General features: G+C 64.9%; 56 protein-coding genes (2 of these 56 only partly in view). 31 read left to right on the plus strand and 25 right to left on the minus strand.

Going from position 1 to position 54,846, the window contains the following annotated elements:
* Together corA and ACQ4WQ_RS27615 are read left to right on the plus strand one after the other, a co-directional pair.
* Nucleotides 1-222, plus strand: partial view of a magnesium/cobalt transporter CorA gene (corA, locus tag ACQ4WQ_RS27610; protein ID WP_034746658.1) — the 3' end only. Its footprint begins 744 nt before the window's first position; 222 of the gene's 966 nt are visible here — the last part of the coding sequence; the start codon falls outside the window, past its left edge; it ends in the stop codon at nt 220-222.
* Nucleotides 223-501: 279 nt separating this feature from the next.
* Nucleotides 502-1,218 carry an HAD family hydrolase gene (locus tag ACQ4WQ_RS27615; protein ID WP_436501425.1) on the plus strand — a complete coding sequence of 239 codons (717 nt, stop codon included), beginning with the start codon at nt 502-504 and terminating at the stop codon, nt 1,216-1,218.
* A 5-nt stretch (nt 1,219-1,223) separates the two neighbouring features.
* Here ACQ4WQ_RS27615 and hemL read toward each other — a convergent pair whose 3' ends face one another.
* Together hemL and thiD are read right to left on the minus strand one after the other, a co-directional pair.
* Nucleotides 1,224-2,513, minus strand: coding sequence for a glutamate-1-semialdehyde 2,1-aminomutase (hemL, locus tag ACQ4WQ_RS27620; protein ID WP_326457651.1), 1,290 nt, complete (start codon nt 2,511-2,513; stop codon nt 1,224-1,226).
* 59 nt (nt 2,514-2,572) lie between these two features.
* Nucleotides 2,573-3,430, minus strand: a complete 858-nt coding sequence (gene thiD, locus ACQ4WQ_RS27625; protein WP_035822099.1) for a bifunctional hydroxymethylpyrimidine kinase/phosphomethylpyrimidine kinase — start codon at nt 3,428-3,430, stop codon at nt 2,573-2,575.
* 96 nt (nt 3,431-3,526) lie between these two features.
* On the opposite strand from thiD, the gene ACQ4WQ_RS27630 reads away from it, so the two are divergent.
* The 6 genes from ACQ4WQ_RS27630 (at nt 3,527) to ACQ4WQ_RS27655 (ending at nt 12,787) form a co-directional block, all read left to right on the plus strand.
* Complete coding sequence (locus tag ACQ4WQ_RS27630; protein WP_010401308.1) at nt 3,527-3,679, plus strand: rubredoxin; 153 nt, start codon at nt 3,527-3,529, stop codon at nt 3,677-3,679.
* An 84-nt stretch (nt 3,680-3,763) separates the two neighbouring features.
* Nucleotides 3,764-4,186 carry a response regulator gene (locus ACQ4WQ_RS27635; RefSeq protein WP_326457650.1) on the plus strand — a complete coding sequence of 141 codons (423 nt, stop codon included), beginning with the start codon at nt 3,764-3,766 and terminating at the stop codon, nt 4,184-4,186.
* 36 nt (nt 4,187-4,222) lie between these two features.
* Entirely contained in the window at nt 4,223-4,588 is a 366-nt protein-coding gene (locus ACQ4WQ_RS27640; protein ID WP_070222135.1) for a response regulator transcription factor, read from the plus strand.
* Nucleotides 4,589-4,590: 2 nt separating this feature from the next.
* A complete protein-coding gene (locus ACQ4WQ_RS27645; protein WP_326457649.1) occupies nt 4,591-5,220 on the plus strand; it encodes a chemotaxis protein CheW in 630 nt (209 codons plus the stop codon).
* On the plus strand, nt 5,220-7,457 hold the full coding sequence (locus tag ACQ4WQ_RS27650) for a methyl-accepting chemotaxis protein (RefSeq protein ID WP_436501429.1): 2,238 nt from the start codon (nt 5,220-5,222) through the stop codon (nt 7,455-7,457). The genes ACQ4WQ_RS27645 and ACQ4WQ_RS27650 overlap by 1 nt, the downstream gene beginning before the upstream one ends.
* Nucleotides 7,458-7,498: 41 nt before the next feature.
* Entirely contained in the window at nt 7,499-12,787 is a 5,289-nt protein-coding gene (locus ACQ4WQ_RS27655) for an Hpt domain-containing protein (RefSeq protein WP_436501431.1), read from the plus strand.
* 105 nt (nt 12,788-12,892) lie between these two features.
* Here the strand turns inward: ACQ4WQ_RS27655 and ACQ4WQ_RS27660 are convergent, their stop codons facing one another.
* On the minus strand, nt 12,893-14,356 hold the full coding sequence (locus tag ACQ4WQ_RS27660) for a cryptochrome/photolyase family protein (protein ID WP_436501434.1): 1,464 nt from the start codon (nt 14,354-14,356) through the stop codon (nt 12,893-12,895).
* 386 nt (nt 14,357-14,742) lie between these two features.
* Between ACQ4WQ_RS27660 and ACQ4WQ_RS27665 the strand changes: the two genes are divergently transcribed.
* From ACQ4WQ_RS27665 to ACQ4WQ_RS27690, 6 genes are all read left to right on the plus strand, one after another.
* Nucleotides 14,743-15,345 carry a YqgE/AlgH family protein gene (locus ACQ4WQ_RS27665; protein ID WP_034746689.1) on the plus strand — a complete coding sequence of 201 codons (603 nt, stop codon included), beginning with the start codon at nt 14,743-14,745 and terminating at the stop codon, nt 15,343-15,345.
* Nucleotides 15,342-15,740, plus strand: a complete 399-nt coding sequence (gene ruvX, locus ACQ4WQ_RS27670; protein ID WP_230492103.1) for a Holliday junction resolvase RuvX — start codon at nt 15,342-15,344, stop codon at nt 15,738-15,740. Before ACQ4WQ_RS27665 ends, ruvX begins: the two co-directional genes overlap by 4 nt.
* A 38-nt stretch (nt 15,741-15,778) precedes the next feature.
* Nucleotides 15,779-16,303 (plus strand): bifunctional pyr operon transcriptional regulator/uracil phosphoribosyltransferase PyrR, encoded by a 525-nt coding sequence (gene pyrR, locus ACQ4WQ_RS27675; RefSeq protein WP_326457645.1) that lies wholly within the window; start codon nt 15,779-15,781, stop codon nt 16,301-16,303.
* Nucleotides 16,296-17,261, plus strand: a complete 966-nt coding sequence (locus ACQ4WQ_RS27680) for an aspartate carbamoyltransferase catalytic subunit (protein WP_034746695.1) — start codon at nt 16,296-16,298, stop codon at nt 17,259-17,261. The genes pyrR and ACQ4WQ_RS27680 overlap by 8 nt, the downstream gene beginning before the upstream one ends.
* A 24-nt stretch (nt 17,262-17,285) precedes the next feature.
* Nucleotides 17,286-18,587 carry a dihydroorotase gene (locus tag ACQ4WQ_RS27685; RefSeq protein WP_326458786.1) on the plus strand — a complete coding sequence of 434 codons (1,302 nt, stop codon included), beginning with the start codon at nt 17,286-17,288 and terminating at the stop codon, nt 18,585-18,587.
* A gap of 145 nt (nt 18,588-18,732) precedes the next feature.
* Nucleotides 18,733-19,479, plus strand: coding sequence for a lysophospholipid acyltransferase family protein (locus tag ACQ4WQ_RS27690; RefSeq protein ID WP_326458785.1), 747 nt, complete (start codon nt 18,733-18,735; stop codon nt 19,477-19,479).
* On the opposite strand, the gene ACQ4WQ_RS27695 is transcribed toward ACQ4WQ_RS27690, so the two are convergent.
* From ACQ4WQ_RS27695 to ACQ4WQ_RS27725, 7 genes are all read right to left on the minus strand, one after another.
* On the minus strand, nt 19,476-20,240 hold the full coding sequence (locus ACQ4WQ_RS27695; RefSeq protein ID WP_436501437.1) for an ABC transporter permease: 765 nt from the start codon (nt 20,238-20,240) through the stop codon (nt 19,476-19,478). The two genes, ACQ4WQ_RS27690 and ACQ4WQ_RS27695, sit on opposite strands and share 4 nt — an antisense overlap.
* A 2-nt stretch (nt 20,241-20,242) precedes the next feature.
* The gene (locus ACQ4WQ_RS27700) at nt 20,243-21,487 is read right to left on the minus strand and encodes an ABC transporter substrate-binding protein (protein WP_436501439.1); all 1,245 of its coding nucleotides are present in this window, start codon (nt 21,485-21,487) and stop codon (nt 20,243-20,245) included.
* A 17-nt stretch (nt 21,488-21,504) separates the two neighbouring features.
* Complete coding sequence (locus tag ACQ4WQ_RS27705; protein WP_436501441.1) at nt 21,505-22,314, minus strand: ABC transporter ATP-binding protein; 810 nt, start codon at nt 22,312-22,314, stop codon at nt 21,505-21,507.
* On the minus strand, nt 22,311-23,393 hold the full coding sequence (locus ACQ4WQ_RS27710) for an acyl-CoA dehydrogenase family protein (RefSeq protein ID WP_436501443.1): 1,083 nt from the start codon (nt 23,391-23,393) through the stop codon (nt 22,311-22,313). The genes ACQ4WQ_RS27705 and ACQ4WQ_RS27710 overlap by 4 nt, the downstream gene beginning before the upstream one ends.
* A 1-nt stretch (nt 23,394) precedes the next feature.
* Nucleotides 23,395-23,949, minus strand: coding sequence for a carboxymuconolactone decarboxylase family protein (locus ACQ4WQ_RS27715; protein ID WP_436501445.1), 555 nt, complete (start codon nt 23,947-23,949; stop codon nt 23,395-23,397).
* 129 nt (nt 23,950-24,078) lie between these two features.
* Nucleotides 24,079-24,999, minus strand: coding sequence for an AraC family transcriptional regulator (locus tag ACQ4WQ_RS27720; protein WP_326458780.1), 921 nt, complete (start codon nt 24,997-24,999; stop codon nt 24,079-24,081).
* An 87-nt stretch (nt 25,000-25,086) separates the two neighbouring features.
* Nucleotides 25,087-25,926, minus strand: coding sequence for a symmetrical bis(5'-nucleosyl)-tetraphosphatase (locus ACQ4WQ_RS27725; protein WP_326458779.1), 840 nt, complete (start codon nt 25,924-25,926; stop codon nt 25,087-25,089).
* A gap of 203 nt (nt 25,927-26,129) precedes the next feature.
* Here ACQ4WQ_RS27725 and ACQ4WQ_RS27730 point away from each other — a divergent pair, with 203 nt between their 5' ends.
* From ACQ4WQ_RS27730 to waaA, 5 genes are all read left to right on the plus strand, one after another.
* On the plus strand, nt 26,130-26,345 hold the full coding sequence (locus ACQ4WQ_RS27730) for a hypothetical protein (RefSeq protein ID WP_326458778.1): 216 nt from the start codon (nt 26,130-26,132) through the stop codon (nt 26,343-26,345).
* Nucleotides 26,346-26,379: 34 nt separating this feature from the next.
* The gene (locus tag ACQ4WQ_RS27735; protein ID WP_436501448.1) at nt 26,380-26,688 is read left to right on the plus strand and encodes an H-NS histone family protein; all 309 of its coding nucleotides are present in this window, start codon (nt 26,380-26,382) and stop codon (nt 26,686-26,688) included.
* 101 nt (nt 26,689-26,789) lie between these two features.
* A complete protein-coding gene (locus tag ACQ4WQ_RS27740) occupies nt 26,790-28,172 on the plus strand; it encodes a phosphomannomutase/phosphoglucomutase (RefSeq protein WP_436501450.1) in 1,383 nt (460 codons plus the stop codon).
* Nucleotides 28,173-28,176: 4 nt separating this feature from the next.
* Nucleotides 28,177-29,199, plus strand: a complete 1,023-nt coding sequence (waaC, locus tag ACQ4WQ_RS27745) for a lipopolysaccharide heptosyltransferase I (protein ID WP_436501452.1) — start codon at nt 28,177-28,179, stop codon at nt 29,197-29,199.
* Nucleotides 29,200-29,217: 18 nt separating this feature from the next.
* On the plus strand, nt 29,218-30,492 hold the full coding sequence (waaA, locus tag ACQ4WQ_RS27750; protein WP_436501454.1) for a lipid IV(A) 3-deoxy-D-manno-octulosonic acid transferase: 1,275 nt from the start codon (nt 29,218-29,220) through the stop codon (nt 30,490-30,492).
* Nucleotides 30,493-30,562: 70 nt separating this feature from the next.
* Here the strand turns inward: waaA and ACQ4WQ_RS27755 are convergent, their stop codons facing one another.
* From ACQ4WQ_RS27755 to miaB, 11 genes are all read right to left on the minus strand, one after another.
* Nucleotides 30,563-31,486, minus strand: a complete 924-nt coding sequence (locus ACQ4WQ_RS27755; protein ID WP_436501514.1) for a M48 family metallopeptidase — start codon at nt 31,484-31,486, stop codon at nt 30,563-30,565.
* A gap of 44 nt (nt 31,487-31,530) precedes the next feature.
* A complete protein-coding gene (locus ACQ4WQ_RS27760; RefSeq protein WP_034746739.1) occupies nt 31,531-32,271 on the minus strand; it encodes a lysophospholipid acyltransferase family protein in 741 nt (246 codons plus the stop codon).
* Between the two features lie 16 nt (nt 32,272-32,287).
* Nucleotides 32,288-32,875 (minus strand): D-glycero-beta-D-manno-heptose 1,7-bisphosphate 7-phosphatase, encoded by a 588-nt coding sequence (gene gmhB / locus ACQ4WQ_RS27765; protein ID WP_326458773.1) that lies wholly within the window; start codon nt 32,873-32,875, stop codon nt 32,288-32,290.
* Nucleotides 32,875-34,977 (minus strand): glycine--tRNA ligase subunit beta, encoded by a 2,103-nt coding sequence (gene glyS, locus ACQ4WQ_RS27770; protein ID WP_436501456.1) that lies wholly within the window; start codon nt 34,975-34,977, stop codon nt 32,875-32,877. The genes gmhB and glyS overlap by 1 nt, the downstream gene beginning before the upstream one ends.
* A 39-nt stretch (nt 34,978-35,016) precedes the next feature.
* Nucleotides 35,017-35,949 carry a glycine--tRNA ligase subunit alpha gene (gene glyQ, locus ACQ4WQ_RS27775; RefSeq protein WP_326458771.1) on the minus strand — a complete coding sequence of 311 codons (933 nt, stop codon included), beginning with the start codon at nt 35,947-35,949 and terminating at the stop codon, nt 35,017-35,019.
* 145 nt (nt 35,950-36,094) lie between these two features.
* Nucleotides 36,095-37,684 carry an apolipoprotein N-acyltransferase gene (lnt, locus tag ACQ4WQ_RS27780; RefSeq protein ID WP_436501458.1) on the minus strand — a complete coding sequence of 530 codons (1,590 nt, stop codon included), beginning with the start codon at nt 37,682-37,684 and terminating at the stop codon, nt 36,095-36,097.
* Nucleotides 37,685-37,700: 16 nt separating this feature from the next.
* Nucleotides 37,701-38,579: a CorC family transporter gene (locus ACQ4WQ_RS27785; protein WP_034746750.1), complete on the minus strand. Its 879-nt coding sequence runs from the start codon at nt 38,577-38,579 to the stop codon at nt 37,701-37,703.
* 117 nt (nt 38,580-38,696) lie between these two features.
* Complete coding sequence (locus tag ACQ4WQ_RS27790; protein ID WP_436501460.1) at nt 38,697-39,119, minus strand: DUF4259 domain-containing protein; 423 nt, start codon at nt 39,117-39,119, stop codon at nt 38,697-38,699.
* 4 nt (nt 39,120-39,123) lie between these two features.
* The gene (ybeY, locus tag ACQ4WQ_RS27795) at nt 39,124-39,588 is read right to left on the minus strand and encodes an rRNA maturation RNase YbeY (protein ID WP_436501462.1); all 465 of its coding nucleotides are present in this window, start codon (nt 39,586-39,588) and stop codon (nt 39,124-39,126) included.
* Complete coding sequence (locus tag ACQ4WQ_RS27800; RefSeq protein WP_034780157.1) at nt 39,572-40,636, minus strand: PhoH family protein; 1,065 nt, start codon at nt 40,634-40,636, stop codon at nt 39,572-39,574. The genes ybeY and ACQ4WQ_RS27800 overlap by 17 nt, the downstream gene beginning before the upstream one ends.
* A complete protein-coding gene (miaB, locus tag ACQ4WQ_RS27805) occupies nt 40,633-42,000 on the minus strand; it encodes a tRNA (N6-isopentenyl adenosine(37)-C2)-methylthiotransferase MiaB (protein ID WP_436501464.1) in 1,368 nt (455 codons plus the stop codon). Before miaB ends, ACQ4WQ_RS27800 begins: the two co-directional genes overlap by 4 nt.
* A 677-nt stretch (nt 42,001-42,677) precedes the next feature.
* Between miaB and ACQ4WQ_RS27810 the strand changes: the two genes are divergently transcribed.
* Nucleotides 42,678-43,004, plus strand: a complete 327-nt coding sequence (locus ACQ4WQ_RS27810) for a hypothetical protein (RefSeq protein ID WP_034746769.1) — start codon at nt 42,678-42,680, stop codon at nt 43,002-43,004.
* 155 nt (nt 43,005-43,159) lie between these two features.
* Here the strand turns inward: ACQ4WQ_RS27810 and ACQ4WQ_RS27815 are convergent, their stop codons facing one another.
* Together ACQ4WQ_RS27815 and ACQ4WQ_RS27820 are read right to left on the minus strand one after the other, a co-directional pair.
* Nucleotides 43,160-44,005, minus strand: a complete 846-nt coding sequence (locus tag ACQ4WQ_RS27815) for an HDOD domain-containing protein (RefSeq protein WP_326459646.1) — start codon at nt 44,003-44,005, stop codon at nt 43,160-43,162.
* On the minus strand, nt 44,002-44,340 hold the full coding sequence (locus tag ACQ4WQ_RS27820) for a hypothetical protein (protein WP_436501466.1): 339 nt from the start codon (nt 44,338-44,340) through the stop codon (nt 44,002-44,004). The genes ACQ4WQ_RS27815 and ACQ4WQ_RS27820 overlap by 4 nt, the downstream gene beginning before the upstream one ends.
* 207 nt (nt 44,341-44,547) lie before the next feature.
* Between ACQ4WQ_RS27820 and ACQ4WQ_RS27825 the strand changes: the two genes are divergently transcribed.
* The 3 genes from ACQ4WQ_RS27825 to ACQ4WQ_RS27835 are packed head-to-tail and all read left to right on the plus strand — an operon-like array spanning nt 44,548 to nt 46,909.
* Nucleotides 44,548-46,113: a sensor histidine kinase gene (locus ACQ4WQ_RS27825; protein ID WP_436501516.1), complete on the plus strand. Its 1,566-nt coding sequence runs from the start codon at nt 44,548-44,550 to the stop codon at nt 46,111-46,113.
* A gap of 15 nt (nt 46,114-46,128) precedes the next feature.
* Entirely contained in the window at nt 46,129-46,710 is a 582-nt protein-coding gene (locus ACQ4WQ_RS27830) for a DUF1697 domain-containing protein (protein WP_436501468.1), read from the plus strand.
* Nucleotides 46,711-46,729: 19 nt separating this feature from the next.
* On the plus strand, nt 46,730-46,909 hold the full coding sequence (locus ACQ4WQ_RS27835) for a hypothetical protein (RefSeq protein WP_436501470.1): 180 nt from the start codon (nt 46,730-46,732) through the stop codon (nt 46,907-46,909).
* Between the two features lie 69 nt (nt 46,910-46,978).
* On the opposite strand, the gene ACQ4WQ_RS27840 is transcribed toward ACQ4WQ_RS27835, so the two are convergent.
* Complete coding sequence (locus ACQ4WQ_RS27840; RefSeq protein ID WP_436501472.1) at nt 46,979-47,383, minus strand: PEP-CTERM sorting domain-containing protein; 405 nt, start codon at nt 47,381-47,383, stop codon at nt 46,979-46,981.
* A 334-nt stretch (nt 47,384-47,717) separates the two neighbouring features.
* Between ACQ4WQ_RS27840 and ACQ4WQ_RS27845 the strand changes: the two genes are divergently transcribed.
* Genes ACQ4WQ_RS27845 through ACQ4WQ_RS27860 form a run of 4 tightly spaced genes read left to right on the plus strand, consistent with a single transcriptional unit; the run spans nt 47,718 to nt 49,844 of the window.
* Entirely contained in the window at nt 47,718-48,071 is a 354-nt protein-coding gene (locus ACQ4WQ_RS27845; RefSeq protein ID WP_070310209.1) for an ArsR/SmtB family transcription factor, read from the plus strand.
* A gap of 7 nt (nt 48,072-48,078) precedes the next feature.
* On the plus strand, nt 48,079-48,504 hold the full coding sequence (locus ACQ4WQ_RS27850; protein WP_326459641.1) for a YeeE/YedE family protein: 426 nt from the start codon (nt 48,079-48,081) through the stop codon (nt 48,502-48,504).
* A gap of 8 nt (nt 48,505-48,512) precedes the next feature.
* The gene (locus tag ACQ4WQ_RS27855; RefSeq protein ID WP_436501475.1) at nt 48,513-48,944 is read left to right on the plus strand and encodes a DUF6691 family protein; all 432 of its coding nucleotides are present in this window, start codon (nt 48,513-48,515) and stop codon (nt 48,942-48,944) included.
* 42 nt (nt 48,945-48,986) lie between these two features.
* Nucleotides 48,987-49,844: a ChaN family lipoprotein gene (locus ACQ4WQ_RS27860; RefSeq protein ID WP_436501477.1), complete on the plus strand. Its 858-nt coding sequence runs from the start codon at nt 48,987-48,989 to the stop codon at nt 49,842-49,844.
* Here the strand turns inward: ACQ4WQ_RS27860 and ACQ4WQ_RS27865 are convergent, their stop codons facing one another.
* Nucleotides 49,845-50,672, minus strand: coding sequence for an IclR family transcriptional regulator domain-containing protein (locus tag ACQ4WQ_RS27865; protein ID WP_436501478.1), 828 nt, complete (start codon nt 50,670-50,672; stop codon nt 49,845-49,847).
* A gap of 162 nt (nt 50,673-50,834) precedes the next feature.
* Here ACQ4WQ_RS27865 and ACQ4WQ_RS27870 point away from each other — a divergent pair, with 162 nt between their 5' ends.
* The 4 genes from ACQ4WQ_RS27870 to ACQ4WQ_RS27885 all read left to right on the plus strand — a co-directional run.
* Nucleotides 50,835-51,533, plus strand: a complete 699-nt coding sequence (locus ACQ4WQ_RS27870; RefSeq protein ID WP_326459637.1) for a 3-oxoacid CoA-transferase subunit A — start codon at nt 50,835-50,837, stop codon at nt 51,531-51,533.
* A 10-nt stretch (nt 51,534-51,543) separates the two neighbouring features.
* Nucleotides 51,544-52,185: a 3-oxoacid CoA-transferase subunit B gene (locus ACQ4WQ_RS27875; RefSeq protein ID WP_436501480.1), complete on the plus strand. Its 642-nt coding sequence runs from the start codon at nt 51,544-51,546 to the stop codon at nt 52,183-52,185.
* 72 nt (nt 52,186-52,257) lie between these two features.
* Nucleotides 52,258-53,460 (plus strand): 3-oxoadipyl-CoA thiolase, encoded by a 1,203-nt coding sequence (gene pcaF, locus ACQ4WQ_RS27880; RefSeq protein WP_436501482.1) that lies wholly within the window; start codon nt 52,258-52,260, stop codon nt 53,458-53,460.
* A 152-nt stretch (nt 53,461-53,612) separates the two neighbouring features.
* Nucleotides 53,613-54,846 carry the 5' portion of an MFS family transporter gene (locus ACQ4WQ_RS27885; RefSeq protein WP_070221044.1) on the plus strand. The gene runs 62 nt beyond the window's last position, so the window shows 1,234 of its 1,296 coding nt (coding positions 1-1,234); the start codon lies at nt 53,613-53,615; its stop codon lies beyond the right edge, outside the window.

A 54,846-nucleotide genomic window follows, 5' to 3' on the forward strand; every position in this document is an offset into this window, starting at 1 on the left:
GTCGGCTTCATCAACATCAACCAGAACAAGATCATCAAGATCTTCTCGGTGGCCAGCGTGGCCTTCCTGCCGCCCACCCTGATCGCCAGCGTGTACGGCATGAACTTCAAGCTGATGCCGGAGCTGGAATGGTCGTTCGGCTATCCATGGGCCTGGGGCTTGATGATCACCAGCGCCATCGCGCCCTTCCTGTACTTCCGCCACCGCGGCTGGCTGAAATAAGCCCTCTTGCCGGGACGCTCCCGCGTCCCGGTTTCAAGGCGAGCGCAGCAAATTCAAAAATCAGCGATAATCACTGGTATTGCGTGGTATTGAATTGGTATCTACGTTGTCTGTGTTGAGCCAGTCTTTTCCCCGCAATCTGCCTTTTGCAGAAAAGTATCGTCATTGAGCCGTTTTCTGCGTGGCAGCGTCCGCCTGTTCCACCTATGATCGTTGCGATGCCAGCCTTGGCCGGCTGGCCGCCGCATTTCCCGTCACCGTTGTTCTTCTGGAGAGTCCATGCCTGATACCGCCATCACCCCACCGCGCTTCACCCATCTGATCAGCGACTGCGATGGCGTGCTGATCGACAGCGAAGCCGTGGCCCTGCAAGCGCTGCTGGAGTTGCTGGGGCCGCGCCTGCCGAGCTTGCCCGAGGGCATCACCGTGCAAGGCTTGATCGAGCCGCGCCTGGGCCAGCGCCTGGTGCCGCTGATGCAGGATATCTACAAGGAACTGGGTTTGCCGCAATTGCCGGCCGACGAGATCATGGCCATCGGCAACGCCGTCGATGCCGCTTGCGACGCGCAATTGCGCGCCGTGCCCGGCGTGGCGCAGGCGCTGGCCGCCATTGCGCTGCCCAAGGCCGTAGCCTCGAACAGCGTCAGCGCACGCGTGCTGTCGGCGCTCGAACGGACCGGCATGGCACCGCTGTTCGACAAGCGCGTGTTTACGCCGGACCTGGTGGGCCATGCCAAGCCGCATCCGGGCGTCTACCTGGCGGCGGCTGCCGCTTTCGGCGTGCCGCCAAGCCAGTGCCTGGTGCTGGAAGACAGCGTCACGGGCGTGACGGCCGCGGTGGCGGCGGGCATGACGGTATTGGGATTCATCGGCGGCGGGCATATCGCCGCCGGCCAGGAAGCACGCCTGAAGGCGGCCGGCGCGCATGTCGTGTTCAACGACATGGCCAGGCTGCCGGCGCTGGTGGCCGCGGTGATGGACACCGCGACCGTATAACAGGCTTACGCGAGTTTTGCGAACACCTTGCGTGCGGCCGCGATGGTGGCGTCGATGACGGCGTCGTCGTGCTGCGCCGAGACGAAGCCTGCCTCGAACGCGGCGGGCGCGAAGTACACGCCTTCGTCCAGCATGGCGTGGAAGAAGGCGTTGAACTTGCTGCGGTCGCCCGCCATCATTTCCGCATAGCTGGTCGGCGGCGTTTCGCTGAAGTAGATGCCGAACATGCCGCCGATGTAGTCGGCGCAGAACACCACGCCCGCTTCCTTGGCGGCGGCGGTCAAGCCTTCGGCCAGGCGCTTGGCCGTGGCGCCCAGCTGCTCGTAGAAGCCGGGCTGCTGGATCAGTTTCAAGGTGGCCATGCCGGCCGCCACGGCGACCGGGTTGCCGGACAAGGTACCGGCCTGGTAGACGGCGCCCAGCGGCGCCATGTTGTGCATCAGCGCCGCGCTGCCGCCGAAGGCCGCCACCGGCATGCCGCCGCCGATCACCTTGCCCAGCGCGGTGAGGTCGGGCTGGATGCCGTACAGCGCCTGCGCGCCGCCCAGGGCCACGCGCAAGCCACACATGACTTCATCGAAAATGAGCAGGGCGCCGTGCTGCGTGCACAGATCGCGCATCGCCTGCAGGAATTCTGGCGTGGCTTTCACCAGGTTCATGTTGCCGGCCACCGGTTCGACGATGACGCAGGCGATCTCCGCGCCGAAGCTGTCGAAGGCGTCCTTCAGCTGTTCCACGTTGTTATAGTCGAGCACCAGGGTGTGCTTGACAAAATCTTCCGGCACGCCGGCCGATGTCGGATTGCCGAAGGTGAGCAGGCCGCTGCCCGCCTTGACCAGCAGCGAATCGGCGTGGCCGTGGTAGCAGCCTTCGAACTTGACGATCTTGTCGCGTCCCGTGGCGCCGCGCGCCAGGCGCAGGGCGCTCATGGTCGCTTCCGTGCCCGACGACACCAGGCGCACTTGCTCGATCGACGGCACCAGGCGCGTGATTTCTTCGGCCATCAGCACTTCGCCTTCGGTCGGCGCGCCGAACGACAGGCCCAGTGCGGCCGCATCCTGCACCGCTTTTACCACTTCCGGATGGGCGTGGCCGACGATGGCCGGGCCCCACGAGCCGATGTAGTCGATATAGCGTTTGCCGTCCGCGTCCCAGAAGTACGGGCCTTCGGCGCGCGTGATGAAGCGCGGCGTGCCGCCCACGGAGCGGAATGCGCGTACGGGCGAATTGACGCCGCCGGGCGTGGTTTTTTGTGCGCGGGCAAACAGGATGTCGTTCTGTGAAGTCGTCGTCATGATAATCGTGCCTTGAGAGTGGATCGTTGTCTGTGTCGTCTGTGTTTGTGTGGACGGAATTATTGGGCGCCGCGCTGGCGCTGCTGCCGGAACAGGCGGTTCGGCACCAGCTTGCCCATGCCGTGGCGCTGCGCGTGGGCCAGCGCGCCGGCCGTGAATTCCTGCGCCGCCACGACCACCTGCGGCACGTCGTCTTCGTTTTCCGCCAGGGCCAGCAGGGCGGTGGCCGCCGCCGACAGGGTGCTGCCGGCGCCGTTGAAGATGCCTGGCAAGTGCTGCCATTCGTCGTGGCGCACCACGCCGTCCTCGCCGAACAGGGTATTGGCGCGCAACTTGCCTTCGCCCGTGCCGGACTTGCTGGCGTCGGCCGGCATGCCGGTGACGAGCACGTATTCGCAGCCCAGCGCCACCAGGTAATCGACGTCGTTTTGCAGGGTGTCGTCCGGATCGGCGTCGCGCCAGGTCTCGGCCAGGCGCTCCAGTTCCACCGGCGAGAGCACCAGCAGGGTCGTTTGCGGGATCAGCAGCTGGCGCACGGCCGTGAGGATGTCTTCGTCGTCCATGCCCTGTTCCGGCAGCGCCGAGATGAAGGGATCGAGGATCAGCGGCACGTTCGGATAGTCGGAGACGATTTCGGCGATGGCCGTGACGTTTTCCACGCTGCCCAGCGCGCCGATCTTGATGGCGGCGACGGACATGTCTTCCAGCAGCACGCGCGCCTGGTCGGAAACCCAGTCCGGGTCGACCGCCTGCACGTCTTCCACGCGTGCCGTATCGCTGATCAGCAGGCCCGTGGTGACCGACAGGCCATGGCAGCCGAAGGCTGAAAACGTGGCCAGATCGGCTTGAATGCCGATCGCGCCGACCGGATCGGACACGCCGAAGCTTAATATGAGGGGAGAAGTTTGGTTTTGCACGGCGGGTAGATTAAGATACCTAATTCAGCATTTTACTTGATTGAAGGGTGGCAGAACGTGAGTAGCAACGAAACAACGCAGCAATTCCAAACGTGGATGTGTCTTATTTGCGGCTGGGTTTATGATGAAGCGGCCGGCTTGCCCGACGAAGACATCGCTCCCGGCACGCGTTGGGCCGATGTTCCGATGAACTGGACCTGTCCTGAATGCGGTGCGCGCAAGGATGATTTCGAGATGGTGGCGCTGTAATCAATCAGGTCCACGGGATGCCGCTGCCGCACGCTGGTATCGCGGCCGCCTGTGCTATGGTATGAAAGATTGTCGAATAATCACATGACGCGTCCCTTCCCGCCCGAGGTGCCGCCCGATGCCGTGTGCGCCAGCGCCACGATACTCGTCATCGACGACAGCGCGACGATACGCAGCGCGGCCGCGAAGATCCTCGGCGAGGCCGGTTATCGCGTGGTGGTGGCGGAAAACGGCTTCGAGGCCCTGGCCAAGATCGCCGACTGCCAGCCGGCGCTGATCGTGTGCGACATTCTGATGCCGCGCCTGGACGGCTACCGCACCTGTGCGCTGATCAAGGCCAGCGCCGCGTATCACGCCACGCCGGTGCTGATGCTGTCGTCGAAGGAAGGCTTGTTCGACCGCGCGCGCGGCGCCATGGCGGGCGCCAGCGCCTGCCTGGCCAAGCCGCTGGCGCGCGAGGCGCTGCTGGAGGCCGTGCGGCTGCACCTGGCCGGGCATTTTGAGTAAGTGGTTTTATTGATTGACAACGCAGCAAGGAAGCAGATGGCCATACACACAATTCTGATCGTCGATGACTCGCCGACAGAACGCTACTACCTGAGCGAGATGCTGGTGCGTGCCGGTTATGCCGTCCTCACGGCGCAGGACGGCGCCGACGCGCTGGCGCAACTCAAAGAGGCCAGGCCCGACCTGATCCTGATGGACGTGGTGATGCCCGGTGCGAATGGCTTCCAGATCACGCGCGCCATCGCGCGCGATCCCGAACTGCAGGACGTGCCGGTGATTATCTGCTCCAGCAAGAGCCAGGAAACGGACCGCATCTGGGGCTTGCGCCAGGGCGCGCGCGATTACCTGGTCAAGCCGGTGGTCGAAGCCGAGCTGCTGGCCAAGATCGCCGCGCTTTCCTGAGCATGCACACGATGCCAGGTCACGGCGTATCCACAACGGCCTTTCCGCCTGCCGCTGCCGCCGTGCCATCCTTCGAGGCGGGCGCGCGGCAGGGGCGCTTGCGCCAGTATCAGCTGCAATTGATCGAGCGGATACAGGCTGCGCGCAGCGGCGCGCTGGCGGCGCGCAAGGAACTGGGCGTGATGCTCGGTGGCCGCCCCTGCCTGCTCGACCTGACGCAGCTCGGTGAAATCGTCATTGCTGCCGGTGTGCAGATCCAGGGCGTGCCGCTGGCGCAGGACTGGTACCTGGGCCTGGCGGCCATGCGCGGACGCCTGACGGGCGTCGTCGACCTGGCCCGCTACATGGGCGAGCCGGCTTGCGCGCCCGGCAATCACTGCCGCATCATCACTTTTTCTCCACGCCTGGGCCTCAATTGCGCGCTGCTGGTCGAGCGCGTACTGGGCTTGCGCCAGCTGCGCGCGATGCAGCCCGTCTCCTTGCCGGATGCCCCGCCGTCGTGGGCGGCGCAGGCGCTGCGCGACAGCGAAGGGCAGCAATGGCTGCGCCTGGACCTGGCGCAGCTGGCGCAAGCGGAACGCTTCCTCGATGCCGGCTTTGGCGGCCTTGCCGCCCACAAGGACATCTGCTGATGGGCGCCCATTCCCCCATCCTGGCGGCCGGCATGCCCGAAGCGGAGCACGCGCCCGGCGAGCCGGCATCGGCGGCCGACCTGCCGCTGCGCCTGCGCGACGCGCTGGGACGGCGCAAGTCGCTGGCCAATGCGCCGGTGCGCGACTTGAAGCTGCCGCTGATCGGCCACTTTCCGCTGCAAAAGCAGCTGAGCATCCTGTCGACGGTGATGGCCCTGAGCCTGGCCGCCAGCCTGCTGTTCGTCGGCCTCAATACGCGCAGCGGCAATATCGCCTCGGCGCAGACGCAGCTGGCCAGCGATGCGCTGATGCACTCGCAGCGCATCGGCAAGGCCGCGCCGAATGCCGTGCAAGGCAATCCGGAAGCGTTCCGCCAGCTCGAGGAAAGCCGCAATGAACTGAACCAGGATTTCCGCCTGATGCTGCGCGGCGGGACGTATCACGGGCGCGATATCGGCGAGTCGCGTTCCGCCCTGCTGGCGGCCGTGGCTGACGCGCGCAAGAAGTGGGCCAGCAGCGACCGCGCGGCCAGCACCATCCTGCGCCTGAAAACGGAACTGGGCGAATTCGACAAGACCTTGCAGCAATTGAACGCGCTGTCGCCGGCGCTGCTGGCGCAGACCGAGGAAGTCGCGGCCCTTAAGGTGCAGCGCGGCGGCAATGCGCGCGACCTGGCCGTCATCGGCCGCCTGATGATGCTGAGCCAGCGCATGAGCCGCAGCGCCAGCGAGTTCCTGTCGTCGGGCAGCATCAGCTCGGAAACGGCGTTTTCGCTGGGACGCGACACGACGTATTTCCGTACCGCCGTCGAAGGCCTGTTGAACGGCAGCGTGTCGCTGCAATTGGCGCCCACGCGCGATGCCGAATTGCGCGACCGGCTGGTGGCGCTGAAAGCCAGTTTCGATAATTACCAGAAGCTGGTGTCGTCGATACTCGACCGGCTCGACAAATTCAGCTCGGCGAAAAGCGCCGAACAGCTGATCTTCAACGAGAACGAAGACCTGCGCCAGCGTTTGACCCTGCTGCAGCAGATGTACCACGTGAACCAGGAAACCCTGGGCGTCGCCTTCTGGATGATGGTCGGCGGCGTGTTGCTGACCCTGATCGCGGCGGCCGGCATCGGCCGCGTGCTGCTGCAGGACTCAGTCAACCGCACGCGCGACGCCGAGCGGCGGCGCCAGGAAGCGGAAATCCTGCGGCTCCAGTCGCAGGGAAAAGAGGAAGAGGCGAAAGCCAGGAATGACCAGAACCAGGCGGCCATCCTGCGCCTGATGAACGAATTGCAGAAGGTCGCCGATGGCGACCTGACGGTGCAGGCCACCGTGTCGGAAGACATCACGGGCGCCATCGCCGATTCCGTCAACTACACGGTCGAGGAATTGCGCGGGCTGGTGGGACGGGTGACGGCGACGGCCGAACAGGTCAACCGCGCCTCGACGCAGGCGCAAAGCATCTCCAGCAAGCTGCTGATCGCATCGCAGCAGCAGTCGCGCGAAATCCAGGGCGTCAGCGCCACCGTGGTCAAGATGGCCAATGCGATCACCGACGTGTCGAAGTCGGCCAGCGTCTCGGCCGACGTGGCGCGCCAGTCGGTGGCGGCGGCGCAGCAGGGGTCGACGGCGGTGGAAAACGCCATCAAGGGCATGCATGAAATCCGCGAGCAGATCCAGGATACGTCCAAGCGCATCAAGCGCCTGGGCGAATCGTCGCAGGAAATCGGCGAAATCACCGAGCTCATTTCCGACATCACCGAGCAGACCAACGTGCTGGCGCTGAACGCCGCCATCCAGGCCGCATCGGCCGGCGAGGCGGGGCGCGGCTTTTCCGTCGTCGCCGAGGAAGTGCAGCGCCTGGCCGAACGCTCGGCGGCCGCCGCCAAGCAGATCGGCGCGCTGGTGCGCACCATCCAGGCCGACACCCAGGATGCGACGCGGGCGATGGAAACGTCCACGCAGGGCGTGGTCGAGGGCGCGCGCCTGTCCGATGCGGCCGGCGCCGCCTTGAACGACATCAGCCAGGTGTCGAAACACCTGGCCGAACTGATCCAGGGCATCTCGTTCGCCACCGGCACGCAGGCCGGCTCGGCCAGCGGCGTGGCCTTGAATATCCAGCATATCCTGAGCGTGACGGAGCAGACCCAGGATGGCACGCAGCAAACGGCGCAATCGATCCATAAACTGTCGATGCTGGCGCAGGAACTGAAAAATTCGGTGTCGCGCTTCCGCGTCGCCGCCTGAATGTCGCGCCAAGCCAGGGCGATTTCCTTACCGAGGCATGCATGAGCACACCTGATAGTCCACAGCAGTCCAAGCCGTTCGACAGCGAGCCTTTGTCGTGGGTGATGGTGGAAATCCGCGAAGCGCTGGGCCGCTCGAAAACTGCCCTGTTCGAGGCGGGCGGCCGCGAGCGCGAGGAACGCGCCACGGCCCTGCAGCATGCGCGCTCGCACCTGCACCAGGCGCATGGCGCGCTGGTGATGGTGGACGTGGCCGGCGCCAGCCTGCTGACGGACGGCGCGGAACGGGCGCTGGCGCGCTTTCGCGACGGCAGCCTCGAATACACGCTCGACCATGCGCAAGTCGTCGCCGCACTGTATCAGGCATTGACCGAATACCTGGAAGACCTGGTGGCCGGCTCGCCGCCGCAGCCGGCGCGCTTGTTCCCCTACTACCGCGACCTGCAAGTCATGCTGGGTGCCGAGCGCATCCACCCGGCCGACCTGTTTTTTCCGCCTTCATCGGTGCTGGAAGGGCAGGCCATCGCGCTGGCCGACATGCCGCCCGTGGCGGACTATCCTGCCTGGCGCGGGCGCTTTGAAAAATCCCTGCTGCCCTTCCTGAAGGCGCAGGATGACGCGGCGCGGCGCCAGCACGCGGGCGAGCTGCACGCCACCTTGACCCTGGTGGCCGACGCGCAGCAGGAAGCGCCGGCGCGCACCTTCTGGTTCGCCATGCAGGCGTTCGCCGGGCTGGCGGCCAGCGGCGAAGGCATGGGCACGCTCAACGTCAAACAGCTGTTCGGCCTGATCAACCTGCAATTGCGCCGCCTGGCGCAGGGCACGGCCAGCCTGCCCGAAACGATGCTGCGCGACGCCCTGTTCTTCATCGCCGCGGCACAGGAACCGACGCCGGAGGCACGCCAGTTGCGCGCCGCTTTCGCCCTGGACGGCATGCTGCCCGCCGACGTGGAAACGCGGCGCTACGGCCAGATCGACCAGGATGCCTTGCAAGGCGCCCGCACTGCCCTGGCGCAGGCGCGCGCCAGCTGGAGCCGCCTGGCGCAAGCCGACCTCGATCCAGTCCTGGGCACGGATTTCGACGCATCGCTGCAAGAAGTGGCGGCACACGTGGAGACCCTGAAGCAGCCGGCCCTGGCCAGCCTGCTGCGCGAATGCGCGGCCGTGGCGCGGCAAGCCGTCACCAGCGGGCGCAGCGCGGCCCTGGAGAATGAAATCGGCATGGCGCTGCTGTTTGCCGACACGGGCCTGGAGCAGCTGCGCCGCCTGCCCGACGATTTCGCCGGCAATGCGGAAACCATCGCCGCGCGCCTGCAGGCGCTGCTGGCTGGCGAAGCGCCGCCGCCCGTCACGGCGGGCGAGCTGTCGCGCCAGATCGAGCAGGGCCAGACCGTGGCCGCGCTGGCCGAGGACATGAAGACGGGGCTGCGCCAGGTGGAAAAGGTGCTCAACGCCTACTACGCGGATGCAGCGGGTGCGGGGACGGCGGGGGCACTCGATGGCGTCGCGCCCGTGCTGGAGCAGTTGCAGCAGCAGCTGGCCGGGCTGGGACAGGACGACGCGCGCGCCGCCGTGCTGCAGGTCGACGCCGCCGTGCGGCAACTGGCCGGTGGCGACGCCAATGCGCACGCCGAAGCGCTTGACGAGATCGCGCAAAATGTCAGCGCGCTGGGCTTTTTTGTCGATATGCTGGGCCGCAACGCGCAGGCGGCCAGCGGGCGTTTCCATTTCGATGCCGCCGCCGGCACCTTCCGCGCCCTGCCATTTGAAAAAGTCGCCGCCGCCGGCGCCGTGCCCGTGCCCTTGCTCGACCAGGCGCTGGCGCCCGCCGTGCCCGCCGGCATGGATGCCGCACCGGCCGTGACCGACGTCGACGCGGAGATGCTCGACATTTTCATCGCCGAAGCGCGCGAAGTGCTGGCCTTTATCGACACCACGCTGGCCTTGCCGCGCGAGCAGGCCGCCAGCGGTGACCACCTGGCCATGCTGCGCCGCTCGTTTCATACCCTGAAAGGCAGCAGCCGCATGATCGGCCTGGCGCAGTTTGCCGAAGCGGCCGGCGCCATCGAGCGCGTCATGAATACCTGGCTGGCCGAAGCGCGCCCCGTCAGCGACGACTTGTTTACCTTGCTTAATTACGGCTGGTACCAGCTCAGCGAATGGGTGGCCGAACTGGAAGGCGGCGCGGGGCGCGAGCGCGAGCCCGGCATGCTGCTGGCGGCGGCCGAGCGCGTGCGCGAAGGGGGGCCGTTCGAACTGCGCAAGCCTCGCCCGGCATCGGCTGCACCGGTGGCCAGCAATGGCAATGTGATCGGACTTCCTTTGGCCACGGCGCCCGCGCTCCACGAAGCGCCGGACGATCACCTCAAGCACGTGGGCGAACTGCGCATCAGCCTTCCCTTGTACAACATCTATCTGGCCGAGACGGATGAATTGCTGCGCGTGCTCACGCGCGACTTCGGCGAATGGCGCCATGAGCAGCGCGCCGTCAGCGCGGAGGCGCTGCAAGCCGTGCATACGCTGGCGGGGACGTCCGGCACGGTGGGCTTCCAGTCGCTGCGCGACCTGGCGCACGCTCTCGAGACGGTGATCGAAACGGTGGTGCCGCCGCTGGCCGGCCTGCAGGAAGCCCAGCACGACGTGCTGGAGCAGGCCACGCAGCGCATCGGACAGATGCTGCAGGCGTTCGCGCTGGGCGACCTGGCGCCATCGCAGCCGGACATGATCGAAGCGCTCAACACCCTGTGGCGCGCCTTGACAGCGCCGCCCGGCGAGAGCCAGGAAGACCGGCTCGACGCCCTGTTTGCGGACGCTTACGCCAGCATCGTCGGCGCGCCCGCGCAGCCGGCCGAGCCGCTGGCCGGCGCGTTGGCCGAGATGCCTGCGCCGCAGCTCGAGACCCTGTTCGAGGCGACGTATGCGAGCATCGTCGCCGATGCGCTGCAGCCGGAGGCCGCTGAAGTGCCGGCGCCGCAACCGGCGCAGGACAGCGGCGCCAGCGACGACCTGTTCGATGCCGGCTTCGAACACGCACCGCCGCTGGAGCACGCGGCGCCGGAAGCGCCGGCGCCCGCCATCATGCCGGCCGATGCGGCCGCGCTGCTGGCGGCGAGCGCCGGCATCAGCGATGAACTCGACCTCGATTTATTGTCCGTCTTCCTGGAAGAGGGCGCCGACCTGCTGCCGCAGATCGGCGAAGCGCTGCGCAGCTGGCAGCAGCAGCCGCACGACAGCGGCCAGGCGCAGATGCTGCTGCGCACCCTGCATACGGTCAAAGGCAGCGCGCGCATGGCCGGCGCCATGCGCCTGGGCCAGCATGCGCATGAAATCGAGACGCATATCGAAAACATGCTGCACGCGGGCACCGCCACGCCGCAAGCCTTCGAGGAATTGCTGGCCCACTATGACCATGCGCTGCACCTGTTCGAGCAGCTGCAGCAGCCCTTGCTGCCCTTGCCGGGGATGGAAGACACGCCGGTGGCCGAACCGAAGGCGGCGCTGGTGCGCGTGCGCGCCGATATCCTCGACCGCCTGGTGAACCAGGCCGGCGAAGTGTCGATCACGCGCTCGAAGATGGAAAACGAAGTGGGCGTGCTGGGCGCTTCGCTGTCCGAGTTTTCCGACAACCTGGCGCGCCTGCGGCGCCAGCTGCGCGAAGTGGAAATGCAGGCCGAATCGCAGATCGCCTCGCGCATGGCCGTCGGCAGCGAGCGCGAATTCGACCCGCTCGAATTCGACCGCTTTACGCGCCTGCAGGAACTCACGCGCATGATGGCCGAAAGCGTCAACGACGTGGCCTCGTTCCACGAAAACCTCAGCCACAGCGTCGATGCGGTGACGGACGACCTGGTGCTGCAGGCGCGGCTGACGCGCGAGCTGCAGCGCGACCTGATGCAGATCCGCATGGTGCCGTTTGCCAGCATCGCCGAACGCCTGTTCCGCGTGGCGCGGCAAAGCGCCAAGGAAGTCGACAAGCGCGTCAACCTCGACATCCGCGGCGGTGGCGTGGAAATCGACCGCAGCGTGCTCGAACGCATGGCCGCGCCCTTCGAGCACCTGCTGCGCAACGCCATCGTGCACGGCGTCGAGCCGCGCGACGCGCGCCTGCTTGCTGGCAAGAGCGAGACGGGCGAGCTGCTGGTGCAGGTCAGCCAGCAGGGCAATGAAGTGGCGATCGCTTTTTCCGACGATGGCGCGGGACTGGACCTGGAGCGCATCCGCGCCAAGGCGCACGGCGCCGGCCTGGTGGCGACGGAAGCGCCGCTGACCGACGCGCAGGCGACTGAACTGATTTTCACGCCAGGGTTTTCCACCGCCGACAGCCTGACGGAACTGGCCGGACGCGGTGTTGGCATGGACATCGTGCGTTCCGAAGCGCTGGCCCTGGGCGGGCGCGTGGAAACGCTGACGCAGGCGGGCCTGGGCATGCGCTTCACCATCCACCTGCCGCTGACCCTGGCCGTTACGCAAGTGGTGCTGCTGGCGGCGAACGGCAAGACGTATGCCTTGCCATCGGTGCTGGTCGAGCAGGTGCTGCACCTGAAAGGCGAACAGCTGGAGCTGGTGCGGGCGGCCGGGCGCATGGAGTTGCACGGGCAGTCGCTGGCGCTGCACCACCTGTCGGCCATGCTGGGCGAAACGCCGGCGGTGCAGGCCACGCAGCGCCATGCGCCCGTGCTGCTGCTCCGCAATGGCAACGACAGGCTGGCCTTGCTGGTCGATGATGTGGTGGGCAACCGCGAAGTCGTGGTCAAGCACGTGGGTCCGCAACTGGCGCGCATGCCGGGCATCGCCGGCGCCACGGTGCTGGGTACGGGCGACATCGTGCTGATCCTCAATCCGGTGGCGCTGGCGCAGCATCTCGAGCATCATCCGGAACTGCTGTCGCAGTATGCGCTGGCCAGCAGCGAGCAGCATGCGGCCACCAGCGCACTGGCTGCGCCAGCTATCCGCGTGATGGCGGTAGACGATTCGCTGACGGTGCGCCGCGTGATGCAGCGTTTGTTCGAGCGCGAAGGCTACCAGGTGCTGCTGGCCAAGGATGGCCTCGATGCGCTGGAGCAGCTGCATGCGCTGGAACCGGCTGCCATGCCGGCGCTGTTGCTGGTCGACGTGGAAATGCCGCGCATGGACGGTTTTGATTTGACGCGCAATGTGCGCAGCGATGACAAGACGCGCGCCATCCCCGTCATCATGATCACTTCGCGCAGCGCCGAGAAGCACCGCGCGCATGCATTCGAGCTGGGCGTGAATGCGTATTTCGGCAAGCCGTTCCAGGAAGAGGAATTGCTGGCCGAAGTGGGACGCTTGCTAGCTGGTGGCGTGGCGTAACCCGACACTTCCACCGGCCAACATAACAATATCGTCGGATTAGCGGGGCCTTGGCCCGCTAATCCGACCTACGCTCTTTACGACAGCGTAACCCGGCACCACCACTTACGCCGCCACCTTCACCACCGCATAGCGTTCCAGGGTCTCCTTGCGCGCCTCGTCGTGCTGCACGATGGGTTCCGGATAGTCGCGTCCCAGCACGATGTTTTTTTGCTCGAGCAGCATGCGCGGCACCAGCCAGGGCGCGTGGATTTCCTTGTCGCCCAGCGCCTTGAGCTGCGGCAGGTAGCGGCGGATGAAGCGCCCGCCGGCATCGAATTTTTCCGACTGCGTGATGGGATTGAAGATGCGGAAGTAGGGCTGGGCATCGCAGCCGGACGAGGACGCCCATTGCCAGCCGCCGTTGTTCGACGCCAGGTCGAAGTCATTCAGGTGCAGCGCGAAATACGCTTCGCCGCGGCGCCAGTCGATGCCCAGGTCCTTGATCAGGAAGCAGGCCGTGACCATGCGCAGGCGGTTGTGCATATAGCCCGTCTGGTTCAGCTGCGCCATGGCCGCGTCGACCAGCGGATAACCGGTGCGGCCCTCGCACCAGGCGGCAAAGGCGGCATCGGCCTGGGCTCCCGTTTCCCAGGCGATGGCGTCGTAGGCCGGTTTGAAGGCGCCGCCTTCTACGTGCGGGTTCTGGTACAGGATCATGGCGTAGAAATCGCGCCAGATCAGTTCGGCCAGCCACACAGGCGCGCCATCGCCGCCGCCGCCCCGGTCCATCAGGTCGACCACGGTGCGCACCAGGTAGCGCAGCGACACGGTGCCGAAGCGCAGATGCATGGACAGGTAGGACGGCCCCTTCAGGGCGGGAAAGTCGCGCGCCACGTCATAGCGGGCCACGCGCGGCAAAAAATCCTCGAACAGCGCGCTGGCGCCCGACATGCCGGTGGGGATGGCCAGTTCGGCCAGGTTGCTGGCCTCGAACCCCAGCTCGCCCAAGGTGGGCAGGGGCGCCGGCGTGCCATTGCGCGGCGGCGCCAGGCTGGCCGCATGCGGTTCGATAGCGAACGGCGCCAGGCAGCCGGGTTCGGCGCGCATTTTCTTCAGCCAGGCATTCTTGTACGGCGTGTAGACGGTGTACGGCTTGGCCGAGAGCGTCAGCACCTCGTCCTTTTCAAAGATGACCTGGTCCTTGAAGCTGAACCACAGGCGCGCGTCGTGCGTGAGCGCGGCGGCCACGGTGGCGTCGCGGGCGATCGCCTGCGGTTCGTAGTCGTGGTTGGCAAAGACGGCGTCGGCGTTCAATTCGGCGGCCAGGCGCGGGATGGCCTCGGCCGCGTCCGCGTGCAGCACGATCAGGTCGCCGCCCAGCTGGCGCAGCTCCTTGGCCAGCTCGGCCACGCTGGCATGGATGAAATCGACACGCCGGTCGCGGCGCGGCAGTGCTGCCAGGATGGCGGTGTCGTAGACGAAGACGCAATGCACGGCTTGGCTCTGGCGCAGGGCGTGATGCAGTGCAGCATGGTCAAACGCGCGCAGATCGCGCCGGAACCACACCAGGGAAGTCTTGATTGTCATTATTTCGCGTGTTTAGGGTCAAAGATAGGCGATTTTTTGCCGCCAACAGGGCTTTATGGCCGCTCGCGTCGTGCCTTTGGCGTCGCTGCGGTGGCAATTCAGTGTAAACTACAGGGTATGTTCGTGGTGCTTTATGTGCGACAGCGATTTTACAATCAATTTTACAATTGGCATTGGAATGCGTCCGCAGGCATAGCGAATTGACCATTAATTTACAACATAACAAGAATAGCGCCTGGCAACACGGTGCGCGCCGCCCAGGATGTGCGGCCGCTGGCACCAGGCGTACGATAGCGGGGTAAGCGAGACTTGCCAGCAAGCCCACAGAGAGAGCATCGCGTATGAAAAAGAGTAAAATCGACCAGACTCTACCAGGACATCGTCTGATGCAGGGTGTGGGAGAACCGGCCGCGACCGGTTCCTCCACCCTGAATCTGGCCAACCATTTCCTGATTGCGATGCCGGCCATGCAAGATCCGATCTTCGGCGGCACGGTCGTGTACGTGTGTGAACACAATGAAAACGGCGTGCTGGGCGTCGTCATCAACAAACCCACCGACATGACCATGGAAGTGCTGTTCGACCGTATCGACCTGAAACTGGCGGCCGGCAGCGACACGCCCATCATCAACGAACCGATCATGTTCGGCGGCCCCGTGCAGGACGACCGCGGCTTCGTGCTGCATACGCCGGGAGCGCGCTATTCCTCGTCGCTGACGGTGACCGATGAAGTGGCGTTTACCACCTCGATCGACGTGCTCGAAGCCGTCGCCAAGGGCGATGGTCCCGAGCGCATGCTCGTCTCGATCGGCTACTCGGGCTGGAGCCCGGGCCAGCTGGAAGACGAGATCGGCCGCAACGGCTGGCTGACGGTGGGCGCCTCGGCCGACATCCTGTTCGATTTTCCCATCGAGCAGCGCTACGTGGCGGCCATCAAGTTGCTCGGTATCGATCCCCTCATGCTGGCGAGCGAGGCTGGCCACGCATGAGCGGTGACGCCATCGACACTATCCTCGCCTTCGATTTCGGCTTGAAACGCATCGGCGTGGCCATCGGCAATACCATGATTTGCCAGGCCAAGCCGCTCAGCGTGATCACGGCCACGGCGAACGAGCCGAAGTTTGCCGCCATCGATAGTCTGATCAGGGAGTGGGGCGCCAGCCGCATCGTGGTGGGCTTGCCCAGCCACCCGGACGGCACCGAGCACGAGATGAGCGCGCGCTGCCGCCGTTTCGCCAACCAGGTGCATGGCCGCTTCAACCTGCCGGTGGAACTGGTCGACGAGCGTTATTCCTCGGCCGTCATCGCCGCCAAGCGCGGCGAAGTCATCGACGACCGCGCCGCCGCCATCATCCTGCAACAGTATTTCGACGCGAATTATTAATCTGACCTTTGACCCATTCCTGAATGATCAAGAACCCTATGCCGCATCCTACGAATCCTTCCCAACTCGACGCCGAGGCCCTGTACGGGGTCTTGCTGCAACAGGTGCAGAGCGGCCTGGCGGGCATCCCCAACGTGGCCATCGTCGGCATCCATTCGGGCGGCGCCTGGCTGGCTGAACGCCTGGCGCGCGACCTGAACCTGCTCGACCGCCTGGGCGTGCTAGACGTCTCGTTCTACCGCGACGACTTCGCGCAGAAGGGCTTGCATGCGGACGTCAAGCCGACGCAAATCGCCTTCGATGTGGCCGGCGCCACCATCCTGCTGGTCGACGACGTGCTGTACACGGGCCGCACCACGCGCGCGGCCATCAACGAATTGTTCGACTATGGCCGCCCTGCCAAGATCATGCTGGCCGCCCTGGTCGACCGCGGCGAACGCCAGCTGCCGGTGGCCGCCGATTTCGTGGCCGCCTTCACAGCCGTGCCGCCGGGCCAGGCCCTGGTCCTGAAACAAGCCGACGATGGAAAATTCACGCTCACCATAGATACCCACCATGCTTAATCCGCAACTGAATAAACACGGCGAACTGCAACATCTGCTGACGATCGAAGGCTTGCCGAAGTCTATCGTCAACCACATTCTCGACACCGCTTCCTCGTTCGTCGGCATTTCCGACCGCGACGTGAAAAAGGTGCCGCTGATGCGCGGCAAGAGCGTTTTCAACCTGTTCTTTGAAAACTCCACGCGCACCCGCACCACCTTCGAAATCGCCTCGAAGCGCCTGTCGGCCGACGTCATCAACCTGAACATCCAGGCCTCGTCGGCCAGCAAGGGCGAATCGCTGCTCGACACCATCGACAACCTGTCGGCCATGCATGCCGACATGTTCGTCGTGCGCCACGCGCAGTCGGGCGCGCCCTACCTGATCGCCAAGCACCTGATCGACACCAAGCAGCCGCACGTCCACGTGGTCAACGCGGGCGACGGTCGCCACGCGCACCCGACCCAGGGCTTGCTCGACATGTACACGATCCGCCACTACAAGAAGGATTTCACCAACCTGACGGTGGCCATCGTGGGCGACATTTTGCATAGCCGCGTGGCCCGTTCCGACATCCATGCGCTGACCACGCTGGGCGTGCCGGAAGTGCGCGCCATCGGCCCGCACACCCTGCTGCCGGGCGGCCTGGAACAGATGGGCGTGCGCACCTTCACCAACATGGATGAAGGCCTCAAGGGCGTGGACGTGATCATCATGCTGCGCCTGCAGAATGAACGCATGAGCGGCGCGCTGCTGCCGTCGGCGCAGGAATACTTCAAGAGCTATGGCCTCACGCCCGAGCGCCTGGCGCTGGCGAAACCGGATGCCATCGTCATGCATCCGGGCCCGATGAACCGCGGCGTGGAAATCGATTCGGCCGTGGCCGACGGTCCGCAGGCGGTGATCCTGCCGCAGGTGACCTTCGGTATCGCCGTGCGCATGGCGGTAATGAGTATTTTGGCTGGTAATCAGGGCTGATAGCCCAAGGACGAGTAAGCGAGCATGACGACACTACATATCAAGAACGGCCACCTGATCGACCCTGCCAACGGCATCGATGGCTTGCAAGACCTGTTTATCGCCGACGGCAAGGTGCTGGCCGTGGGCAGCGCGCCGGCCGGCTTCAAGGCCGACACCACGTTTGACGCGGCCGGCCTGGTGGTTTCCCCTGGCCTGGTCGACCTGTCCGCGCGCCTGCGCGAGCCGGGCTACGAATACAAGGCGACCCTGGAATCGGAACTGCAGGCGGCGCTGCAAGGCGGCGTCACGAGCCTGGTCTGCCCGCCCGACACCGATCCCGTGCTCGATGAGCCGGGCCTGGTGGAGATGCTGAAATACCGCGCCAAGACGCAGAACAAGGCCCACGTGCACCCGCTGGGCGCGCTGACCATGGGCTTGAAAGGCCAGTCGCTGACAGAAATGGCGGAACTGACGGAAGCGGGCTGCATCGGCTTCGCGCAGGCGGAAGAGCCGATCGAGGACACCACCGTGCTGCTGCGCGCCATGCAGTACGCGAATACCTTCGGCTACACGGTCTGGCTGCGCCCGCAAGACCCGCACATCGGCCGTGGCGGCATCGCCCACAGCGGCCCGCTGGCGTCGCGCCTGGGCTTGTCCGGCGTGCCCGTGATGTCCGAAACCATCGCGCTGCACACGATCTTTGAATTGATGCGCGCCAGCCGCGCGCGCGTGCACCTGTGCCGCATCTCGTCGGCGGCGGGCCTGGAACTGATCCGCGCTGCCAAGGCCGAAGGCTTGCCCGTTACTTGCGACGTGGGCGTGCACCATGTGCACCTGACGGACGCCGACATCGGCTTCTTCGATCCTAACGCGCGCGTTACGCCGCCGTTCCGCAGCCAGCGCGACCGCGATGCGATCCGCGCCGGCCTGCTCGACGGCACGGTCGACGCCATGTGCTCGGACCACACGCCCGTCGACGACGATGAAAAACTGCTGCCGTTCGGCGAAGCGTCGCCCGGCGCCACGGGCCTGGAACTGCTGCTCTCCTTGGCCCTGAAATGGGCCGACGACTATGCGCTGGGCCAGCCGCAAGCGGGCGCCCGTCCGCTGGCACGCGCCGTGGCCAAGGTCACGTCCGATGCTGCCCGTGTCGCCGGCATCCCGGCCGGCAGCCTGGCCGTGGGCGAAGCGGCCGACATCTGCGTCTTCGATCCCGCCGCGCGCTGGACCGTGTCGTCGGCGTCGCTGGCCAGCCAGGGCAAGCACACGCCTTTCCTCGGCTATGAGCTGAGCGGCATCGTCAAGGCGACCATCGTTGCCGGACAGGTGGCGTTTCAGCGCTAATTTTTGTATCGGAGCCGTAGGTCGGATTAGCGGTACGCGTAATCCGACAAGTCCATGGCGGCTCCTGTCGGCTTGGCAGCGCCTCGCGGGCGCTGCCAAGCGGACCTACGCGGCTGTATGGCTTTGCTTCCAACCTTGGTGTCATTTGAAACTTCTGCTTACCTACCGCCTCGCGCGCATCGCCATTCACCTGAGCTGCGGCATGGCCAAGAGCGCCGTGCTCTTTCCCTGGCTGGACCTGGAAGGGCGCAACCGGCGCATCCGCCGCTGGTCGACGCAGCTGCTCGACATCTGCGGCGTGCATGTGGCGCAGCCGGCGGACAGCGTGCCGGCCCTCGACCATGCGATGGTGGTGGCGAACCACGTCTCGTGGCTCGACATCTTCGTCATCAATGCCGTCCACCCCTGCCGTTTCGTCGCCAAGGCGGAAATCCGCGCCTGGCCGATCCTGGGCTGGCTGGCGGGACGCGCCGGCACCATCTTCATTTCGCGCGGCAGCAAGCGCGACTTGCGCCTGATCTTCCAGGGCCTGGTGGACAAATTGACGGCGGGCGAACGCATCGCGTTCTTCCCCGAAGGCACGACCGCCGCGCAAGGGCAGATCCTGCCGTTTCACGCCAACCTGTTCGAGGCGGCCATCGACGCGCAAGTGCCGGTGCAGCCGTTCGCGCTCGTGTACGTGGATGACAAGGGGGCCTTGCATCACGCCGTCGACTTCATCGGCGAGATGAGCTTTGCGCAAAGCATGGTGGCGATTTTGAGCGGCCCGCCGATCACGGCGCGCCTGACCTGCCTGGCGCCAGTGGCGACGTCCGACGCGCACCGGCGCGAACTGGCGGCGGCAACGCAGGCGGCGGTGGCCGCTGCGCTGCCGCTGGAAAAGGCCGCCTAGTTTTTGACGTGCAGCCAGCGCGCATGCGCGGCGCGGGCCAGGTAGTCGAGGATGAAGCCTAACATCCCGATCAGCACGATGGCGGCCATCAGCTCCGAATACGCGAGGCGGTCGCGCGTGTCGAGGATGAAGTAGCCGAGGCCGGCCGACACGCCCAGCATTTCGGCCGGCACCAGCACGATCCAGATGATGCCGATGGCCAGGCGCACGCCCGTCAAAATATCGGCCGTGATGCCCGGCAAAATCACCTTGAAGACGATCTCGCTGCGCGTGGCCGACAGGCTGCGCGCCAGCAGCAGCCAGTTCGGATCGAGCCGCGCCACGCCGGCCGCCGTATTGAGCAAAATTGGCCAGACGGCCGCAAACGCCAGCAGGAAGTACACGGGCGCGTCGCCGACACCGAGCACCATCACGGCGATCGGCATCCACGACAGCGGCGAAATCATGCGCAGCAGCTGGAACAGCGGCATGGCCGCACCGGAAAAGCGCTTCGACATGGCCACCAGCACGCCCAGCGGCACGCCGATGACGATCGCCAGCCCCAGGCCCACGGCCACCCTTTGCAGGCTCAATACCACGTGCAGCCAGATATCGGAGCCGCCCAGCATTTCCTTGAACGCCAGCGCCGTGGGCAGGGGCGCAAAGGCGGTGGCGACCGGCGTGGACTTTTCCAGCGCCGTCACGCCCATGGACCACAACAGCAAGGCACAGGCCAGCCCCACCAGGGGCAGGCCGAACTTCGTGAACAACTTGCTCGCCATCGTCAGACCGCCACGGTTTCGCTGCGCAGCAGGTTGGCCGGCAAGCCGAAGGCGGCCGGGCCGCCGACCGCCGTGATGGCCTTGCGCACGAAGCGGTCATCGACCAGGTCGCGCGCGGCGAACTTCGGATCGAGATTGGCCAGGAAGCGCGTATCGCCTTCGACCTTGGTGCGGCCGATGGCGCGCACCAGTTCTTCCGTGTACGAGGCAAATGGATACGGCTGGAAGTCGATGCGGCGCTGCTGCCAGTTCTTGTGCACGATCAGTCCCTGTTTTTCATAGCCGGCGTAATCGGTGGTGGCCAGCACCTTGGTCAGCACTTGCAGCGGATGCGGCGTGTAGCGGTGCTCGCCCACGTTCGACAGCAGCTTGGCCGTGTCGACCTGGTTCGAGCGCGTCCACAGCTGCGCCTTGACGATGGCGTTGGTGACCTTCTGCGCCCATTCCGGGCGCGTGTTGATGTCGCGCTCGGACAGGAATGTGACGCAGCACGCATGGTTTTTCCACACGTCGCCCGAAAAGCGCAGGATTTTGCCGATACCGGCGTTTTCCGCCGCCGCATTGAACGGCTCGGCCACGATGTAGCCGGCAATCGACTTGCTGGCCAGGGCCGAGACCATTTCGGCCGGCGCCAGCACGATCAGGTTGACTTCATTCGGCTTGATGGCCGCGTTGCGCGCGCGCGTGACCGGCGTCAGGCCATTGGCGGACAGGATCTGCTGCAGCAGGATGTTGTGGATCGAATACCAGAACGGGATCGCGACCGTGCGTCCGCCCAGGTCGGAGACCTTGTTGATCTCGTTGGCCACCGTCAGCGCGGAGCCGTTGACGTGGTTCCAGGCGACGACTTTCGCGGGGAACTTGGCGCCGTAGCGCACCCACAGGGTGGCCGGCGAGAGCAGGTGGATGACGTTGACCTGGCCGGCGACGAAGGCTTCGATGATCTGCGCCCAGCTGCGGAACAGGCGCGGCGTTTCCGCCTGCAAGCCTTCCGCCTCGAACAGCTTGCGCGCGTGGGCGACGAGCAGCGGAGTGGCGTCGGTAATCGGCAGGTAGCCGATTTTTACGGGCTGGTCGTCGCCCTTCGGGCCTTGCTGGGCCATGGCGTCGCCGGCAAACAGCAGCGGCGAGGCGACGCTGGCCGTGGCCAGGGCCGACATGCGCAGGAAGTCGCGCCGCGTCAGGCCGCAGTCGCAATCGGACGAGGCGCAGATATGCAGGGGTTTGTTTTGGTCTTCGAATGTCATGGGAAAGTTCCGGTCGATTAATTGGGAGCGAAGGCGGTGGGAGCAAAGGCGGGCGTTTGATCCTGCTTTTGCAGCGCCTGCAGGGCGTCGAGGATGTCCATCTTGAGGGCGATGACGTCGGCGCTGTGGCCGATGCGCGGCTGCTCGATGGCGACGGGCCATTCGCGCACGATGTTGCCCGGCTTGCCTCCCATGAGCAGGATGCGGTCGGCCACGAGGATGGCTTCGTCGATATCGTGCGTGACCAGCAGCACGGCCGTGTGCCAGCGGTGCACCACGTCGACCAGCAGCGACTGCATCTCGGCGCGGGTGATGGCGTCGAGGGCGGAAAACGGTTCGTCGGCGAACAGCAGTTCCGGTTCGCGCGCCAGCGCGCGGGCCAGGGCCACCCGCTGCGCCATGCCGCCCGACAGCGCGGACGGATACAGTTTTTCGCGCCCCTTCAAACCGACGGCTTCGATGGCTTGCGCCACGCGCGCCTCGTGCGCTGTGCGCGTGAGCTGCGGCTGGTGCTTGAAGTCCAGGCCGAAACCGGCGTTGCCCGTGACGTTCAGCCAGGGCAAAAGGCTCGCCTGCTGGAACACGAGGGCGCTGCGCGGATCCGGTTCGCGCATGGGCGCGTCCAGGAATTGAATGGCGCCCGTGGACGGCGGCTGCAGGCCGGCCAGCACGCGCAGCAGGCTCGATTTGCCGCAGCCGCTGCCGCCCAGCAGGCAGACGATTTCGCGCTTGCGCACGCCCAGCGAGACGTGCTGGAATACGGGCGCGCTGCCCGCATAGGAAAAACTCAGATCCTGCGCCTGCAAGGCCCAATCAGCAACGCTCATGCCGATGCTCCCGCCTTGGCCGCCTGCTGGCTGTCGAACAGCTGCAAGGCCGCCTGCAATTGCGTCAGGCTGGGGGTGACGATGGGGATGAACGACGATTCGCGCCAGCGGCGGGCAAAGCCCTGCTGCTCGGCGTTCAGATAGGCGCGCCCGCCCATGGCTTGCAGTTCCAGCATCAGCGCCTGCTGCAGCACGTCGGCCAGCTGTATGCGCAGGCGGAACATGGCCGGCGCCTGTGTCTTGAAGCGGCCATCGTGCACGCCGGCCAGCAGGGTAGCGACGGCGCCTTCCAGGGTCGCCTGCAGCGCTTCGATGCGCGGCGTGAGCTGGTTGCGCGAGCCGGCCGAGATTTGCGCCGCCTGCGCCAGGCTGGCGCGTGCCAGGCCGATCGACAGGCCGCACTGCATGCCGAGGAACGATGGGCGCACCTGCGGCAGCCAGGTCGGCGCGTTGTTGCTGATGATGTCCGCGGCGGGGATGTGTACCTGCGCCAGCTTGACGGAAGCCGTATTGCTGCCGCGCAGGGCGATCAGGTCCAGGTCGTCGCTGCGCTTGACGCCTGCCGTGCCGCTGTCGAAGGCGACGATGAGGGGGGGCGCGCCATCGTCGGGCGCCACGGCGGCTGCCGCGACAAAGCCCGCCTTGCGCAAGTTCGTCACCCAGGCCAGGCCGCCGTCGACGAGCAAGCCGTCGCCGTGGCGCGCGCCCGTGATTTGCAGCTGCTCGATGCCGGACAAGAATTTCATGGCGTTCGACAGGCCGCTGGCGCCCGCCTGCGTGCCGGCCAGCAGGCCGGGCAAGCGGCGTTCGGCCAGCGCGCGGTTCTCGCTTTGCAGCAGGAATTCGATGAAGCAGCGCTGGCCCCAGAAGACAAAGGCCGCCGTCACCGATTGCTCGGCCACTTTGGCGATGGCCTCGATGGCGTCGCGCACGTCGCCTCCCGCGCCGCCGTGTTCCTGCGGCACGCCGATGGCCAGCAGCTTGTCGCCAGCGAGGGCAGGCAAAACGGTTTCAGCCAGTTCCGGCGATTGGTCGAGCTGGTCGGCGTGCATGTGCAGCCAGTGATTGAGGCGGCCCATGTCAGACGGCGCCAGGCAGGTAGGGCGTCAATTGCGGATTGACGGGCGTGCCGGCCAGGCTGTTGGAGAAATTGCACAGGGTGGCCAGGCTGATGCCCAGCACGACTTCCAGCGCCTGCTGTTCGTTGTAGCCAGCGGCCAGGAAGGCTTGATATTCGGCGTCGCTGACGGCGCCGCGCGTGGCGATGACGGCCGTGGCAAAGGCGGCGACGGCGTCGAGCTGCGTATCGCCCGTCGGCTGGCCGTGCTGCAGGGCGCGCACGGTATCGGGTGTCTGGCCCGCTTTTTTCAGCGAGATGGCGCTATGGCCGGCGATGCAGAAGTCGCAGCCATGGATGCGCGCGGCCGTGATCTGCACCACTTCGCGTTCCATTAACGTCAGGCTGGCGCGCGCATTGATGCCGGACACGGTCAGATAGGTTTCCAGCGCCAGCGGGGCATTGGCCAGCACGCCGATCAGGTTGGGCAGGAAGCCGTTGTTGGCGATGGCCTTTTCCACGAAGGGACGGCTGTCGGCCGGTGCGGAATCGAGAGTGTGCAGCGTCAGACGGGACATGGGGTACCTTGCTAAGTTAGTAAGTCACCCGGGCATTATATCGGCCATATCGCGCACGCAACAGACGTCAGCGTCGTCCTTTTGTGCTCGTTCGTCTGCGATTGTGTGATCCTTGATCCCGGCAGGCTCTTAGCTGGCCAGCTGGCGCAATCGCTGGTCGCGCCGGTAGGCGCCCGGCTGCTCGCCCGTGACCCGCTTGAAGGCGCGCGTAAAGGCGGCGTGCGAGCGGTAGCCCACCAGTTCGGCGGCGCGTTCGACGGAGACGCCGTCGTGCAGGCGCCGCGCGGCGATCTTCATGCGCAGCAGGAGCAGGAACTGGGCCGGAGAGTGGCCGCTGGCGCTGGCGAAATGCTTGCAGAAGCTGGCGCGCGACATGCACGCTGCCTTGGCCATGTTTTCGATCGACCAGTCGTCGGCGGGGGCGTCGAGCATGCGTTCGAGCAGCGGCGAAAATGCGGGCTGGTGCAGCAGCGACAGCAGGCCGGCCGCCACCTGCTCGCCCTGCGCCACATGGCGGATCAGGTAAAAGAACAGCAGTTCGACCAGGCGCGCGATGAGCGGCGACGGCTGTTCCGGGTCGCCGCCGGCCTCCGCCAGGATCAGGTCGAACAGCGCGGCGGCGGCGCTGAAGGCGGGCGCGTCGCCGCGTATCAGCAGATACGGCGGAAACGAGTCGACGATCAGCGCGGAGAGGGCGCCGCGAAATTGAAAGAAGCCGCAGGCCAGCGCCGTCGCCGGGCCATCCGTGGGCGATTGCAGCGGCAGCATGGCTTGCGCGCTCATCGCTTGCAGCGGGTCGCTGTGGGGGCTGAGAAAGTGCGGCAAGTCGCGCAGCAGGAAGACGCCGTCGCGCGGGCCGAGCGCAATCGGCGCCGCGCCGTCGAGGTGCAAATAGCAGTGGCCATCGAGCACGAGGTGGAAGCTGCCCAGTTCCCGGCCCGCCGTGGAAGCGCGCCAGCGGCCGCAGTACTGGCCCACATGCAGGACGGCGGTGTCGAGTTCCAGGCTGCCGAGCAGCCAGCGCGCCAGCTTGTCGGTATCAGGATGCATGGGATCGCAAAGGCAAAAGCTGCATCATACGGGCCGCGCGCCGCATGGCCAACGACCGATTTCGACTAAGCATATGCGCGATGCCGCTTACTGCTTGCCGCTGTGCCGCTGGAAGGCGGGACAGTCGACCTGCAGCAGCGAGCGGTCTTCCAGGCACACGGCCGACAATTTTCCGCCCCAGACGCAGCCGCTATCGAGGCCGATCAGGTGCTCCCGCAATTGCAGTCCCAGCGCCGACCAGTGGCCGAAGACGATGGTGTCGCCGGCGCTGCGCCGGCCCGGCACGTCGAACCAGGGCAGCAGGCCGGAGCCTGGCGGCGGGCTGCCGCTTTCCTTCATCTTGAAGTCCATCACGCCGTCCGGCGTGCAAAAGCGCAGCCGCGTCATGGCGTTGACGATGCAGCGCAGCCGGTCGGCGCCCTGCAGGTCGTCGCGCCAGGCGGCCGGCTCGTTGCCGTACATGGTGCGCAGGAATGCCACCCAGCCGTCGCTGCGCAGCATGGCCGATACCTCCCCGCTCAGGGACAGGGCCTGGGCCGCGCTCCATTGCGGCAGCAAGCCTGCATGCACGAGCACGTGGCCGTCGTGTTCCAGTGCCAGCGGCCGCTGGCGCAGCCAGGTGAGCAACTCCTCGCGGTCGGGCGCATCGAGGATTTCTGCAAGGGTGTCGGACGCGTGCTCGGGCCGGATGCCGTTGGCCACGGCCAGCAAGTGCAAGTCATGGTTGCCCAGGACGCTGTCGGCCAGGCCTTGCCGGGCCAGCGCATGTACGTGGCGCAGGGTGGCCAGCGAGGCCGGGCCGCGATTGATCAAGTCGCCCGCGAACAGCAGGCGGTACGGGCCATCCGCTGCCGCCTGGATACGCTCGATCAATTCGACGGTTTGTGCATGGCAGCCTTGCAGATCGCCGATAAAGTAAGTTTTCATATGTGCCGGGGTGAAGTGAACTACGCGCCTGCATTATAAGCATGCCGGCCCTTTGGCGTTGGGAGCATTTCCGGCAGGTGCCTGATTGCGCACACGGCCGGCGGGAAGAAAAAGCGGGCGCCGATTATGCCGCATGGAGGATTTGATTTCACTTCATGTCATGCTGCCGTATCTCGATAATAATCCGGCGGCACGGCTGCGGAATGGATGGCCGCGCCACGCCAGCCTTGCCGGCACGCCGCTCAGACATGCCGAATGCCTTTTCATTCATGTTTATTCAATTTCCACGCGTGCTTGCTGAATATTCTTCATTTAATCTTAATGTTGGGCCGTTAAATAAAACGATGGCCGTGATTCAATTGGCGATGGATTATGCAATGGTGCGCAGATGTTTATCCGATGTAGTATATTCCACGTGATTTTATTATTTAAATTAATATAAAGGATGTAGCAATGGATCTGTCAACGATGACGATGCTGGAATTACGCAAACTGGAAGAGAACGTGAAGCAGGAGTTGAACAGCCGCGAGCGCGCGGACTTGAACAAGGCGCGCGAACAGATCATGGCCATCGCGCAACAGGCGGGCATTCCGCTGAAACAGCTGATACTCGATGGTTTGCACCCGCGCACGGGCAAAGTCGCGGTGCGTTACCGCCATCCTGACAATACCAATGAACAATGGACAGGCCGTGGCCGCCAGCCGCTGTGGGTCAGGCAGTGGGTGGAATCGGGCAAGTCGATCGATCTGCTGCGCGTATAATTCGGTATACTCTTGGCGCAGCAGCAAGCCGGCAGCCGCGCGCTGCACCTTGCCTGGCACCTTATTTAGACCCTTACTTCTTCTTATATACCGCCCACACCATGCTTCCATTGTCCAGAACGATCTTCAAGGCCTACGATATTCGCGGCATCATCGCCAAAACCCTCGATGCCAGCGTGGCCCACAAGATCGGTCAGGCATTTGGCCAGGCCGCCCTGGCCAAGGGCGAGCAGCGCGTCGTGATCGGCCGCGATGGCCGCCTGTCCGGACCTGAATTGACGGCGGCGCTGGCGCAGGGCTTGCAAGCGGCGGGCGTCGACGTGATCGACCTGGGCGTGGTGGCCACGCCGATGGTCTATTTCGGCACGAATGTGCTCGATACGCGCTCCGGCATCATGGTCACGGGCAGCCACAATCCACCCGACTACAACGGTTTCAAGATGGTGCTGGCCGGTGAGGCGATCCACGGCGAAGCGATCCAGGCGCTGTACCACAGCATCGTGGCCCACGACGGCAGCGCCAGCGCAACGCCGGGCAGCTACGCCACGCACGATATCCGCGCCGCCTACCTGGAGCGCATCCTGGGCGACGTCAAGCTGGCGCGCCCGATCAAGATCGCCGTCGATTGCGGCAACGGCGTGGCCGGCGCATTCGCGGGCGACCTGTTCCGCGGCATGGGCTGCGAAGTCATCGAACTGTTCTGCGAAGTCGATGGCAACTTCCCGAACCACCATCCGGACCCGGCGCATCCGGAAAACCTGCAAGACCTGATCCGCTGCCTGGCCGAGACGGATGCCGAAATCGGCATCGCCTTCGACGGCGACGGCGACCGCCTGGGCGTGGTCACCAAGGATGGCCAGATCATCTACCCTGACCGCCAGATGATGCTGTTCGCGGCCGACGTGCTGACCCGCCACCCTGGCGCGCAGATTTTGTACGACGTGAAATGCACGCGCCACCTGGCGCCGTGGATCAGCAAGCATGGCGGCGTGCCGCTGATGTACAAGACGGGCCACTCGCTGGTGAAAGCCAAGCTGCGCGAGACGGGTGCGCCGCTGGGCGGCGAAATGAGCGGCCATATCTTCTTCAAGGACCGCTGGTACGGTTTCGACGACGGCATGTATTCGGCCGCGCGCCTGCTGGAAATCCTCACGCGCGAAGCCGATCCCTCGGCCCTGCTGAACTCCCTGCCGCAGTCCGACAGCACGCCGGAACTGCACCTGGAACTGAAGGAAGGCGAGAACGTCGCGCTGATGGACATGCTGCGCCGCGATGCCGTCTTCCCAGGCAATGAACAGATCATCACCATCGACGGCTTGCGCGTGGAATACGCGGACGGTTTCGGCCTGGCCCGCTCGTCGAACACCACGCCGGTGATCGTCATGCGCTTCGAAGCGGAAACGCCGGAAGCCCTGGCGCGCATCCAGGGACAATTCAAGAGCGTGATCCTGGCCGCCAAGCCAGACGCGGTCCTGCCGTTCTGACAGCATGGCCGCTCAAGCTGGCGCACAGGCGCCCTTGAAAATCCTGCTGGTGAGGGTGTCCTCGCTGGGCGACGTTCTGCATAACCTGCCGATAGTGGCGGACATCGCCCGCCACTATCCGGACGCGACCATCGACTGGGTGGTCGAAGAGGGCTACACCAGCCTGGTGCGCCTGAACCCGCGCGTGAATGCCATCTTTCCGTTCGCGCTGCGGCGCTGGCGCAAGAGCCTGGGCAAGAAGGAGACGCGCGCGGAAATCGCCGCCTTCTTCCGCAGCCTGCGCCAGACGCGCTACGATTATGTCTTCGATACCCAGGGCTTGCTCAAGACGGGCATCATCATGGGCGCCGCGCGCCTGGCGCCGGGCGGACAGAAGGTCGGCCTGGCCAATGGCAGCGAAGGCTCAGGTTACGAAGGCATCTCGCGCCTGTTCCACACCAAAAGCATTCCGCTCGACCCGCGCACGCATGCGGTAGCGCGCGGCCGCCTGGTGGCCGCCGCCGCACTGGGCTACACGGTCGACACGCCGGCCGATTTCGGCTTGCCGGAAGTCTCCGGCAGCGAGCCGCGCCCGGACTGGATGGGCGAGGCGCCCTACTGCGTGTATTTCCACGGTACGGCGCGCGACGCCAAGAAATGGGCGCCGGAAAACTGGATCGCCCTCGGCCATGCGCTCGCGCCCATGCCGATTTTGCTGCCCTGGGGTTCGCCCAGGGAAAAGGCGGAAGCCGAGCAACTGGCGGCCAGCCTGCCGAATGCGCGCGTGCTGCCCAAGCTGTCGATGGGCGACGCCACCCTGCTGGCGCGCCACGCGGCGCTGGTGATCGGCGTCGATACGGGTCTCACGCATATCGCCGCCGCCTTCGTGCGCCCGACGGTGGAAATCTATGCCGACTCGCCGCTGTGGAAAACGGAAGGCAACTGGTCGCCGAAAATCATCAACCTGGGCGACAAAGGCGCGCCACCCGGCGTGCCGGAAGTACTGGCCGCGGCACGGCGCCTGCTGACCGAACATCCCCCTGCCTGACTTCAACATCAAACAATCATGCGACTTCTTTATACCCTCGCCTGGTGGCTGGCCTTGCCCCTGGTGCTGGCGCGGCTGTGGCTGCGCGGACGCCAGGAACCCGGCTACCGCCAGCACTGGGGCGAGCGCCTGGGCTTTTACGGCCGCCAGCCGACAACGGCTACAGACACCATCTGGCTGCACGCCGTCTCCGTCGGCGAGACGCGCGCGGCCGAGCCGCTGATCGATGCGCTGCTGGCTGCATGGCCCAGGTGCCGCATCGTCCTCACGCACATGACGCCCACGGGACGCGCCACGGGCAAGTCCCTGTTCGCCAAACACGGCGCGCGCCTCGTGCAAAGCTATCTGCCGTATGACACGGGCGCCATGCCGGCCCGTTTCATCCGCCATTTCTCGCCGCGCATCTGCATCCTGATGGAGACGGAAGTGTGGCCGAATCTGATCCACCAATGCAATCGCTACAAAGTGCCCGTGGTGCTGGCCAATGCGCGCTTGTCGCAGCGTTCGCTGGGCAAGGCGCAGCGTCTTGGCAAGCTCATTGCCGACGCGGCGCGCGGCATCACCCTGGTGGCGGCGCAGACGCAGGACGACGCCGATCGCGTGCGCCAGCTGGGTGTGCAGCACGTGGTCGTCACGGGCAGCATCAAGTTCGACGTCGTCGTGCCCGAGGCGGCGCTGGCGACAGGCGCCTGGCTGCGCGGCGCCATCGGCCAGCGCCCCGTGCTGCTGTGCGCCAGCACGCGCGAAGGAGAAGAGCAGCTGATATTCGATGCCTTGGCCCGTGCCAGCCTGCCCGCGCATGCGCTGCTGCTGATCGTGCCGCGCCATCCGCAGCGCTTCGATGAGGTGGAAAAATTGATCGCGGCGCAGGGCCTGGCCGTGCAGCGCAGGTCCGGCCTGGCGCAGGACGATGTTGTGGCGGCGGGCACGCAGGTGCTGCTGGGCGATACCATGGGCGAGATGTTCGCGTATTACGTGGCCTGCGATTGCGCCTTCGTCGGCGGCAGCCTGCTGCCGCTGGGCGGACAGAACCTGATCGAGCCGGCAGCGCTGGGCAAGCCCGTGCTGATCGGCCCCCACACCTTCAATTTTGCGCTGGTGACCGAGCAGGCGATTGCCGCCGGCGGCGCCGCGCTGGTGGCGGATGCCGATGCGCTGATGGCGCAGGCGGCAGTGCTGCTGCAGGATCCCGCGCAACTGGCGTCGATGGGTCAAAAGGCGCTGGCGTTTGCGAACCAGCACCGGGGCGCCACGCCGAGGACCATCGCAGCGATTCAACCGCTGCTGCGGTGACGGCGGCGCGGCCAACAATGTTGTCGGATTAGCGCGCTAGCGCGTAATCCGACAGCCGCCAACATATCGCTTACGCGAACAACACCGGCAGCTCCTGCGAGCGTTTCCTGAGCGCCTGCTTGGCCCCGTCGTAATCGGGATAGATCGATTCCACGGTGGCCCAGAAGCGGGGGCTGTGGTTCATTTCCAGCAGGTGCGACAGCTCGTGCGCCACCACATAGTCGATCAGCGGCAGGGCGAAGTGGATCAGGCGCCAGTTCAGGCGGATCTTGCGCTCGATGGTGCAGCTGCCCCAGCGCGTGCCGGCCGACGATAGCGACAGCGAATCGTAGCGCACGCCCAGCTTGTCCGCATACAGATCCAGCCGTGCTTCGAACAGCTGGCGCGCCTCGTGCTGGAACCAGCCTTTCACTTTTTCCTTCAATTGCTGCTCGCTGCCCGTGGGCGTGACCCAGACGTGCAGTTCATTCGTCTCGCGCTGGAAGCTGGCGCGGTGGCGCGGCGCCTGGTGCAATCGCAGGGTGATCTCGCCGCCCAGATACGGCAGCACGGCGCCATCGATCCAGGCAACGGGCGGGCGCTGCTGGCGCTGCACCTTGCGCTCGCCCCGCTCCAGCAGCTTCGAGACGATCCAGCCTTGCTTGGCGCGGATGGCGTTGTCGATTTCGGCCAGCGTGACGCGCTTGGGCGCGGTGACGCGCAAACCGTTGTCGTCGATCATGAAGCCGATGGAACGGCGCGTGGAGCGGCGCAGGGCGAATTCGACGAGGTGGCTGCCCAGCTGCAGCTGGCGCAGTGGCGGGCCATCGGCGGTGCGTGGCGGGGAAGGCAGGGGAGGCGGGGCGGGGCGGACGATGGGCGGCGCGGGCGCCACTACCGGTGGGGCCACGGGCGGCGCTGGCGGTGCCGTGGGGCGCACCGCCGGGGGCGTGCTGGTCGAGACGTCATGCGCAAACAAATCCAGTTGCTGGTCGCCGACCTTGATGGTCTTCATCTGCTGGCGCAGGGTCGGCTCCTGGATGACCGCGCTGATGCCGTCTAGCCAGCGTTGTAGGCGTGAGGCGAAATGACGCGCATTTCTGATTCTATCCAATTTTCCACCTGTTGCATCATGCTGTCCGGGGTTTGCCCTTCCGGCGAAATCGGTTTGCCTATCGAGACGGTGATCAGTCCCGGGCGTTTGAGGAATGACTGCTTGGGCCAGCACTCGCCTGAATTATGCGCAATCGGCACCACCACGGCACCGGTGGCGATGGCCAGACGCGTGCCGCCGCTTTTGTACTTGCCCGCCTGGCCCACGGGAATGCGGGTACCTTCCGGGAACATGATAATCCATTGGCCGTCGGCCAGCCGGCGCTTGCCATGCGCGACCACGCTCTTGAACGCATGCTTACCCTGTTTGCGGTCGATGGGTATCATGCGCAGCAGCGCCATGGCCCAGCCGAAGAAGGGGATGTACAAAATCTCCTTCTTGAAAACATATACGAGCGGGCGGGGCAGGCTGGGCAGCAAGAAGATGGTTTCCCATGCTGACTGGTGCTTCGACAGCACGATGGCCGGCGCGTCCGGGAAGTTCTCGGCACCCTTGACTTCATAGCGGATACCGCAAATGACCTTGGCACACCACAGGATAAACACGTTCCAGCGCGAGGTGACCCAATAGCGCTTGTTGTAGCTCAATGGCGCGGCAAAAAAGCACACGCAGGCCCAGACGATGGTAGCGACGATCATGATGATCATGAACAGCAGGGATCGCAGGAACAGGGAAATATTACGCAATGCGGTTCTCCGAAGATTAGATACTCGATGCCACGGTGGGCGCCGGTGCGGCGGGCGCCTTGAGCAGGTGGCTGACGACGGCGGCCAGGTCGGGGAAGACCTGGGTGCCAGGCGGCAGGCCACCCGTCTCGTTGGTTTTTTCGCCCTTGCCCGTCAGGACCAGGTAGGGCACGCAGCCGCTGATGAAACCGGCCTGCAGGTCGCGCAGGGAATCGCCGACGGTGGGCACGCCTTTCAGGCTGGTGTTGTAGCGCTGCGAGATTTCATGGAACATGCCCGGTTTCGGCTTGCGGCAGTCGCAATTGTCCGCGCCCGCATGCGGGCAAAAGAAGATGGCGTCGATATCGGCGCCCACCTGCTGCGCCAGCGTGTGCATCTTCTGGTGGATCGCGTTCAGCACCGTCATGTCGAAATACTCGCGCGCGATGCCCGACTGGTTCGAGGCGATCACCACGCGATAGCCGGCCTGGTTCAGGCGGGCGATCGCTTCGAGCGAACCGGGGATTGGCAGCCATTCGGCCGGCGACTTGATGAAGTCCGGCGAGTCATGATTAATGACGCCGTCGCGGTCGAGAATAATCAGTTTCAGCGCCGGAGTGCCCATTATGCCGCCAGCTTGGAAATGTCGGCCACGCGGTTCATCATGCCGTGCAAGGACGACAGCAGTGCCAGACGGTTGTTGCGCAGGGCGACATCCTCGGCCATCACCATCACGTCGTTGAAGAAGCCGTCGACGTCGTCGCGCAGCTGCGCCAGGGTTTGCAGGGTGCTGGTGAAATCGCCCTTGGCAAAGGCCGCGTCGACTTCCGGCTGCACGCGCGAGACGGCGGCGGCCAGTCTTTTCTCCGCTTCGTCCTGCAGCAGCGCCACGTTGACGCCGCCGGCGGCGACCTGGCTCACGGCTTCCTCGTTCTTTTTCAGGATATTCGTGATGCGCTTGTTGGCCGCTGCCAGCGAGGCGCTTTCCGGCAGCGCGGCAAACGCCTGCACGGCTTCCAGGCGCTGCACGATGTCGTCCAGGCGGTCCGGGTTCTGCGCCACGACGGCTTCGATTTCATTCGGCGAGAAACCGCGCTCGCGCAGGATGCCGCGCAGGCGGTCGAGCATGAAGGTGGTCACATCCGCGACCGGGTCCTTGAAGCCGGGCACCGACGCAAACTGCGCGGCGGCGTCCGCCAGCAAGCCCTGGATCGACAATGGCAGGCGTTTTTCCAGCAGCATGCGCAGCACGCCCAGGGCGTGGCGGCGCAGCGCGAACGGGTCCTTGTCGCCCGTGGGCGCCAGGCCGATGGCCCAGATGCCGACCAGGGTTTCCAGCTTGTCGGCCAGGGCCACGGCGGTGCCGGTGGCGGTCGACGGCAGGCTGTCGCCCGCAAAGCGCGGCTGGTAGTGTTCGGAGGCGGCCAGCGCCACTTCTTCCGGTTCGCCGTCATGGCGCGCGTAGTACGTGCCCATGATGCCTTGCAGTTCGGGGAATTCGCCCACCATGTCGGTCAGCAAATCGGCCTTGGCCAGCAGGGCGCCACGTTCGGCCAGGGCCACGTCGTACTGCAGCTTGGCGGCGATGGCGCCGGCCAGCGACTTGACGCGCTCTGTGCGGGCAGCTTGCGTGCCCAGCTTGTTGTGGTAGACGACGTTGGCCAGCAGCGGCAGACGCGATGCCAGCGTCTTCTTCTTGTCTTGCTCGAAGAAGAACTTGGCGTCGGACAGGCGCGGGCGCACGACGCGCTCGTTGCCGCCGATGATGTGCTCTGGCGTGTCCGTCTCGATGTTCGAGACGATCAAAAAGCGCGAGCGCAGCTTGCCTTCGCTGTCGGTCAGCGCAAAATATTTCTGGTTCGTCTGCATGGTGAGGATCAGGCATTCCTGCGGCACGGCCAGGAATTCTTCCTCGAAGTGGCACTCATACACGACCGGCCATTCGACCAGGGCCGTGACTTCGTCGAGCAGCGCTTCGGGCATCAGCACCTGATCAAAGCCGGCCTTGTCCAGCAGCTGGGCGCGGATGCGCTCCTTGCGTTCCTCGTTGCTGGCGATGACGCTGGCGTTGAGGATCAGCGACGGCGCATAGTTTTCCGCGTGCGCGATGGTGATCGGTTCGCCGTCGGTGAGGAAGCGGTGGCCCAGGGTGGTGCGGCCGGCCGTCAAGCCCAGCAGGGTCAATGGCAGGATATTGATGCCGTGCAGGGCGATCAGGCTGTGGGCTGGGCGCACGAATTGCACGGTGGTGCCGTCCGGGCGCTGATAGCTCATCAGTTTTGGAATCGGCAGCTTGGCGGCCGATTCCGTCAATGCGGCCTGCGCGCCCGTGGCGAGCTGGCTGCCCGGCGCCGTGTAGGTGTAGAAGAAGCTTTCCGCCTTGCCGTCGGCGGCGCGTTCCAGCTCGGCCACCGTCAGATCGGGAAAGCCCAGCGCGGCCAGTTTCTTGGCCAGCGGCGGCGTGCCGTTGCCGTTCGCGTCCAGCGCCACGGAGACGGGCAAGACTTTTTCGCGGATCGATTTGTCGGGCGAGACTTCGCGCACGTTGGTAATGGAGACGGCCAGGCGGCGCGGCGAGGCGTAGCTGGTGGCGACGCTGTCGGCTTCGAGGAAGTCGCGCGCTTTCAGGCCGTTGACGATGCCGGCCGTGAAGGCGGCGCCCAGTTTGGCCAGCGCTTTCGGCGGCAGTTCTTCGGTCAGCAGTTCGATGAGCAGTGTTTGGTTCATGGTGTTCTTGTCTGGTACGGCGGTGTATGAGCTAGGCGATCAAGCGGCGGCGGGTTGGTCTGCGGCGGGCAGCATCGGGAAACCGAGGCGCTCGCGCGAGTCGTAATACGCTTGCGCCACCAGGCGCGACAGGGTGCGCACGCGGCCGATGTAGGCGGCGCGTTCCGTCACCGAGATGGCGCCGCGCGCATCGAGCATATTGAAGCTGTGCGAGGCCTTCATGATCTTCTCGTAGGCGGGCAGGGTCAGTTGCAGCTCGATCAAACGCTTCGCTTCCGCTTCGTAGTTGCCGAACTGTTCGAACAGCAGGTCCGTATTCGCGTGCTCGAAGTTGTAGGTCGATTGCTCCACCTCGTTCTGGTGGAAGACGTCGCCGTAGGTCAGTTTTTTCGTAACCGTTTCGCCGGCCGCGCCCTTTTCTTCCCACTCGGTCCACACCAGGTCATACACGTTTTCCACGCCCTGCAGGTACATGGCCAGGCGTTCGATGCCGTAGGTGATCTCGCCCAGCACGGGCTTGCAATCGAGGCCGCCCACTTGCTGGAAGTAGGTAAATTGGGTCACTTCCATGCCGTTCAGCCAGACTTCCCAGCCCAGGCCCCAGGCGCCCAGGGTCGGACTTTCCCAGTCGTCTTCGACGAAGCGCACGTCATTCTGCTTCAGGTCCAGGCCTAGCGCGGCCAGCGAGCCCAGATACAGGTCGAGGATGTTTTCCGGCGCCGGCTTCAACACCACCTGGTACTGGTAGTAGTGCTGCATGCGGTTCGGGTTTTCGCCATAGCGGCCATCCTTCGGGCGGCGCGACGGCTGCACATACGCGGCGCGCCACGGTTCCGGGCCGATCGCGCGCAGGAAGGTACCGGTGTGGAAGGTGCCGGCGCCGACTTCCATGTCGTATGGCTGGAGCAGGGCGCAACCTTGCTTGTCCCAATAGGTTTGCAAGGTCAGGATAATTTGTTGAAATGTGAGCATCGTATGAGTTCGCCGCGCGGGAGACTGCGCGCTGTTAAGGTTTGCTTGAAGCCCGCACGCTGTTGGTCTAGCGTCCAGGCCGGGGTTTTGCTAATTTTAGCGGTTTTTACGGGCCCACTGTGACTCTTCGGGCAATATCGGCCGCTTATTGCTGCGCGGCGCGGCCACGGCGGGCGGCGCGCGACAGCAGGAAGGCCGTCAGCAGGGCCAGCGCGGCCAGGGCCAGCACCAGTTTGTTGCCGTACAGAATGTATGGCGTCATGCCGCCCATGCCCTGCACCTTGGCCGCCAGGGTCGCTTGCTGTTCCGGCGGCAGCAGGCTTTGCACCACGCCCTTGCCGTCGATGACGGCGGTGGCGCCCGTGTTCGTCGAGCGCAGCATCGGGCGGCCCGTTTCCAGGCTGCGCATCTGCGAAATCTGCAGATGCTGGGGGATGGCGATCGAGTCGCCGAACCAGGCCAGGTTCGAGATATTGAGCAGCACGGACGCCGACTGCTTGCCGTGGCGGTGGGCGCTGGCCAGCTGGCCGGCGATTTCTTCGCCAAACAAGTCTTCGTAGCAGATATTCGGCAGCACCAGCTGGTCGCGCACCTGCAGCGGCGCCTGCACGTCGGCGCCGCGGCCCATGTCGCCGAGCGGGATGGCCATCATGGCGACAAACCAGTGCAGGCCGGGCGGCACGAATTCGCCGAACGGCACCAGATGGTGCTTGCGGTACTGGTAGTACGGTCCCGGCGTGCCGCTGGGCGTGATGCCCACGGCCGCATTGTAGAAGCGCTGCTGCTCGTCGAGCACGGGCATGCCGACCAGGATCGTGCTGCCGGTCTGCTGCGAATACGTCGCCAGACCATCCAGATAGCCGGGCGGCAGCTGGTGCGGCAGCACGGTGACGGCCGTTTCCGGCGTGGCGATCAGGTCGGCCGGCGCGCTGGTGATGGCGCTCTGGTACATCTGCAGGGCGCCCAGCACGAAGCCGGGGTCGAATTTCTGCTGCTGCGGCACGTTCCCCTGCAGCAGGCGCACGGTGATGGGGCGCCCGACCGGGTGGGTCCAGTTCACGTATTGCAGCCCAACGCCGGCCGCATACAGGGCGATCACGCCGCCCAGCGCGCTCCAGCGCGTGCGATGCAAGGGGTGGATCAGCAGCAGCAGGGCGCCGGCGGACAGCGCCGCCAGCCAGCCCAGGCCGTACGATCCGACGATGGGGGCAAAGCCGCCCAGCGGGCTGGTATTGTGGGCATAGCCGGTGGCCAGCCACGGAAAACCCGTAAACAGCCAGCCGCGCGTCCATTCGAACAGGGTCCACGTGGCAGGCAGCACCAGCAAGGTCATGGCGGGCAGGGACAGCACCCAGCGCTGGCGCAGCCAGGCGGCCGTGCCCATGGCCAGGGCCACGTAGATGGCCATCAAGAGGGCCAGCAGGGCCACGGCGATGGCGGCGATCGGCGCGGCCATGTCGCCATAGCGGTGCATCGAGATATACAGCCAGTGCGTGCCGGCCGCGCACCAGCCGAAGCCGTAGGCCCAGCCGATCAGCGCGCCGGCCTTGACGTTTGCCGCGCGCAGCACCTGGTAGAACAGCACGCCCAGGCTGAGGATTTGCAGCGGCCAGTAGCCGAAAGGGGCGAACGCCAGCACGGCGACGGCGCCGGCGACGGCGGCAGTCAGCATGCGCGCCCACGTGCTGCGGGGCGGTTTGGCGGGGGCGTTGGGGTCGGCGCGTCTGAAACGCATTTACAGCACGCGCATGTCAGAGTTCCAGTTCCGGCACGTTGGGCAGGCGCTCGACGAGCAGCACGTGCACCTGGCGCGCATCGGCGCGCAGCACCTCGAAGCGCAGATTGCCCAGGTCGAAGATGTCGCCCTTGTGCGCCATGCGGCCCAGGTACTTCGACACGAGGCCGCCGATGGTGTCGACGTCGTCGTCCACCAGGTGGCTGCCCACTTCTTCGTTGAACTGTTCAATCTCGGTCAGCGCCTTGACGCGCCAGCGGGGGCCGAACTGGCCTTCCTTGAGCGAGAGGATATTGTCCTCGGCTTCGTCGAAGTCGTATTCGTCCTCGATATCGCCGACGATCTGTTCCAGCACGTCTTCGATGGTGATCAGGCCGGCGACGCCGCTGTATTCATCGACGACGATGGCCATGTGATTGTGGTTGGCGCGGAAATCGCGCAGCAGCACATTCAGGCGTTTCGATTCGGGGATGAAGATGGCGGGGCGCAACATGTCGCGGACGTCGAAAGTTTCTTCTGCGTAATAACGCAGCAAGTCTTTCGCCAGCAGGATGCCGATGACCTTGTCGCGCTCGCCTTCGATCGCGGGGAAGCGCGAGTGGGCGGTCGACAGGACTTCCGGCATCCATTCCTCGATCGGCTTGCTGATGTCGATGACATCCATTTGCGAACGGGGAATCATGATGTCGCGCGCACAGAGATCCGACACCTGGAACACGCCTTCGATCATCGACAGGGCGTCGGCGTCGATCAGCTTGCGTTCATGCGCATCGTGTAGAACTTCGAGCAATTCTGCACGGTTCTCTGGCTCGGGGGAAATGAGTGCGGTCAGGCGTTCAAACAGTGACCGGTGGGGCTTGACGTCAGTTCTGACGCCACTAGGGTGCTCGGGCATAGGAGGCGTGAGCCGTTGTTGCGAAGGGATATAGGATACACCAAAAGTGGGGGAATACCGGATTTCCCCGCTTTTGATGCAAATTTAATACGTTGAAGTGCGCCGTTGCGCGATCTTTTACGCCGCTTCCGGGCCCAGCACGCGCGCGCGCAAGTGCGCCACGTCGGCCTGCCAGTCGGCAAAGTGCTCGCTGTCCTGCCACAGCTGGCGCAGTTCCGACGCTTCGGCCGTGATCTTGTCGAAGGCCAGGCGCGCCTTGTCCAGCAGCGGCGGCGTGACCTTCTTCCTGCAGGCGGCCACCCATTCGTCCACGTCCAACGTGGCCGGGTCGTCCTCGCCGGGCTTGCCCAGCAGGCGCGCGATGACTTCCAGCGCGGCCAGCGCCTCGGCGGCGAACGGCGCTTCCAGTTCCGCTTCCGTGCTGTCGATGACGTTGTCGAGCGTCGTCTCGACCAGTTCCAGTGTTTTATATTCGTGCAAATCCTGCGCCCAATCCATGGCGTAGTCGTTGCCGAAGGCGTCGGTGGCCCAGGTGCCCATGTGCTTACTCCTTGTACGGGTCGGCAATGCCGAGTTTGGCGAGGATGTCCGTTTCCAGGCCCTCCATCTCGGCCGCTTCCTCGTCATCCATGTGGTCGTAGCCCTGCGCATGCAGCACGCCGTGCACGATCAGATGGGCCGTGTGCTCTTCCACGCTCTTCTTTTGCTCGGCCGCTTCCTTTTCCAGCACGTCCGTGCACAGGATGATGTCGGCGCGCGTCGGCTCGTCCTCGGCCAATTCTTCGCCTTCGTTGTAGGCGAAGGTCAGCACGTTGGTGGCGTAGTCCTTTTCGCGGTAGTCGCGGTTCAGGCTGCGGCCTTCTTCCGCGTCGACGAAGCGGATGGTGAATTCGGCGGGCGCGAACAGGGCCGCCTTGACCCAGCGGCGCACTTTCGGGCGCGTGATCAGGGCTTCCAGGCGGGCATCCGGGTATTGCACGGACAAGGACAGTTTATTTTTTTCGGACATTTTTGGCGGCAGCTGGTTTCAATAAGGGAAGTAACTGGGCGGCGTCGGCACCGGCCGCCTGCGCCGTTTCATAGGCATCGACGATGCGCGCGACGAGCGGATGGCGCACCACGTCGGTGCTGTTAAATTGCGTGAAGCCGATGCCGCGCACGTCTTTCAATACGTGCACGGCGTCGATCAGGCCGCTCGTCTGGCTCTTGTGCAGGTCGACTTGCGTGACGTCGCCCGTCACCACGGCCTTGCTGCCAAAGCCGATGCGCGTCAGGAACATCTTCATCTGTTCGACGGTGGTGTTTTGCGCCTCGTCGAGGATGACGAAGGCGTGGTTCAGGGTGCGTCCGCGCATGTAGGCCAGCGGGGCGATTTCGATGACCTGTTTTTCAAACAGTTTTTGCGTGCGGTCAAAGCCCAGCAAGTCGTACAGCGCATCGTAGAGGGGACGCAGGTAGGGATCGACCTTTTGCGCCAGGTCGCCCGGCAAAAAGCCCAGGCGCTCGCCCGCTTCGACAGCGGGGCGCGTCAAGATGATGCGCTTGACGGCGTCGCGTTCGAGCGCGTCGACGGCGCAGGCGACGGCCAGGTAGGTCTTGCCGGTGCCGGCCGGACCCACGCCGAAGCTGATGTCGTGTTCGAGGATGTCGCGCAAATAGGCGATCTGGTGCGGCGTGCGTCCGCGCAGGTCGGAGCGCCGCGTTTTCAGCACGGGGCTGGCGATGTCCGGTTCCACAAAAGTGCTGGCGGGCGCGTTGGCGTGGTGTTCCGAGGCGGCGGACAGGCCCGCGCGCTGTTCCACCAGGGCCAGCTGCACTTCTTCCAGGGGAACGACCTTGTTGGCGATGGCGTAGAACTGCTCGAGGATTTCCACGGCGCGTTCGGCATTGCTGCCGCCGACGATGAATTTCTCGCCGCGGCGGAAGATCGTCACGTCGAGGGCGGCGGAAATCTGGCGCAGGTTTTCATCGAGCGGTCCGCACAGATGCGCCAGGCGCGTGTTGTCGAGCGGCTCGGGGATGAAATAATGCGGCTGTATCGGGGCTTTGGTTTTCAACTGGCTCTTTTCAATGCGGGTGCGCTGGCGACGAGTTCGCCGCGCAGGGTGTAGGAATGGCTTTCGGTGATGCGCACGTCGACCAGCTGGCCGATCAATTGCAATCCGTCGGGACCGGCGTCGAAATTGACCACGCGGTTGTTTTCCGTGCGGCCTTGCAGTTCGCTATCGTCCGTGTCCTTCTTCGAGCGGCCTTCGACGAGGATGGTTTGCACCGTGCCCACCATGGCCAGGCTGTATTTGCGCGTGTTGGCGTCGATGGCCGCCTGCAGTTGCTGCAGCCGGGCCAGCTTGACCTCGTGCGGCGTGTTGTCTTCCAGATTGGCGGCCGGCGTGCCGGGGCGCTTGCTGAAGATGAAGCTGTAGCTGTTGTCGAAGCCGACGTCCGCGATCAGCTTCATCATGGCGTCGAAGTCGGCTTGCGTCTCGCCGGGGAAACCGACGATGAAGTCGGACGAAATGGCCATGTTCGGGCGCACGGCGCGGATGCGACGGATGATGGACTTGTATTCGAGGCCCGTGTAGCCGCGCTTCATGGCGCCGAGGATCTTGTCGGAACCGTGCTGCGCCGGCAGGTACAGGTGGTCGACCAGCTGCGGGATCTTCGCGTAGGCGTCGATCAGGCGCTGCGTGAATTCCTTCGGGTGGCTGGTGACGAAGCGCATGCGCTCGATGCCGGGAATGTCGGCCACGTATTCGAGCAGCAGGGCGAAGTCGGCGATCTCTCCGCCTTCCATCGCGCCCCGGTAGGCGTTGACGTTTTGCCCCAGCAGGGTGATTTCCTTGACGCCCTGGGCGGCCAGGCCCGCCACTTCCGTCAGTACGTCCTCGAAGCGGCGCGACACTTCCTCGCCGCGCGTGTAGGGCACGACGCAGTAGCTGCAATATTTGCTGCAGCCTTCCATGATGGAAACGAACGCCGAGGCGCCGTCCACCTTGGCCGGCGGCATGTGGTCGAACTTTTCGATTTCCGGGAAGCTGATGTCCACTTGCGCATCGCCGCTGGCGCGGCGCAGTTCGATCATCTGCGGCAGGCGGTGCAGCGTTTGCGGGCCGAACACCATGTCGACATACGGCGCGCGCTTGACGATGGCGTCGCCTTCCTGCGAGGCCACGCAGCCGCCCACGCCGATCAGGAGGTGCGGCTTGGCCAGTTTCAGCTCGCGCAGACGGCCCAGGTCGGAAAACACCTTTTCCTGCGCCTTTTCGCGCACGGAGCAAGTGTTAAGCAGGATCACATCGGCATCTTCCGGCGTGTCGGTGCGCACCAGGCCATCGGAGGCGCCCAGCACGTCGGCCATCTTGTCCGAGTCGTACTCGTTCATCTGGCAGCCGAAGGTTTTAATGAATACTTTTTTCTGCATGGAGTCGGATGCTTATCGGTAAATGTAGCGGCAAATAAGTGGGACAACTAAGTGTGGCGGCAAATCAGCCGGGCAGGGGGCTTGCGCTGCGCGCCGCCCGGGGCGGGAGGCGGTGGATGACCGGCCGGGCGCCCCTGGCTGCCCGGTGGCAGGCTCGCTGCAAGTTCAGGCCATAGTTTAGCGTAAATCGCCGGGACGGGCCATGTTGTGCTGACCTTGCCGACAAGGTTGCGGTGCTAACAAGGCGCCCGGAACGATGATGCTGAAAAGCATTTATTGCCGTACGACACCATTGATTTGTAACAAGTTGCTGCAAAGCCTTGTGTGCGCCCGCTGGCATCCTAATGTGTTGAAATAGCATCGTTGCCAAGCCAACCAGCAGCTTGATTGATATTTAACAATCAGGAAGTTTGCGCGAGGCGCAGATGCAGCGTGTTTGGACTAGTATATTGTTTTATATGCAATTCATTTTTGTGGGTTGCAGTACTTTTTACTCACGCGGCAAGCTGCGCACGTTGGTTGGACGTGGCTGTGCAAGTCCTGTGCAGGCAGTGCGATAAGGACGGAAGGCGGAGGGGAGGGCCGAATCCGATGCAAAGACGTTTATTTGAACACTCTAAGCCAGCCTTAAGTTCGTATCGGCATTATTTTCTACATTCACCAGACGAGGAAAAATCATGGCACATCATGCATTAGCATCGCAAGAGAGTTACAACCCGAACCACCTGCTGGATATTCTGCTGAGCAAGATGCAGCTGAAGAACGATGCAGCCCTGTCGCGTCTGCTTGAAGTGGCGCCACCCGTCATCAGCAAGATCCGTCACCACCGCTTGCCGGTCGGTGCCTCGCTGCTGATCCGCATGCACGAAGTGACGGGCATGAGCATCCGCGACCTGCGCGATTTGATGGGCGACCGCCGCACCAAGTATCGTTTGTCCGACGCCCAGGGCCGTCCAAAAGCGGAAGACCGCGGCGATGCGCAAGAATCGAATTACGCGCACTGATGTGGCGGTTGTACGCTGACTGTGCCGCTTGCGTAGCTGCTGGCGGCAACAGGCTGGCGTGGACCGGGCAGCATGGACCGGGTAACATGGATGTATCGCAGTACCCATAACGGCTTTCGCTTCGCAGCGAGAGCCGTTTGCGTTTGCGGAGCTGCTTAGCTCAGCAGTGCCGAGGTGATTTCATCGTAGCGCAGCTCCGTTTCGCGGAACAGCTGCAGATACGCGTCTTCGCCCAGTCCCAGCGCATCCCAGGCCACCGGCGAGACGCGCGGTACCATGTCGTCGCCCGCCTGCGCCAGGTCGAGCGCACAGACGACGGCATTGGCCACGTGGATCAGTGCCGCCAGGAAACCGGCGCCCGGCGCTTCCGGCTGCAGGTAGTTGCCCAGCGCCAGGCGCATGGTGTCGGAAAAATTCCAGTGCTCGGCCAGGGCCACGCCTGCCTGCACGTGGTCCACGCCCAGCACGGCCTGCTCCGCTTCGAGCAGGCTGCAATCGTGCGCGGCCTGGTGCGCGATGACTTGCGCGTAGTGCGCGGGAAAGCTGCTGACCAGCACCAGGCGGCCGATGTTGTGCAGCAAGCCGGCCGTGAATGCGTAATCCTGGTTGAAGCGGAGCTGGCGCGCCAGCACCTTGGCGCAGGCGGCCGTCGCCACCGAATGGCGCCAGAAGGCCTTGTCGTCGAAACCGGGGCAGCGTCCTTCCGGGAAGCAGCCCGTGATGGCGGCCGAGGTGATCAGGCTGCGCGTGGTCTGGAAGCCCAGGTAAGTGATCGCCTGCTGGATGGTGGTGGCCTTCACTTGCAAGCCATATTGCGACGAGTTGGCCAGGCGCAGGGTTTTGGCCGTCAACGCCTGGTCGTACGACACTTTTTTGGCCAGTACGGAAATATCGACGTCTTCCTGGTCTATGCTGTTGAGCAGCTCCATGACGACGGCGGGCAGCGAAGGCAAGTCATCGAGGTGGGCGACGATATCGTCGAGCGTCAGCTGGGTGCTCATGCTGCCTCTCCCGTGCCCAGGCGATAAGCCGTGACATAGTCGCGCAGCAAGGTGGTGGCCGCATCGAGGGGATCGTCGGGGTCATGCTTGCGGAACAGATAAGCCAGCCGTTCGCTGTCGGCCGCCTGCTGTGCGGCGATTGCTTCCGGCGACGGGGGCGGCGCCTGGATCGGCAGCATGTCGATGTTGTGGCGGGGCATCAGGGCCAGCATGTTTTCCGTCAATACCGCGCCTTGCGGCAGCAGTACTTGTCCATGCGCATCGAGCAAGACATCCGACAAAATCATGCCGGGACGAACTTGTTCCAGGGGTAGATGTTGATGCGTGACCGCCATGACGACTCCTTAGATGATTGCGGGATATTACCATTGCCATGACGCAATGTCTCAACCTGCATCAAAGTCCCTATTGAAAGTGGGGATGCTGTAAATCTTGCCAATAAGCATGTCATACCGTACATTTGAATCAGGCTGTTGTCTTGCTGACGTATCTGCGCCCGCGCCGCGGGCCGGCGGCTGGCCTGGCCCGGGGAGTGATGATTGATGGTGAGTATCCAAGTCCGGCTGACTCTGCTTTTTGTCGTGATCGTCACCCTGGTGCTGGGCATTTCCGGCAGCTATACCCAATATACCTTGAGCAAGGAACTCGAATCGGGCAGCGCGCGCCTGCGCAGCGGCGTGCTCACGCGCTTGCAGACCAGCTTGCCGTCCGCCCTGTGGGACCTCGATAAATCCAAGGTCGACAGCATCGTCGCGGCCGAAATGCTGCCGCCGGAACTGGTCGGCATCCGCGTCTACGACGCCTCGGTCGGCCTGTTCGCCGGCGAAGTGCGCGACGCGGCCGGCACCCTGGTGCCGCTTGAGGCGGACGTGGCCATGGGCGGCACGCCCGTCGAGGCGCCGCTCGTGTTCCGCGACGCCGTGGCGGCCGCCACGGGCGGCAAGCCCGTGATCGTGGGCAAGGTCATCGTCAATTTTAGCCGCGAGCAGATCGATGCGGCCCTGCGCAGCGAAGTACGGCGCAAGGTGGTGGAAGTGTTGCTGCTTGACATCATTCTCGTCGGGGCGCTGGCATTGAGCCTGCGCATCGTCTTCGACCCCCTGAAACAGTTGCGCGACGGCTTGTTCGACCTGGCCACGCGCGGCAGCGATGACGTCGAAGAACTGCCGGAAAGCCGGCGCGACGAACTGGGCGACGTGATCCGCGGCTTCAATGCCGTGCAGCGCAAGCTCAAGTCCATCATCGAGGGCAGCCGTGAGGCGGAAGACATGGCGCGCCGCTCGCAGCAGGCAACGGCGCAGGCCATGGACGAGCTGCGCCGCGCGCAAGAGTCCCTGCTGCAATCGGAACGCCTGGCCTCGCTGGGCAGCCTGGTGGCCGGCGTGGCCCATGAAATCAACACCCCGGTCGGCATCGCGCTGACCAGCGCTTCCGTGCTGAAGGAAGCCACCGATGCCATCAGCACGGCGGTGGCGGGCGGCAGCGTGAAGAAGACCGACATCGTGCGCTACCTGGAAACGGCCGGCGAGAGCGCGCGGCTGATCATGAACAATGCCTACCGCGCCGCGCACCTGATCCACAGCTTCAAGCAGATCGCCGTCGACCAGGTCAGCGAGGCGCGCCGTTTGTTCGAATTGCGCGACTATATCGGCGAAGTGATCTCGAGCCTGCAGCCGACCCTGAAAAAGACGCGCATCAGCATCGATATCGATTGCCCGCCCGGCATCATGCTCGACAGCTATCCGGGCGCGCTGGCGCAGGTGCTGACCAACCTGGTGTTGAATTGCGTCGAGCACGCCTTCGATGCGGACACGGCCGGCAATATCCATATCGGCGTGCGCCGCGATGGCGATTCGATCGCCATGCAGGTGCGCGACAACGGCCGCGGCATCGCGCCCGACATGCTCGACCGCGTGTTCGATCCCTTTGTCACCACGCGCCGCGGGCAGGGCGGCACGGGCCTGGGCTTGAATATCGTATTCAACTTGATTGCCAAGCAGTTTGGCGGCACCATCACGGTCAGCAGCACGCTGGGACAGGGCGCGACGTTCCTGCTGCGCCTGCCCACGGTGACGCCGTTGCCGGAAAGCACCAGCAGCCAGGCATAGGCAAGGAGACAAGACATGGCAGCGATCGAAAACAGTCAGCAAGTGGCGCTTTTGCGCGGGATTAATGTGGGCCGCGCCAAGCGCGTGGCCATGGCCGACCTGCGCAAGCTGCTGGGCGACCTGGGCTTTGCGGACGTGCGTACCGTGCTCAACAGCGGCAACGTCGTGTATGACGGAGGAGCCGTGGCGCCGGCCGAGGCCGCTGCCCGCATCGAGGAAGCGCTGGTGCTGAAGCTGGGCGTGGCGGCCAGAGTGACGGTGTTGTCGGCCAGCCAGTTTGCCGAGCTGGTGGAGCAAAACACGCTGGCGCCGGCGGCCGATGCGGCCCGCTTGCTGACCTTGGTGCTGAACAATCCTGCCGACGTCCAGCGCCTGGCGCCCCTGTTGCAACAACCGTGGCAGCCGGAAGCGCTGGCGCTGGGACGATGGGCCGCCTATGCCTGGTGTCCCGATGGCGTGCTGGCCAGCAAGGTGGTGGCGGCGCTCGGCGTGCTGCTGGGCGACGGCGTCACCTCGCGCAACTGGGCCACCATGCAAAAATTACATGCGCTGCTGAATGGAGCGGATGCGGCAGCCACATCGGCCAAGGAGCACTGATGCCTTCCATTGAAACGCCATGAACTGGGATATCGTCAAGGGTATCTTGATCGTGCTCGTCGCCATCAGCGTGGTGGTGACGGCCTTCGTGCTCATGTCCGCCTCGGGTCCGGACAAGGCGAGCTGCATCGCGCGCGCCCTGAAGTCGGGCATTCCGGTGGGTAATATCGAACGGGTCTGCCGCCTGCTGGACAAATGATGGCGCCATAAACAACATTCCGCACGAGGCGGAATGTTTTTCAGCTGCGCCTTGCCAGTGCCGGCGCCTTCAGTTATCGAATTTTTCCTGTTTTTCGCCGTGCAGGCTCAAGGCCACCAGGCCCAATCCCACCAGCAGCATCGAGTACATGCTCGCTTCCGGCACGGGGGCCGGCACGCTGGCTTGCTGTGCGGGCGCAGCCGTCATGGGCTTGGGCGGCGCCAGGGCCGCATGACGCGCGCCACTGGTGCTCCAGTGCGGTGCCGCCGTCGCGCTGCTGGCCAGCAGGCGTGCATACGGCAAGTCCGGCGTTTCCCAGCCGGGATTATTATTCAAGCTGATGCTTTCATCGATCGTCACGCGTTCGCCGGCTTCCTGCAACTTGCCGGCCGTCGTGTCGCTGACTGCCGCCACGCTTCCCGTGCTGGCCGACAGCGCCAGCACGGCCACGCACAGCGGCTGATAGATTCTCATCTTGCTCTCCCTTGTTGTTCACCGCGTGGCGCAGCCGAAACCGGCTTGCGCATGGACGGACAATTCGCCTGTACGGGGGCGTATCATGGTTTTTCTGCTGACCTCCCATTACAGCACACATCGTGACAATTTTGATACGTTTATTTCCTGTTTATTACGAATATTTGTCATTTTGATAGCGTAAACATGATCGTTGCCGCACACTTTGCATGAGTACGCTATCGCCCAAAAACACTGTTGTTTTTTTGTGCGAATCGCCAGCAGGAAAACAATATATTGATTAGTATATTGTTTATCGCACGCTATACAACATGATCGCCTGTGGGAGGGCACGATGGAGACAGTCGCAACACAACACGCCGAATACAACCTCGACGCCATGCGGGGTTCGGCCTACAAGGCCAGCTCGCTGCTCAAGGCCATGGGCAATGCCGACCGATTGATGCTGCTGTGCCAGCTATCGCAGGGCGAGCATTGCGTCAGCGACCTCGAGCAAAAAGTGGGCATCGGCCAGCCGACCCTGTCGCAGCAGCTGGGCGTGCTGCGCGAAGAGATGCTGGTGGCCACGCGGCGCGACGGCAAGCAGATCTATTACCGCGTCGCCAGCGCGCCCGTGCTGGCCGTGCTGCAAGTGCTGTACGCGCAATTTTGCGCGCCGCGCCCCCCGTTCAACGACGAAGCGGACTGATACTGCCATGCACATCGACTGGCTGCACTTCACGCCATGGGCCTCGCTGGCCGGCGGTATGCTGATCGGCCTGGCGGCTGCGCTATTGATCTTGTTCAATGGACGCATCGCCGGCATCAGCGGCATTCTCGGCGGCTTGCTGCGCCCGCGCAGTGGCGACCTGGGCTGGCGCATCGCCTTTCTTGCCGGCCTGATCGGCACGCCCCTGCTGTACCGGCTGTGGCAAGCCCTGCCGGCGGTGCGGATCGACGCGGGTACGCCCGCCCTGATCGTGGCGGGCTTGCTGGTGGGCGTGGGCGTGCGCTATGGCGCCGGCTGCACCAGCGGCCACGGCGTGTGCGGCCTGTCGCGCTTGTCGCCCCGTTCATTGGCGGCCACCTGCGCCTTCATGGCGGCCGGTTTCCTCACCGTCTATCTGTTGCGCCATCTGTGAGCAAGCTTATGAGCAAGTTGATCTTTTCCCTGTTGAGCGGCCTCGTCTTTGGACTGGGCCTGATCGTCTCCGGCATGGCCAACCCGGCCAAGGTGCTCGGTTTCCTTGACCTGGCCGGCGCCTGGGACCCGTCGCTGATGCTGGTGATGGGCGGCGCCATCGGCGTGGCCCTGCCGGCCTTCTGGCTGGCGCGGCGGCGCAGCAAGTCGCTGCTGGGCGACCCCATGCAATTGCCCGCGTCGCGCCGGATCGACCGGCGCTTGCTGCTGGGCAGCCTGGCCTTTGGCGCGGGCTGGGGCATCGCCGGTTTCTGTCCCGGCCCCGCCCTCGTGTCGCTGCTGGCGGGCCAGCCGAAGGCGTGGATATTTGTCGGTGCCATGCTGGCCGGCATGGCCGTGTTTGAAGTCCTGGAGCGCCGCAAGGCACCCGCGCCGGCCTGAGACGGTACAATCTGGCGCATCGCCACTTTGGATACCGCTTACATGAAGACCGTGATTTTCCGTGCCGGCGCGCGCGCCGCCCTGCTGTGCAGCGTGCTGGCGCTGGCCGCCTGCGGCAGTTTGCTGAAGAAGGAAGCCCCGCCCGCTCCCGTCCCCGTGGCCGACGCCTTGCCCAATCCGCAAGTGCTGCTGCTCGGCGAAGTGCATGACAATGCGCAAGGCCAGCGCCTGCGCGTCGCGGAATTGCAGCGCCGCCTGGCCGCCGGCTGGCGTCCCGTGATCGTCATGGAGCAGTTCGACCGCGAAAACCAGGCCTTGCTGACGCGCGCCGCGCGCGATTGCGCCGACCCCGATTGCATCATCCGCGTGATGGAGCAGCCGCGCTGGGACTGGAGCTTGTACCGGCCCGTGCTGGACCTCGTCATCAGCTACCAGCTGACCTTGATCGCCGGCAACCTGTCGCCGGCCGACGCCTCGCGCATCGCGCGCGACGGCATCCAGTGGGCCATGCCGCCCGCCATGGTGGCCACGTACCTGGCCGCGCCCGTGCCGGCCGACATTCTGGAAGGGCAAAAGAAGGAAGTCCAGGCGGCCCGCTGCAATATGCTGCCCGACATGATGATGACCGGTGTCGTCAACGCCCAGGTGGCGCGCGATATCTGGATGGCCAAGCTGATCCGCGACCAGGCGCCGCGCGACGTGGTGCTGATCGCCGGCAATGCGCATGTGCGCAAGGATATCGGCGTGCCCCGCTGGCTGAAGCTGGCCGACCCGCAGCTGAACGTGCGCAGCATCGGCTACCTGGAGCAGGGCGTCGCCGGCTACCAGGGTACGTTCGACCTGACGCAAACGATGCCGGCGCAGCCGCGCCCGGACCTGTGCGCGAAGTTTAAAAAATAATTACTGCTGTACCCGCACCAGGGCGCTGACCCGGCTGGCCGTATCGAGCAGTTTCGGCAGGCTGTGTTCCAGCAGGTGCGCCACGGACGGCCCCGCCGTCTGGCCGCTGACGTTGATCGCCGCCACCACCTTGCCCGCCCGGTCGAAGACGGGCGCGGCCAGGGCGATCAAGCCCTGTTCCAGCTCTTCCTGCACCAGGCACCAGCCCTGGCGCCGCACTTGCGCAATCTCTTCCATCAAGACGTCGATATCGACCTTGGTCGCCGGCGTGATTTTCAGCAGCGCCATCTTCGACAGCCGTTCGCGCAGCGCGTCGGGCGCCAGGCCCGACAGCAACACCCTGCCCATCGAGGTGCAGTAGGCGGGCAGGCGGCTGCCGATGCCCAGGTTGATCGACATGGTGCGGTGCGCGGACAGGCGCACGACATACACAATGTCGTCGCCGTCGAGCACGGTGGCCGAGCACGACTGGCGCAAGGTCTGCATCAATTCTTCCAGCAACGGCTGCGCCTGCGTCCACACGGGCAGAGACGACAGATACGCGTAACCGAGGTCGAGCACCTTGGGCGTCAGACGGAACAGCCGTCCATCCGCTTCCACATAACCGAGATGCAGCAAGGTGTGCAGGATGCGCCGCGCGCCCGCGCGCGTCAGCTGCGCCCGTTCCGCCACTTCGCTCAAGGTCTGCTGCGGCGCGTCCGCGCCAAAGCTGCGCAAGACGGCCAGGCCCCGCGCGAACGATTGCACATAGCTGTCGCCGGGACGCGGCGCGCCGTCGGCATCGACGGTGTCGTCGGTGGAAAGAGAAGTGCTGCTGCGTGCGGTCATGGCAATTCCAATGGGGCAAGGTGGCAATTATAGCCATGGCGGTGGCGAAAACGGCAAATTGACAAGCGCCCCGAACAGGCATATTCTCACGATAAGTTCTAAATACGAATATTTGTTCGATATACGAACAAATAACCAGTGTGTGATTGGGAGGAGACAGCAATGATCGACAAACTGCGTTCCAGCGTCCTAGAGGCGTTGGCCGATATCCACGATGGCGCCACCGTCATGATTGGCGGCTTCGGCGGCGCAGGCCAGCCGGCCGAGCTGATCGACGGCCTGATCGCCCAGGGCGCGCGCGACCTCGTCATCGTCAACAACAATGCGGGCAATGGCGACACGGGCCTGGCCGCCCTGCTGAAAAACGGGCAGGTGCGCAAGATCATCTGCTCGTTCCCGCGCCAGGCCGATTCCCACGTCTTCGACGCCCTGTACCGCGCGGGCAAGCTGGAGCTCGAATTGGTGCCGCAGGGCAACCTGGCCGAGCGCATCCGCGCCGCCGGCGCCGGCATCGGCGGCTTTTTCACGCCCACGGGCTATGGCACGGACCTGGCCAAGGGCAAGGAAACGCGCGAGATCGACGGGCGCATGTATGTGTTCGAGTCGCCCATCCACGCCGACTTCGCCCTGATCAAGGCGGAGCAGGGCGACCGCTGGGGCAACCTGACTTACCGCAAGACGGCGCGCAACTTCGGCCCCATCATGGCGATGGCCGCCAAGGTCAGCATTGCCTCCGTGCATGAAGTTGCTGAGCTGGGCAGCATCGACCCCGAACACGTCATCACGCCGGGCCTGTTCGTGCAGCGCATCGTGCAAGTGCCGCGCACGGCCACCGGCCCCGCCGGCTTCAAAGCTGCTTGAGGAGTATCAAATGCATAAATGGAATCGAGACCAGATGGCGGCCCGCGTGGCGGCCGACATCCATGAAGGTGCCGTCGTGAACCTGGGCATCGGCTTGCCGACCCTGGTGGCGAATCACTTGCCGGTCGGCGCGGAGATCATCCTGCACAGCGAAAACGGCGTGATCGGCATGGGCCCCGCGCCCGCGCCGGGCGAAGAAGATTACGACCTGATCAACGCGGGCAAGCAGCCCGTCACCCTGCTGGCGGGCGGCAGCTATTTCCACCACGCCGACAGCTTCGCCATGATGCGCGGCGGCCACCTGGACATTTGCGTGCTGGGGGCGTTTCAGGTGTCCGCCACGGGCGACCTGGCCAACTGGCACACGGGCGCGCCCGATGCCATTCCCGCCGTGGGCGGGGCCATGGACCTGGCCATCGGCGCGAAAAAAACCTGGGTCATGATGGAATTGCTGACCAAGGGCGGTGAAAGCAAGCTGGTGCAGGCCTGCACCTATCCGCTCACGGGCATCGGGTGCGTGAGCCGCATCTACAGCGACCTGGCCGTGTTCGACCTGGGGCCCGCCGGTGCCACTGTCGTCAAACTGGTCGATGGCTTGCGTTTTGAGCAGCTGCAAGCGTTGACGCCGGTTTCACTGCTGGATGGACGTTAGCAGCCAGCAATGTCGGCTTACGTGCTTGCGCACTAACCCGACCTACATAAATATTTCTTGGAGGAAAAAAATATGACTGCAGCGTTTATCTGCGATGCCCAGCGCACCCCATTCGGCCGCTATGGCGGCGGCCTCTCCGGCGTGCGCGCCGACGACCTGGGCGCTGTGCCCATCCGTGCCTTGATGGCGCGCAACCCCAACGTGGACTGGACGGCCGTCACGGACGTGCTGTACGGCTGCGCCAACCAGGCGGGCGAGGACAACCGCAACGTGGCGCGCATGGCCGCCTTGCTGGCGGGCTTGCCCGACAGCGTGCCGGGCGCCACCCTGAACCGCCTGTGCGGTTCGGGCCTGGACGCCATCGGCAGCGCCGCGCGCTTCATCAAGAGCGGCGAAGCGGGCTTGCTGGTCGCCGGCGGCGTGGAAAGCATGAGCCGCGCGCCCTTCGTCATGGGCAAGGCCGACAGCGCCTTTTCACGCGGCATGAAAATGGAAGACACGACCATCGGCTGGCGCTTCATCAATCCGCTGATGAAGGCGCAGTACGGCGTCGATTCGATGCCGGAAACGGCGGAAAACGTGGCCAGCGACTTCGGCATCAGCCGCGTTGACCAGGATGCGTTCGCCCTGGCCAGCCAGGTAAAAGCCCTGGCGGCGCAGCAGGCGGGCGTGTTCGACAGCGAAATCTGTCCCGTCAGCATCGCGCAGAAGAAGGGCGAGCCAATTATCGTTGCCCGCGACGAGCATCCGCGCGCCACCACGCTGGACACCCTGGCCAAACTGAAACCCGTCGTGCGCGCGGACGGCACGATTACAGCCGGCAACGCGTCCGGCGTCAACGATGGCGCGGCGGCCCTGCTGCTGGCCGACGAGGCGAACGCGGCCCGCTTTGGCCTGACGCCGCGCGCCCGTGTCGTGGCCATGGCGACGGCCGGCGTGGCGCCCCGTATCATGGGCATCGGCCCCGCGCCCGCCACCCTGAAAGTGCTGGCCATGACGGGCTTGACCCTGGCCGACTTCGACGTCATCGAATTGAACGAAGCGTTTGCCGCCCAGGGCCTGGCCGTGCTGCGCCAGCTGGGTGTGCGCGACGACGACCCGCGCGTCAACCCGAACGGCGGCGCCATCGCCCTCGGTCACCCGCTGGGCGCGTCCGGTGCGCGCCTGGCCATGACGGCCGTCAACCAGCTGCACCGCACGGGCGGGCGCTATGCGCTCTGTACGATGTGCATCGGCGTGGGCCAGGGCATCGCGCTGGTGCTGGAACGGGTCTGATTCCACGCGCCCGCAGGCGAAAAAAATTGCCGGCAGTACGTATTAACCCGTATGCCGGGCGGCTTTTTGACCTTGATCAAGGGCGTATGATGCAAAACCAGCCGGGGCAATCCGGCTGGCGTTGGCTCTTTCACACGAACAAGAAGACTGATATGACATCCCACGATACTCCGCATGACGTTGCGCAGCTGACTTCCCAGCAGCGCATCAAGGCCATCATTGGCGCTTCTTCCGGTAACCTGGTCGAATGGTTCGACTTCTACATTTACTCGTTCTGCGCGCTGTATTTCTCGCACGCCTTCTTCCCTTCCGGTAACTCGACCACGCAGCTGCTGCAAACGGCCGGCATCTTTGCCGCCGGCTTCCTCATGCGCCCCGTGGGCGGCTGGCTGTTCGGCCGCATCGCCGACAAATACGGCCGGCGCCAGTCGATGATGATTTCCGTGCTGATGATGTGCGGCGGCTCCTTGATGATCGCCGTCATGCCGACCTATGACACCATCGGCGCCTTCGCGCCGTTCCTGCTGCTCGTGGCGCGTCTGTTCCAGGGCCTGTCCGTGGGCGGCGAATACGGCACCAGCGCCACCTACATGAGTGAAGTGTCGGAATCGGGCAAGCGCGGCTTCTTCGCCTCGTTCCAGTACGTGACCCTGATCGGCGGCCAGCTGCTGGCCTTGCTGGTGCTGGTGGTCTTGCAGCAACTCCTGACCCTGGAAGAGCTGCGCGCCTGGGGCTGGCGCATCCCGTTCGTCTTTGGCGCCCTGGCGGCCCTCGTCTCGCTGAACCTGCGTAAATCGCTGACGGAAACGACCACCGCCAGCGAGCGCAAGGACAAGGACGCGGGCAGCCTGCGCGGCTTGCTCAAGCATAAGCGCGCCTTCATCACGGTACTGGGCTTTACGGCTGGCGGTTCGCTCGTGTTCTACACGTTCACCACCTACATGCAGAAATACCTGGTCAACACGGCCGGCATGGATACCAAGACGGCCAGCGCCGTCATGACCTGCGCGCTGTTGGTGTACATGATTCTGCAGCCGGTGTTCGGCGCCTTGTCCGACCGCATCGGCCGCCGCACCTCGATGCTGTTCTTCGGCGGCCTGGCCACCCTGTGCGTGCTGCCCATCATGCATGCCTTGAAGGATATTTCCAGCCCGTACGCGGCGTTCGGCCTGATCATCATCGCGCTGGCCATCATCAGCTTCTACACGTCGATCAGCGGCCTGATCAAGGCGGAAATGTTCCCCGTCGAAGTGCGCGCGCTGGGCGTGGGCCTGTCGTACGCGGTGGCCAACGCCATGTTCGGCGGTTCGGCCGAATACGTGGCGCTGCAGTTCAAGGCCTGGCACGTGGAAGAGTATTTCTATTGGTACGTCACCGTCATGTGCC

Origin of the sequence: Janthinobacterium goodfellowi (genome assembly GCF_051380695.1) — a bacterium.
In the GTDB taxonomy this organism is placed as follows: Bacteria; Pseudomonadota; Gammaproteobacteria; order Burkholderiales; family Burkholderiaceae_D; genus Janthinobacterium.

Bases quoted from the DNA above. Each gene is read 5' to 3' on its own strand.
- ACQ4WQ_RS27615 (WP_436501425.1), top strand. From the start codon at position 502: ATGCCTGATACCGCCATCACCCCACCGCGCTTCACCCATCTGATCAGC.
- hemL (WP_326457651.1), bottom strand. From the start codon at position 2,513: ATGACGACGACTTCACAGAACGACATCCTGTTTGCCCGCGCACAAAAA.
- ACQ4WQ_RS27630 (WP_010401308.1), top strand. From the start codon at position 3,527: ATGTGTCTTATTTGCGGCTGGGTTTATGATGAAGCGGCCGGCTTGCCC.
- ACQ4WQ_RS27635 (WP_326457650.1), top strand. From the start codon at position 3,764: ATGACGCGTCCCTTCCCGCCCGAGGTGCCGCCCGATGCCGTGTGCGCC.
- ACQ4WQ_RS27640 (WP_070222135.1), top strand. From the start codon at position 4,223: ATGGCCATACACACAATTCTGATCGTCGATGACTCGCCGACAGAACGC.
- ACQ4WQ_RS27645 (WP_326457649.1), top strand. From the start codon at position 4,591: ATGCACACGATGCCAGGTCACGGCGTATCCACAACGGCCTTTCCGCCT.
- ACQ4WQ_RS27650 (WP_436501429.1), top strand. From the start codon at position 5,220: ATGGGCGCCCATTCCCCCATCCTGGCGGCCGGCATGCCCGAAGCGGAG.
- ACQ4WQ_RS27655 (WP_436501431.1), top strand. From the start codon at position 7,499: ATGAGCACACCTGATAGTCCACAGCAGTCCAAGCCGTTCGACAGCGAG.
- ACQ4WQ_RS27660 (WP_436501434.1), bottom strand. From the start codon at position 14,356: ATGACAATCAAGACTTCCCTGGTGTGGTTCCGGCGCGATCTGCGCGCG.
- ACQ4WQ_RS27665 (WP_034746689.1), top strand. From the start codon at position 14,743: ATGCAGGGTGTGGGAGAACCGGCCGCGACCGGTTCCTCCACCCTGAAT.
- ruvX (WP_230492103.1), top strand. From the start codon at position 15,342: ATGAGCGGTGACGCCATCGACACTATCCTCGCCTTCGATTTCGGCTTG.
- pyrR (WP_326457645.1), top strand. From the start codon at position 15,779: ATGCCGCATCCTACGAATCCTTCCCAACTCGACGCCGAGGCCCTGTAC.
- ACQ4WQ_RS27680 (WP_034746695.1), top strand. From the start codon at position 16,296: ATGCTTAATCCGCAACTGAATAAACACGGCGAACTGCAACATCTGCTG.
- ACQ4WQ_RS27685 (WP_326458786.1), top strand. From the start codon at position 17,286: ATGACGACACTACATATCAAGAACGGCCACCTGATCGACCCTGCCAAC.
- ACQ4WQ_RS27695 (WP_436501437.1), bottom strand. From the start codon at position 20,240: ATGGCGAGCAAGTTGTTCACGAAGTTCGGCCTGCCCCTGGTGGGGCTG.
- ACQ4WQ_RS27700 (WP_436501439.1), bottom strand. From the start codon at position 21,487: ATGACATTCGAAGACCAAAACAAACCCCTGCATATCTGCGCCTCGTCC.
- ACQ4WQ_RS27705 (WP_436501441.1), bottom strand. From the start codon at position 22,314: ATGAGCGTTGCTGATTGGGCCTTGCAGGCGCAGGATCTGAGTTTTTCC.
- ACQ4WQ_RS27710 (WP_436501443.1), bottom strand. From the start codon at position 23,393: ATGGGCCGCCTCAATCACTGGCTGCACATGCACGCCGACCAGCTCGAC.
- ACQ4WQ_RS27715 (WP_436501445.1), bottom strand. From the start codon at position 23,949: ATGTCCCGTCTGACGCTGCACACTCTCGATTCCGCACCGGCCGACAGC.
- ACQ4WQ_RS27720 (WP_326458780.1), bottom strand. From the start codon at position 24,999: ATGCATCCTGATACCGACAAGCTGGCGCGCTGGCTGCTCGGCAGCCTG.
- ACQ4WQ_RS27725 (WP_326458779.1), bottom strand. From the start codon at position 25,926: ATGAAAACTTACTTTATCGGCGATCTGCAAGGCTGCCATGCACAAACC.
- ACQ4WQ_RS27730 (WP_326458778.1), top strand. From the start codon at position 26,130: ATGGATGGCCGCGCCACGCCAGCCTTGCCGGCACGCCGCTCAGACATG.
- ACQ4WQ_RS27735 (WP_436501448.1), top strand. From the start codon at position 26,380: ATGGATCTGTCAACGATGACGATGCTGGAATTACGCAAACTGGAAGAG.
- ACQ4WQ_RS27740 (WP_436501450.1), top strand. From the start codon at position 26,790: ATGCTTCCATTGTCCAGAACGATCTTCAAGGCCTACGATATTCGCGGC.
- waaC (WP_436501452.1), top strand. From the start codon at position 28,177: ATGGCCGCTCAAGCTGGCGCACAGGCGCCCTTGAAAATCCTGCTGGTG.
- waaA (WP_436501454.1), top strand. From the start codon at position 29,218: ATGCGACTTCTTTATACCCTCGCCTGGTGGCTGGCCTTGCCCCTGGTG.
- ACQ4WQ_RS27755 (WP_436501514.1), bottom strand. From the start codon at position 31,486: ATGAAGACCATCAAGGTCGGCGACCAGCAACTGGATTTGTTTGCGCAT.
- gmhB (WP_326458773.1), bottom strand. From the start codon at position 32,875: ATGGGCACTCCGGCGCTGAAACTGATTATTCTCGACCGCGACGGCGTC.
- glyS (WP_436501456.1), bottom strand. From the start codon at position 34,977: ATGAACCAAACACTGCTCATCGAACTGCTGACCGAAGAACTGCCGCCG.
- glyQ (WP_326458771.1), bottom strand. From the start codon at position 35,949: ATGCTCACATTTCAACAAATTATCCTGACCTTGCAAACCTATTGGGAC.
- lnt (WP_436501458.1), bottom strand. From the start codon at position 37,684: ATGCGTTTCAGACGCGCCGACCCCAACGCCCCCGCCAAACCGCCCCGC.
- ACQ4WQ_RS27785 (WP_034746750.1), bottom strand. From the start codon at position 38,579: ATGCCCGAGCACCCTAGTGGCGTCAGAACTGACGTCAAGCCCCACCGG.
- ACQ4WQ_RS27790 (WP_436501460.1), bottom strand. From the start codon at position 39,119: ATGGGCACCTGGGCCACCGACGCCTTCGGCAACGACTACGCCATGGAT.
- ybeY (WP_436501462.1), bottom strand. From the start codon at position 39,588: ATGTCCGAAAAAAATAAACTGTCCTTGTCCGTGCAATACCCGGATGCC.
- miaB (WP_436501464.1), bottom strand. From the start codon at position 42,000: ATGCAGAAAAAAGTATTCATTAAAACCTTCGGCTGCCAGATGAACGAG.
- ACQ4WQ_RS27810 (WP_034746769.1), top strand. From the start codon at position 42,678: ATGGCACATCATGCATTAGCATCGCAAGAGAGTTACAACCCGAACCAC.
- ACQ4WQ_RS27815 (WP_326459646.1), bottom strand. From the start codon at position 44,005: ATGAGCACCCAGCTGACGCTCGACGATATCGTCGCCCACCTCGATGAC.
- ACQ4WQ_RS27820 (WP_436501466.1), bottom strand. From the start codon at position 44,340: ATGGCGGTCACGCATCAACATCTACCCCTGGAACAAGTTCGTCCCGGC.
- ACQ4WQ_RS27825 (WP_436501516.1), top strand. From the start codon at position 44,548: ATGGTGAGTATCCAAGTCCGGCTGACTCTGCTTTTTGTCGTGATCGTC.
- ACQ4WQ_RS27830 (WP_436501468.1), top strand. From the start codon at position 46,129: ATGGCAGCGATCGAAAACAGTCAGCAAGTGGCGCTTTTGCGCGGGATT.
- ACQ4WQ_RS27835 (WP_436501470.1), top strand. From the start codon at position 46,730: ATGAACTGGGATATCGTCAAGGGTATCTTGATCGTGCTCGTCGCCATC.
- ACQ4WQ_RS27840 (WP_436501472.1), bottom strand. From the start codon at position 47,383: ATGAGAATCTATCAGCCGCTGTGCGTGGCCGTGCTGGCGCTGTCGGCC.
- ACQ4WQ_RS27845 (WP_070310209.1), top strand. From the start codon at position 47,718: ATGGAGACAGTCGCAACACAACACGCCGAATACAACCTCGACGCCATG.
- ACQ4WQ_RS27850 (WP_326459641.1), top strand. From the start codon at position 48,079: ATGCACATCGACTGGCTGCACTTCACGCCATGGGCCTCGCTGGCCGGC.
- ACQ4WQ_RS27855 (WP_436501475.1), top strand. From the start codon at position 48,513: ATGAGCAAGTTGATCTTTTCCCTGTTGAGCGGCCTCGTCTTTGGACTG.
- ACQ4WQ_RS27860 (WP_436501477.1), top strand. From the start codon at position 48,987: ATGAAGACCGTGATTTTCCGTGCCGGCGCGCGCGCCGCCCTGCTGTGC.
- ACQ4WQ_RS27865 (WP_436501478.1), bottom strand. From the start codon at position 50,672: ATGACCGCACGCAGCAGCACTTCTCTTTCCACCGACGACACCGTCGAT.
- ACQ4WQ_RS27870 (WP_326459637.1), top strand. From the start codon at position 50,835: ATGATCGACAAACTGCGTTCCAGCGTCCTAGAGGCGTTGGCCGATATC.
- ACQ4WQ_RS27875 (WP_436501480.1), top strand. From the start codon at position 51,544: ATGCATAAATGGAATCGAGACCAGATGGCGGCCCGCGTGGCGGCCGAC.
- pcaF (WP_436501482.1), top strand. From the start codon at position 52,258: ATGACTGCAGCGTTTATCTGCGATGCCCAGCGCACCCCATTCGGCCGC.